The organism is Paracoccus zhouxuedongae (assembly GCF_041927815.1).
Classification (GTDB): Bacteria; Pseudomonadota; Alphaproteobacteria; order Rhodobacterales; family Rhodobacteraceae; genus Paracoccus.
Genome location: NZ_JBHFHM010000001.1, coordinates 382,856 through 438,949, shown reverse-complemented (window position 1 = coordinate 438,949; position 56,094 = coordinate 382,856). Strand labels below are relative to the sequence as shown.

Sequence of the window (56,094 nt, the reverse complement as noted above, 5' to 3'; positions counted from 1 at the left end):
GTCGGGGTCCAGCAGCCGGGCGCGATCCTCGGGCGAGGAGAGGAAGCCAAGTTCCAGCAGCACCGAGGGGATGTCCGGCGATTTCAGCACCGCAAAAAACGCCCCCTGCACCGGGCGCTTGTGCATCGGGATCGCACCCGTGGCGAACTGGCCGGTCAGGTGGGTGGCAAAGCGGCGCGCGCGCGGGTCGGTCTCGCGACGCGCCAGATCCATCAGCACGGTCGCCACCTCATCATCGGTGCCGCCCAGATCCAGCCCGGCCAAAAGATCGGCGCGGTCGTGATGGGCGGCCAGTTGCGCCGCAGCGCGGTCGCTGTTCGTTGGATCGAACAGATAGACCGTCGCGCCCGAGGCCTCACCCTCGGAAATCGCATCGGCGTGCAGCGACAGGAACAGATCGGCCCCCGCCTCGCGCGCGATGGTCATGCGCCGCTCCAAGGACAGGAACTGGTCGGCATCGCGGGTCAGGGTGACGTCGATCCCCTCGCGGATCAGTTGCTCGGCCAGATCGCGCGCGAAGGACAGCATCAGCGCAGCCTCGGTCACATCGCCATAGGTCGCGCCGGCGTCGATGCCGCCATGGCCGGGGTCCAGCACCACGCGCAACGCGGCGATCCCCGACTGGCGGCGGCGCGGGATCGGCAGCGGCTCGGGCTGGGGCAGGTCGAACAGCGCAGATTGCGCGGCGCCGGGCGCGGGGGCGAAATCGGCGGCAGCGACCGTGGCCAGCCGCAACGACACGATCACGCCACCATCACCGGCGGCCCGCGCCGTCGCATGGTCCAGCCGATAGGGCCGGTCAAGTTCGGCCACCAGCCGCGACCAGCCGGGCCGGATCGCCCCCCATCGCAGACCCGGAAGCCGCGCCGCGCCGGGCAGCGCCTGCGGCTTCAGCCCCGAAAAATCGACCTCGTTGAAATCGACGACCAGCCGCGGAGGGTTGTCCAGAAAGAAGCTGCGAAACGGCACCGGCTGGCTGAGCTTCAGCGCAAGGCTCAGCCCGCCCTCATCCAGCGCAAGGCCGCTGGCCGCCAGATCGGGCCGCGCCAAAGCCGTGGTCCGCGCGGGTGAGGCGGGGCTCGGCAGCGCGGGCGGCGCGCCAGCCTCGGGCGTGGGGAAGATCGGCGGCGGCACGCGCTCGGCTTCCTGTGCCGCCAGCGGCGCGGTCAGCGTGATCAGCGCGACCACCAGCAGCCGCAGCAGCGCCCGGATTGCGGTCATCGGCCTGCCTTGAAATCGGCCATGAAGGCGGTCAGGCGGGCCAGCCCCTCGCGGATGTCCGCCGTCGCGCGGGCATACGAGAAACGCAGCGTCTGATGGCCGCGCACCGGGTCGAAATCCAGACCCGGCGTCACCGCCACCCCGGCGCGGTCCAGAATTGCGGCGGCCAGGGCGCGGCTGTCATCGGTCAGATCGCTGACATCGGCATAGATATAGAACGCCCCGTCCGGCGGCGCGATGCGGGTGAAACCGGCGGCGGGCAGCCCCTCCAGCATCATGCGGCGGTTCTCGGCATAGACGGCGCGCATCGCCTCGGCCTCGTCCTCGGCCTCCAGCGCGGCAAGGGCGGCGACCTGACTGGCATGGGGCGGGCAGATGAACATGTTCTGGGCCAGCCGCTCGACGGTCCGCACATGGCTGTCGGGCACCACCATCCAGCCGATCCGCCAGCCGGTCATGCTGAAATATTTGGAAAAGCTGTTGATGACCACGACATCATCGCTGATTTCCAGCGCGCTGACGGCGCGGTCGCCGTAATGCAGGCCGTGATAGATTTCGTCGCTGATGAAGGCCGCACCCTGCGCCTGTGCAGCAGCGATCAGCCCGGCCAGGGTGTCGCGGTCGGCCATCGTGCCGGACGGATTGCCGGGCGATGCGATGATGACGCCCGCCAGATCGGCGGGCAGGTCGCCGGGGCGCGGCAAGTAACGGTCCTCGGGCAGGGTCGGCAGGCCGACCGGCGTCAGCGACAGCGCCCGCAGGATCTGGCGATACGAGGGATAGCCGGGTTCGGGCAGCCCCACCCGGTCACCCGCGTCAAACAAAGCCGAAAACGCCAGTTGGAACGCGCCCGATGACCCCGGCGTCACCACCACCCGCGCCGGGTCCAGATCGACGCCATACCAATGCGCATAAAGCCGGGCGATGCCCTGGCGCAATTCGGGCAGGCCAAGCGCCACGGTATAGCCCAGCGCATCCCGATCCAGCGCGGCGGCCAGCGCGGCACGGGCGCGCGCCGGGGCGGGGGTCGAGGGCTGCCCGACCTCCATATGGATGATGTGGCGGCCTGCGGCTTCGGCGGCGCGGGCGGCCTCCATCACATCCATGACGATGAAGGGATCGACCTGACCCCGGTTCGACTGACGCATCCGCACCCCCCTTGTTTGACGGGGATGTGCCATCATCCGCGCCGCGCGGCAACTGGCGATCATGTGAGGCCGCCCGCGCGCATTCGCGCCTTGCACATCCCCGCCCAAGGTCCGACATTGCGCGCCGACCCACGAAAGGAACACCGATGCGCCGCACCCTGCCCGCTTTTACCCTTGCCGCCGCTTTGGCCAACCCCGCCGCCGCCTTTGACATTTCGGCCATGTCCGACGCCGAAAAGGCCGCCTTTGGCGATGCGGTCAAAGCCTATCTGATGGAAAACCCGCAGGTGCTGGTCGAGGCGATCACCGTGCTTGAGGAACGCCAGGTCGCCCAGCAGGTCGAGGATGACAAGGTGATCGTCGCCACCAATGCCGAGGATCTGTTCAACGATGGCCATAGCTGGGTCGGCGGCAACCCGGACGGCGACATCACCCTTGTCGAGTTCGTCGACTACAAATGCACCTATTGCCGCAAGGCCCATGATGAAGTCAGCCAACTGATTGAAAAGGATGGCAAGATCCGCCTGATCCTGAAGGACTTCCCGATCCTGGGCGCGCAATCCGAACAGGCCGCGCGCTTTGCCGTCGCCGTCAAGCAACTGCACGGGGATGAGGCCTATGCAAAGGCCCATGAGGCGCTGATCACCCTGCGCGGCGATGTGACGCTGGACACGCTGACGCGGCTGGCGGGCGATCTGGGTCATGACGCGCAGGCGCTGATCCAGCGCATGAACGAGGAAGCCGTGACCGCCGTGCTGCGCGCCAACCGCCAACTGGCCGAACGGATGCGCATTCAAGGCACCCCGGCCTTTGCCATCGGCAAAAAGGTCGACGGCAAGATGGGCGGGCAGTTGCTGCGCGGCTACCTGCCGCTGGACGGGATGCAGGCCGCCGTCGCGCAGACCCGCGGCTAAGCGACGCTTTCGACACGAAAAAGGCCGCGCAGCGGGTGCTGCGCGGCCTTTGTCATGGTTCGGGGCGGATCAGACCGGCCAGCGCAGGATCGCGGCGAGACCGCTGTCGCCGCCCGGCAGGTCGTCCTTGCGCACCGCGATGATGCGCGCGCCGCTGTTCATCGCACGGGCCACGATCTCATCGCCGATACCATAGTTATGGGCATCGTCACGGTCATCGATCTGGATCACGCCGTCATCGTCAATCGTGCCGGGCGTCACCGCGTCGATGTCGAACATCAGCGCTTCGACCGCGCCATGGGTGGCCGCGCGCGCGATCGTCGACAGGTCGGTGGTGGCGCGGCTGGCACTGGCGCGTTCGGCGTAAAGCGCGCGGACGTCCTCGACCTCGGCGGCCTGCACCTTGGTCAGGATCGGGCGCGCGGCCTCGGCCAGTTCGGCGGGCGATTTGTGCTCGGGGTTGCCCTCGATCGAACGCGGCGCCAGATGGTCATAGCTGGCCGCCGCGCGGAACAGGTTTTCCAGCGGGTCCGCCGCCGCCAGGATCAGCGGGCGTTCCGAATGACGCAGCACCTTCATCAGCGCCTGATCGACGATGCGCACATATTGGCGCAGGCGCATGTTCTTACCTTCGTCGCCGACTTGACGGCGCGAATGGGCGCGGTCGTTCAGCGTGGTGGTGCCCAGCGCGTCATAGGCATCCTTGGGCATGTCGGGCACGCGCACCTCGGTCGCCTCGCCTTGGGCGGGCACGTCGATCAGCCGGATGCCGCCTTCGGCCAAAGCCAGCACATAGGCGTTGTTGCCAAAGGTCGTCGCGCGCAGCAGCGGCTTCAGGTGGAACCGGTCCGACACATGGACCGAGGCCTCAAGCTTGTTCGCCAGCCGGAAGGTGCGGATCTTTTCCGGCGTGACCAGCACGGCCAGGCTGTGCGCCTGATGGGTCCAGAAATCGTCGTCCTCCTCGATCGCCTCGATCTGCTCCTCGATCGGCCAGATCGCGCGCTTGTCCACACCTGCCGCCTGCAACTGCTCGACCGCTTCCTTGCGCAGGTTCTTCAGCTCGATCCGCGACTGGTCGATATGCTGGGTCAGCGGCGTGGTCGGCAGATAGATCGTCACCGAAGGCTCGGCGCGGGCGGCTGTCAGGCGGTTGATCTGGTCGCGGGTCGGGATATCAAGATGCAGCATGGGCGTCCTTTATGGGTAAAACGATACGGATGACCGGGATCGGCCACCGCGAAATCGGCATGAAAACAGAATGAAAAAGGTCAGTCGTCTTTCGACGGCTCGTCGGCATCGGCCGTGTCGCCGGGGATCGACTGCTTGCCCTCGGGGGCGTGGGCGGCCTCTTTCTCGGTCAGGCGACGCTTGTTCTTTTCGGCCTCGTCACGGGTGACGTGCTCAACAGGGTCGTAGCGGGCGGGGTTATGGGGTGCCATGCGATCCTCCTTGGGCTGTGTTCGATGACACAACCCGGCGCTGGCGCGATGGTTCCCCGAAATCGCCCCCTACTCGGTCTTCGCGGCCTCGATGGCGGCGGCGCGGGCCTCGACCAGTTCGACGATGTGATCGACCATGGCCTCGTTGCCCAGCTTGTGATCCTGCTTGCCGGCCAGATAGACCATGCCCGACCCAGCCCCGCCGCCGGTAAAGCCGATGTCGGTCATCAAGGCCTCACCCGGCCCGTTCACGACGCAACCGATGATCGACAGGCTCATCGGCGTCTTGATATGTTCCAGCCGCTTTTCCAGGATTTCGACGGTCTTGATGACGTCGAACCCCTGCCGCGCGCAGGACGGGCACGAGATGATCTGCACCCCGCGGGTGCGCAGGCCCAGCGATTTCAGGATCTCGAAACCGGCCTTGACCTCCTCGACCGGGTCCGCCGACAGGCTGACGCGGATCGTGTCACCGATGCCCGCCCACAGCAGGCTGCCCATGCCGACGGCCGATTTGACCGTGCCCGCCATCAGCCCGCCGGCCTCGGTGATGCCCAGATGGATCGGCGCGTCGGTGGCCTCGGCCAGTTGGCTGTAGGCGGCCGCGGCAAGGAACACATCGCTGGCCTTCACGCTGATCTTGAACTCGTGAAAATCGTTGTCCTGCAACAGCTTGATGTGATCCAGACCACTTTCCACCATCGCGTCGGGGCACGGCTCGCCATATTTCTCCAGCAGGTGCTTTTCCAGCGAACCTGCATTCACGCCGATGCGGATCGAACAGCCGTGATCGCGGGCGGCCTTGACCACCTCGCGCACGCGGGCGGCATCGCCGATATTGCCGGGGTTGATGCGCAGGCAGGCCGCGCCCGCCTCGGCCGCCTCGATCGCGCGTTTGTAATGGAAATGGATGTCGGCCACGATCGGCACCGGGCTTTCGCGCACGATCTCGCGCAGGGCGCGGGTCGAGGCCTCATCGGGGGTGCTGACGCGCACGATATCGGCGCCCACATCGGCGGCGCGGATCACCTGATCCAGCGTGGCGCGCACATCCGACGTGTCGGTGTTGGTCATGGTCTGAACGCTGATCGGCGCGTCGCCGCCCACCGGCACCGACCCGACCATGATCCGGCGCGAAACCCGCCGGTCGATATTGCGCCAGGGACGGATCGGATTGTGGGTCACGTCAGGTCAAGCTCCAGTCGGTCGGTGTTGCCCTCGACAAAGCGGCGCAGCACCTGCGGATACAGCATATGTTCGCCGCGCAGCACCCGCGCGGCCAGCGTGGCTTCGGTATCGTCGGGCAGGATCGGCACGCGGACCTGACCCAGGATCGGGCCATTGTCCAGTTCCTCGGTGACCAGATGGACCGTCGCCCCGGCGATCCGGTCGCCCGCCGCCAGCGCGCGGGCATGGGTGTCAAGCCCCGGATATTTCGGCAAAAGCGACGGGTGGATGTTCAGCATCCGCCCTTGATAGCGGCGCACGAAATCGGGCGTCAGGATGCGCATGAAGCCTGCAAGGCAAATCACATCCGGCTCGGCCACGTCGATGTATTCGGCCAGTGCGGCCTCGAATGCGGCGCGATCCTTGCCAAAGAGGCGGTGATCCAGCGCGGCATTGGCGACGCGCAATTCATGCGCCAAGGCCAGCCCGCCCGCGCCGGGGTTATTCGACAGCACCAGCGCGCACCGGGCCGGATGATCGCCGTGCAGCGACTCGACCAGCTTGACCATGTTGGACCCGCCACCCGAAATCAGGATGACGACATTGGTGCCCTTGTGGTGCCAGTCGCTCATGCCAGTTCGCCGGCGTAACGCACGCCCTCGCCGGGGGTGATCGTGCCGATGCGGGTGACGGTCTCGCCCATGTCGGTCAGCAGCGCGGCCAGCGCCTCGGCCCGGTCGGCGGCGACGGCCAGGATCATGCCTTGGCCAGCGTTGAAGGTCTTGAGCAGCTCACCCTGCGACAGGCCCGCCGTATCGGCCAGCCAGCGGAAGACCGGCGGCAGGCGCCAAGTGGTCAGGTCGATCTCGGCGCCCAAGCCCTCGGGCAGGACGCGGGGCAGGTTCTCGGTCAGGCCGCCGCCGGTGATATGGGCGGCGGCGTGCAGCCCCCCGGCATCGCGCGCGGCCAACACCGGTTTGACATAAAGCCGCGTCGGGGCCAACAGCGCCTGCCCCACCGTGGCATCGGCAAAGGGCGCGGGCGAATCCCAGCCAAGGCCCGCGCGATCGACGATCTTGCGCACCAGTGAATAGCCGTTGGAATGCACCCCGTCCGAGGCCAGCGCCAACAGCACATCGCCCGCCACTACGCCCTTGGGCAGGTCCGCGCCGCGCTCCATCGCGCCGACGGCAAAACCGGCCAGATCGAAATCGCCGCCGTGATACATGCCCGGCATTTCCGCCGTCTCGCCGCCGATCAGCGCGCAACCGCTGTCGCGGCAGGCCCCGGCAATGCCGGTGATGATCGCGGTCGCCTGGTCCAGTTCCAGCTTGCCGGTGGCGAAGTAGTCCAGAAAGAACAGCGGTTCCGCGCCCTGACAGACCAGATCGTTCACGCACATGGCGACCAGATCGACGCCGATCGTGTCGACGATGCCGGTGTCGATGGCGATGCGCAGCTTGGTGCCCACGCCGTCGGTGGCGGCCACCAGAATCGGATCGCTGTAGCCCGCGGCCTTCAGGTCGAACAGCGCGCCAAAGCCGCCAAGCCCCGACATCACCCCGGACCGGGCGCTGGCCTTGGCGGCGGGCTTGATGCGTTCGACCAGTTCATTGCCCGCGTCGATATCGACACCGGCGGCGGCATAGGTCAGCGGCTGATTGGCTTGGGTCATGGGCGCACCTTCATCTGTTGCCCCCCGATAGCCGATCTGCGCCTGCGCGACAACGCCAAGACGATGGCGCGGGCGGCGGGCGGGATCGGTGCACAGCCGGTGTACATTCTTTGCACTGCTTGTGCACAGCCGGTGCGGGGGGCGCGGCAGAGTGCTTGACCCCTGCCCCTGTGCTGCTAAACCGCGATCAGGTCGGGCCTGTAGCTCAATGGTCAGAGCAGGGCGCTCATAACGCCTTGGTTGGGGGTTCAAGTCCCTCCGGGCCTACCAACCCGCCCCAGACAGTGCCAAACATCTGATCGGAAACGAAAAAAGGCGGCTCGCGCCGCCCTTTTCAAACCGTCTGGATACTGGAGCGGGCGATGAGATTCGAACTCACGACCCTAACCTTGGCAAGGTTATGCTCTACCCCTGAGCTACGCCCGCATTCCGTATCCGGTGGGTTTCCCCTTCGGTGAGCGGTGATTTAAGGAAGCCCGCGCGCCCCTGCAAGGGAAAAATGCGCGGCATCTGCAAAAATCCTGCAAGCATCTGTGATTGCGGAAAAAATTGGCCCAGCGAACGTAAAAACCCGCAACGGCGCGGGCCGGTGCGGGCGATTTTCAGGCGGGCAAGGTGCCAGAGTCGCCCCCTCAATCCGGGTGGCGCGGCACTTGCCCCGAGGGCGCGCGATAAGGCCGCGTCACATCGCGCAGCGTCACGTCCAGACATTCGACATCCGCCGCCAAGGCGCCGTCGCCCGCCAGCGTCAGCACGATCCGCCCGGCGCCGTCCTGGTCGGGCTGCCAGTCGGCGGCAAGCAGCGACAGCACCGTGTCGGGCTGGCCACGGTCGATGCCCTGGTGACGCACCGCCGCCACGCCGCCGATCACCAGCAGCGCGCGGGCGCGTTCGGGATTCTGCCCGGCGCGCGGATCCTCCCAGCGGAAGCGGTTGATCAGCAAGGCCAATTGCCGCGCGCGGGGATCGTGGCGAATGTCGGTCACGGCCAGCACCGCATCCTGCACCAGGGCCGAGATCACCGCCAGATCTTCGGGCGTTTCCGCCTTCAGGCTGATCGCGGCCTCGCCGCCGTCCTCGAATCGTGCGTCGGTCATCATTCCTCTTTCACCCGTTCGATCACAGCGCCGATGGCGCGCAGCTTGTCCTCGACCCGCTCATAGCCGCGATCCAGATGATAGACGCGGCGGACGATGGTTTCGCCCTCGGCGGCCAGACCGGCCAGAATCAGGCTGACGCTGGCGCGCAGGTCGGTGGCCATCACCGGCGCACCCTTCAACCGCTCGACCCCATGCACGGTCGCATGGCCGCCCTGCACCTCGATCTGCGCGCCCATGCGCATCAGTTCGGGGGCGTGCATGAAACGGTTTTCAAAGATCGTTTCCTCCAGCACGCTGGTGCCGGTGGCGGTGCACAGCAGCGCCATCATCTGCGCCTGAAGGTCGGTCGGGAAGCCGGGGAACACCTCGGTGCGGACGTTCACCGCCTTGACCCGCCCATTCTTGCGGCTGACCTTCAGCCCGCGCGGCGTTTCCTCGACGCTGATCCCGGCCTCGTCCAGCTTTTCGCAGAAGCTGCCGACCAGATCGATGCGCCCACCCAGGCATTCGACCTCGCCCCCCGCAATCGCCGGGGCCAGCATATAGGTGCCCAGTTCGATCCGGTCGGTGACAACCGGATGGGTCGCGCCGCGCAGGCGGTCGACGCCCTGGATGGTGATCGTCTCGGTGCCCTCGCCCTCGATCTGGGCGCCCATGGCGCGCAGGCAGGCGACCAGATCGACGATTTCCGGTTCGCGCGCGGCGTTCTTCAGAACCGTCGTACCCTTGGCCAAAGTGGCGGCCATGACGATGTTTTCGGTGGCACCCACGCTGGCAAAACGCAGTTCGATCACCGCGCCTTTCAACCCGCGCGGCGCGACCGCGTGCAGATAGCCGTCGCGCAGTTCGATCTCGGCGCCCAGCTTTTCCAGCCCGAAGATATGCAGATCCATCGGCCGCGCGCCGATCGCGCAACCGCCGGGCAGCGATACGACAGCCTGCCCCGCCCGCGCCAGCAGCGGCCCCAGCACCAGATTGCTGGCCCGCATCTTGCGCACGATGTCATAATCGGCAGTCAGATTATTGATGTCGTGGCTGGACATGGCCAGCACCTGACCGCCCTGCAATTGCGTGACCTCGGCCCCAAGGCTGGCCAGAAGCTGCGTCATCGTGCGGATGTCCGACAGCCGCGGCGCATTGGTCAGGGTCAGCGGCTCCTCCGACAACAGCGTGGCCGGCATCAGCGCCAGACAGGCGTTCTTCGCCCCGGCGATCGGAATCGCACCCTTCAGCGGCCCGTTACCCTTGACGATGATGCTATCCATGCCCGTCCTCATCCCTGCCGGTATCCTCCGGCGTGATCTCTGTCTCATCGGCCGCGCGTGCCCGCGCCTGCGCCTTGCGCCGCGCCAGATTGGCGCGCAGCGCGGCCTTCAGCCGGGCTTCGCGGCTGGCATCGGGCGCAGGGGGCGGGGATTTGCGGCTCATCGGGCGTCCATAGCAATGCCTGCCCCCTGCGTAAAGGCGCGCCCGCGCCCCGGTCTTCCCCCCTGCCCCGGCGATCGGCGGCAGGGCGCCGACAGGCTTTCGCAAAAACCCTCATGACCCCCCTTGCGCAGTGCCGCGATCTTATCTAAACGGCGCGCACCGTGCTGTGGTAGCTCAGTGGTAGAGCACTCCCTTGGTAAGGGAGAGGTCGAGAGTTCAATCCTCTCTCACAGCACCATCCCCCTTTCATCGACGCTTCCCCCGACCGATCCGATCGGCTAGGACGTGCGCGTCTTTGACAGGAGCCAGCCATGCACGACATCCGCGCCATCCGCGAAAATCCCGCCGCTTTCGACGCCGCCTTGGGCAAGCGTGGCCTGTCGCCGATGGCTGGTCAGGTGCTGGCGCTGGATGAAACGCGCCGCGCGGCGATCGCTGAGGCCGAGGCCGCGCAAGCCGAGCAGAACCGCGCCGCGAAAGAGGTGGGCGCCGCGAAGGCCAAGGGCGATGAGGAAGGCTTTGAACGGCTGCGCGCCCTGGTGGCCGACAAGAAGGCGCAGGTGGCCGCGATGACCGCCCGCGCGGCCGAGCTGGACGGCGCGCTGCGCGATCTATTGATGACCATCCCGAACCTGCCGCATGACGATGTGCCGCTGGGCGATGACGAATCCGGCAATGTCGAACTGCGCCGCTGGGGCACCCCACGCGCCTTTGATTTCACGCCGCTAGAGCATTACCAACTGCCCGCCGTGCAATCGGGCATGGATTTCGCCATGGCTGCGAAACTGTCCGGCGCGCGCTTTGTCGTGCTGCGTGGCGCGGTCGCCCGCCTGCATCGGGCCTTGGCGCAGTTCATGCTGGATACCCATGTCGACCGCCATGACCTGACCGAGACCTGGACCCCGGTTCTGGTCCTGCCCGAAATGATGTTCGGGACCGGCCAGTTGCCCAAGTTTGGCGAAGACAGCTATCAGACCCGCGAAGGCTGGTGGCTGGTCCCCACCGCCGAGGTGACGCTGACCAACACCGTCAACGGCGAAGTCGTCGACGCATCCAGCCTGCCGCGCCGCATGGTCGCCCATACCCAGTGCTTCCGCTCCGAGGCCGGATCGGCCGGCAAGGACACCGCCGGGATGCTGCGCCAGCACCAGTTTGAAAAGGTCGAGATGGTCTCGATCACCCGACCGGATGACGCCCGCACCGAACACGACCGGATGACCACCTGCGCCGAGGCGATCCTTGAGGCGCTGAATATCCCCTATCGCACCATCGTGCTATGCACCGGGGACATGGGCTTTGGCGCGCGCAAGACGCATGACATCGAGGCCTGGCTGCCCGGCCAGAACACCTATCGCGAGATTTCCAGCATCAGCGATTGCGGCGATTTCCAGGCGCGGCGGATGAATGCGCGCTTCAAGGACGGCACCGCCAAGCCCGAGTTCGTGCATACGCTGAACGGCTCGGGCCTTGCGGTCGGGCGCTGCCTGATCGCAGTCTTGGAAAACGGCCAGCAGGCTGATGGCTCGGTCGATCTGCCCGCCGCGCTGCATCCCTATCTGGGCGGCAAAACGCGGATCGACGCGACCGGCACATTGGTCTGACAGCCTAAGGAACCGCCCCGGCAGATCGGCGTTGGGACGGCATGACACAGGATCGCCCCCCCTTCCGGCCTGATCCCAAGGCCTTGATCGTCGCCTCCTTTCAGGTCGCGGCGGCTTCGGCTTTTCTGGCGGTCTGGTCCTGGATGGCGTTCCATGGCCTGCCCGGCGGGCCGACCTATCCGCTTGATCTGTCGGCCTTTGCCCGGCCGTTCAGCGCGCTGTCGGTGCTGACCTTTGTGGTGGCCGTGCTGATCCTGCTGAAATCGGCGCTGCGGCTGTGCCGGGTGCTGCGGGTCGGCGCGCAGCCCGCATCTGTGGCGCTGCCGCTGTCATTCGCCCTGATCACGGGCGGGCTGTGGCCGCTGATCCTGCACCCCGCCCCGGCACTGGCGACGGCACTGGCCGGGCTTCAGGTCGTGCTGGCGCTGCGGGTGCTGGCCCAGTCGCATCGCGCACTGCAAAGCCCGCGCCGCAGCCCTGTCCTGCGGCTGACGCAAATGTCGCGGCGCATCGCCCGGTTGCGGTTTCTCAGCATTGCCCCCGTGGCGCTGTTCGCGGGCTGGTCGATCGCCGTTACCGGCTCGATGATGGCGGTGACGCTGAAAGATCCGATCGGCATCGCGCCGGGGGCGGCGGTCGCGGTCGCGCTGCTGGCGATCGCGCTGCTGGCGCTTGGCACGCAACTGGCGGCGCATCGCACGCCGGAACTGTCGCTGTCGGTGATCTGGGCGCTGATCGGCACCGCCGCCACGCAGATCGGCCTGCCGGGGCACGAGACGCTGCCCGTCACGCTGATGGCGGTTGCCGGGATCTCGCTTCTGGCGGCGGGGATCGTGCGCGTCAGCACCTGACCCCCGTCACCCTGTCAATGCTTCGGCTTGCGCCCGCTTGATGGCTTTTTCGGGGCATCGGTCGGCGCCCCGCCCAGATGCTTTTTCAGCCGCGACCGACCGGTGTTCTTGGTCGCGCGATCCTTGTAGGGGTTCTTTTCGCCCTGATCGCGGAAGGTCAGCCGGATCGGCGTGCCCTGCATGTCGAAATCGTCGCGCAGCCCGTTGACCAGATAGCGCGCATAGCTTTCGGGCAGCTTGTCGGTATGGGTCGCCATCACCACAAAGGCCGGGGGCCGGGTCTTGACCTGCGTCATGTAGCGCAGCTTGATGCGGCGCCCGCCCGGCGCGGGCGGCGGATGCGATTCCGTCATCGCGCCCAGCCACTGATTCAGCCGCGCGGTCGAGATGCGGCGGTTCCACACATCATGCGCGGCCAGGATCGCGTCATGCAGCCGGTCCAGCCCCTTGCCGGTCTTGGCCGAGACCGTCACCAGCGGCGCGCCACGCAACTGCGGAAGCAGCCGTTCAAAGGCCTCGCGCAGCTCTTTCAGCTTTTCGGGCTTGTCCTCCTCAAGATCCCATTTGTTCGCGGCAACGACCACCGCGCGCCCCTCGTCGGCGGCATAATCGGCGATGCGCAGATCCTGCTGTTCAAACGGGATTGCGACGTCCAGCAGCACCACGACCACCTCGGCAAAGCGCACGGCGCGCAGCCCGTCGGCCACCGACAGCTTTTCCAGCTTGTCGTTCACCTTGGCCTTCTTGCGCATCCCGGCAGTGTCGAAAATGCGGATGGGCGTGCCCATGAACTCGCTGCGCAGGCTGATCGAATCGCGGGTGATCCCGGCCTCGGGACCGGTCAGCAGCCGCTCCTCGCCCAGGATCTTGTTGATCAGCGTCGATTTCCCGGCATTGGGGCGACCGATCACCGCGATTTGCAGCGGGTTGGTCTCGGTGATGGCATGGGGCGCGGCCTCGCCGTCCTCATCCACGTCGATATCGACGATCGGAATATCGGCGGCGTGCCGTTCGGCGAACAGATCGGCCAAGGGTTGCAGGACGCGATACAGATCGTCCATCCCCTCGCCATGCTCGGCCGAGATGCGCAGCGGCTCGCCCAAGCCAAGACCATAAGCCTCAAGCGCACCCGCCTCACCGGCGCGGCCTTCGGATTTGTTGGCCGCCACGATCACATGTTCGGCGCGCTTGCGCAGGATGTCGGCGAAGTATTCGTCCGCCGCCGTCACCCCGTCGCGGGCGTCAATGACGAACAGGACCACATCGGCCTCATCCACGGCGCGTTCGGTCAGGCGGCGCATCCGGCCCTGAAGGCTGTCGTCCTCGGCCATTTCAAGACCGGCGCTGTCGATCACGATGAAGCGCAGATCGCCCAGCCGACCCTGCCCTTCGCGCAGATCGCGCGTCACGCCGGGCTGGTTGTCGACCAAGGCCAGCTTCTTGCCGACCAGTCGGTTGAACAGGGTGGACTTGCCGACATTCGGCCGTCCGACGATGGCAAGTGTGAAACTCATCTGACCTTCCGCAAGCCCCGCCCGCGGCCCTTTCTTCCTGGCAAAAATATCCGGGGGGGTCGCCACCGCGGCGCCACCGGTTCAAGCGCGGTGGCGACGGGCGCACAGCCCCCGCTGCCCACCCTATCGATAGGCGTTCAGCTGGCCGTTTCGGCCCATCACATACAGCACCTGACCGGCCACCACCGGGGCCGAGGCGGCGCCGCCGGGGATCGGCGCGCTGCCCACCATCGCCCCCGAGGTCGGATCAAAGGCCCGCAGCAGCCCGTCGCCCGAGGCGACAAACAGCCGCCCACCGGCCAGAACCGGGCCATAGCTGGCATAGATCGCCTTCATCTTCTTCGGGCGGCGATCCTGGAAATAGGGCAGGTCGACGGCCCAAACCCGACCGCCGTTGGCCGCGTCCAGCCGCACAAGCTGGTTCTGGTCATTGACCACGAACACCGCATTGCCCGCCACAACCGGCGCGCTCATCGCGCCTTCGCGGGCGGTCCAGATCACTTCGCCATTGCCGGCCGACAGCGCCGCCATCTGCCCGGCCGAGTTCGCCGCATAGACGGTGTTGCCGCGGATCACCGGCTCACCCGTCAGATCGCTGAGCGACCCAATGGCCCGGCCCAGACGCTGCCCGGCGACATGCGCCGTCCACAGGGGCATGCCGCCCTGGCGCAGCGCCGCGTTCACCTCACCCGAGGCCTGCGGGAAGACCACCATCCGCGGATCGACGGCGGGGGCGGCGACACCGGTCACACCGGCATTGCCGGGCGTTCCCTCGGCCGTCCATTGCACCCGGCCATCGCTGGCGCGCACGGCCCAGCCCGACCCGTCGCGGCCCACGACATAGACCAGCCCGTCAGCATAGGCCGGTGCGCCGCCAATCGGCGCGCGCACCCGCTGGCGCCATTGCACGGTGCCGGTTCGCGCATCCAGCGCCACCAGTTCGCCAAAGCCCGAGGTAGCAAAGACCCGCCCCTCGCCATAGGCCAGCCCGCCGCCCGAGGCGCTGCCCGCCGATTCACCGGGCGGGGTCACATCACTCGACCAGACCGTGCCGCCATTGGCTGCAACCGCCGTGACCCGCGCCTGCGAATCCATCGCATAGACGACGCCCCCGGCAACGATCGGATCAGCACTGATCCGGTGCCGCTTGCCCGAGCCTTGGCCGATATTGGCCGACCATATCCGGTTCAGCCCGGCCCCAAGCGCGACATGGCCCGCATCATGCGCCGCATTGCCGCCGCGCTGCGTCCAGTCGGCATTGCCGCGCATCGCAGGCAGCGCCAGCGCGACGCCGCTGCGCGGCGCGGCCATGCCCTCGATGCTGGCGCCGGCACTGGCGGCTGCGGCCACGACGCCCGCGCGCACATCCTCACGCGCGCCGGGCAGGATCACCTCGCGCTCGGCGCAGGCCGACAGGATCAGACCTGCCCCAAGCGCCAGCCAGCCCGAACGGCGGGCGATCCGCCCGGCACCCGTGTTGATGATCCAGTCCGCAGCGGTCATTGCCGTCTCCCTGCCATTCGATCCGATGCCGCCGGTGCCCCGGTCCGGCCTATTGCATTGCCGGGGCCAGCGCCTCGGCCTCGGGGTCGGCGCCCAAGGTCACCATGATCTCGCCGACGCGGCGGCGCAGGCCGGCGGTCAGTTCCGGTTCCGCCAGGATCTGCCGATACAGCGACACCGCCTCGTCGCCGCGTCCGGCGGCGGCCAAGGCGGCGGCCTTCTGTTCCAGCGCCAGCGTGCGATAGGGCGCGCCGGGCGCGGCCAGTTCGGTCAGCGCGGCATCGGTCAGTGCGGGATCGGCGGTCGGGTCGGCCAGTAGCACGACCTTCAGCCGCAGCATGTCGCGCAGCGATCCGGGCAGCGTCGCATCGCCCGCCATCTGCTCCAGCCGGGTCTTGGCCCCCGCGCGGTCCCCGGCGATCAGCGCCGCATCGGCAGCCATCATCGTGACCAGCGCCTTTTGCTGCGCCGAAAGGTCCGCCTGCGCCGCCAGCCCGTCCAGCGCGGCCAGCCGGTCGGGCTGACCTTGCGCCGCAAGGATGGCATCGCCAAAAGCCTGTGCCGCCGCCGCATCGCGCGACTTGCGCCATTCGTTGAACGCGGCCCCGCCGACGATCAGCGCGATGATCAGAAACGCGATCCAGCCGTATTTGCGCATCATCGCGGCCATCCGGTCGCGGCGCACTTCCTCGGTCACTTCGTCGATGAAACTGTCGGTCTCGCTCACGTCCGGTCCTTTGGTCTGGGGGGCGCGGCGGATGGCCCCTGCGGCTTCTTACACGCAGCGGGCGGCTTTTGCCAAGCACGCCGCGGTGAGCGCCCGCCGCGGCCGCGATGAAAGTCGCTTCCGGGCGGCACGGCGGGCGGGCGACGGATGTGCCTGCCTGCGAACAGACGGCACCAACCCCGCCTTGCCCCAAGGCAGGAGGCCGATTCGGACAGCGCAGTCCGGGCGGCGATCCGAACGCGGGGCAGCCCCTCAGACCCAAGATCATCATCCTCGGCGCCGCTGGCGCAAAGTGCGCGCCGCTATTCTGCGGCCTTGCCCTGCGCCTCGGCCTCGGCAGACTGGCGCGCCCACATCGCGGCGTAACGGCCACCGCGCGCCAGCAATGCCTCATGCGTGCCCTGCTCGGCCACTTCGCCCTGATCCAGCACCACGATCAGATCGGCCTGGGCGATGGTCGACAGCCGGTGTGCGATGGAGATCACCGTGCGGCCCTGCCCCATCTCGGTCAGGCTGTCCTGAATGTCGCGTTCGGTCTGGGTGTCCAGCGCGCTTGTCGCCTCATCCAGCAGCAGGATCGGCGGGTTTTTCAGGATCGTGCGCGCGATCCCCACCCGCTGCTTTTCGCCGCCCGACAGCTTCAGCCCGCGTTCACCCACCGTCGTGTCATAGCCATCGGGCAATGAAGTGATGAAGTCGTGGATGCGCGCGGCGCGGGCGGCGGCCTCGATCTCGGGCCGGGTCGCCTCGGGGCGGCCATAGGCGATGTTGTAAAGGATGGTATCGTTGAACAGAACCGTATCCTGCGGCACCACGCCGATGGCGGCGTGCAGGCTGGCCTGGGTCACGTCACGCACGTCCTGGCCGTCGATCCTGACCGCACCGCCGGTTACATCGTAGAACCGGAACAAGAGCCGCCCGATGGTCGATTTGCCCGAACCCGATGGCCCGACCAGCGCCACGGTCTGCCCGGCGGGAACGCGCAGGCTGACGCCCTTCAGGATCTGGCGCGCCGGTTCGTAGGCGAAACGCACATCATCGAACACCACCTCGCCCCCCGTCACCCGCAGCGCGGTCGCGCCGGGGGCGTCGGTGATCTCGGCCGGTTGTTCCAGCAGGGTGAACATCTGCGCCATGTCGACAAGCGCCTGTCGGATCTCGCGGTAGACGGTGCCCAGAAAGCCCAGCGGCATGGTGATCTGGATCATGTAGGCGTTGACCATGACGAAATCGCCCACCGTCAGCGCCCCCGACATCACGCCGCGCGCCGCCATCACCATCACCGCCACCAGCCCCGAGGTGATGATCAGCGCCTGGCCAAAGTTCAGCAGCGCCAGCGACAGGCCGGTTTTCACGGCCATCTTCTCATAACCCGCCATGGCCGCGTCATAGCGCGCGGCCTCGCGCCCGGCGGCGCCGAAATAGCGCACGGTTTCAAAGTTCAGCAGGCTGTCGATGGCCTTCTGGTTGGCCTCGGTATCCTGATCGTTCATCGCCCGGCGCAGCTTGACCCGCCATTCGGTGACGCGGAAGGTGAAGGCGACATAGGCGATGATCGTGGCCAGCACCGCGACCATGTACCAAAAGCCGAACATCACCGCGAAGATGGCGGCGACCAGCGCCAGTTCCAGCATCAGCGGGCCGATCGAGAACAACAGAAAGCGCAGCAGGAAATCGACGCCCTTGACCCCGCGCTCGATGATCCGCGACAGCCCGCCGGTCTTGCGGGTGATGTGAAAGCGCATCGACAGGCGGTGGATATGGGCGAATGTCTCATTCGCCAGTTGCCGCAGGGCGCGCTGCGCGACGCGCACAAAGACCGCATCGCGCAATTCGGAAAAGCCGACATTGCCAAGGCGCGCCAGCCCATAGGCGACGGTCAGGCCGATGGCGCCCAGGGCAACCAGCCAGCCATCGTCGCGCGCCTCGCCAGCCAGCGCATCGACGGCGGCCTTGTAAAAGAACGGCGTCATGACCGACACGACCTTGGCCACCGCCAAAAGCGACAGCGCCAGCACCACCCGCTGCCGCACCCAGGGCGCGTCCTTGGGCCATAGATAGGGCAGCACCTTGCGGATCGTGCGCAGGCCCTGGCCGCGTTCCAGGCTCACGGCATCGGATGAGGTCGCGGAGGACGGGCGCATGATCGGAAACCCCCTTGGCTGGCCGCCGGTCCGCGATGCTGCGGGCCGGGCGGGCGTGGCTGGCGGCGTTATGGCAGAGCCTCCGCGGGGGTTCAATGCGGCCCTAACCGTCCGAGCTGCGCGCCCACAGGTTGATCCCGGCGTCATAGGCGAGGTCGTCGATCCGGGTGATTTCCTCATCGCTGAAGTCCAGCCGGTCGATGGCGCCCACGCAGTCGCGGATCTGCCCCGGACGCGACGCCCCGATCAGCGCCGAGGTCACGCGCCCGCCGCGCAAGACCCAGGCAATCGCCATCTGCGCCAGCGTCTGCCCGCGCGCCCCGGCGATCTCGTTCAGCCCGCGCAGGGTGGCGCGCATCCGGTCGTCGATGACGCCGCCATCCAGCGATTTGCCCTGGCTGGCGCGGCTGTTTGCGGGCACGTCCTTCAGATAGCGGTCGGTCAGCAGCCCCTGCGCCAGCGGCGTAAAGGCGATGCTGCCGATACCCAGATCCTCCAGCGTGTCCAGCAGGCCATCGCTTTCGACCCAGCGGTTGAACAGGTTGTAGCTGGGTTGATGGATCAGGCAGGGCGTGCCCAGATCCCGCAGGATCGCCGCCGCCTGCCGGGTGCGTTCGGCGTTATAGCTGGAAATCCCCACATACAGCGCCCGGCCCGACCGCACGATGTGATCCAGCGCGCCCATGGTTTCTTCCAGCGGGGTGTCGGGGTCCAGCCGGTGCGAATAGAAGATGTCGACGTAATCCAGCCCCAGGCGCCGCAGCGACTGGTCGCAACTGGCGATCAGATACTTGCGCGATCCCCATTCGCCATAGGGACCGGGCCACATATCGTAACCGGCCTTGGAACTGATGATCAGCTCATCGCGATGCGCGGCGAAATCGGTCGCCAGGATCTGCCCGAATGCGGTCTCGGCGCTGCCGCCGGGCGGGCCATAGTTGTTGGCCAGGTCGAAATGGGTGATGCCCAGATCAAAGGCGGTGCGGCACATGTCGCGCTTGGTCTGATGCGGCGTGTCATCGCCGAAATTGTGCCACAGCCCCAGACTGATGGCGGGCAGTTTCAGCCCCGAGCGCCCGCAGCGGCGATAGGCCATGCGGTCATAACGATCATCAGCGGGGGTCCATGTCATCGCAGCCTCCTGTCGGTCACGCGCGATGTTAGCGCCCGCCCCCGCGCCTTGACCAGAGCCCTTCGCCGCAGCGGGAACCCGCCGGGGCGGCACTGGGTTATGCGGCGGCCACAGGCCTTGGGGGATGGTGCGTGATGGACGGTTTCGATCTGGCGCGGGCGCGGGTGGCGGTGGTGATCAACGCGGCCTCGGGCAAGGGGGCGGCGGCCGATCTGCGCGGGGCGATCACCGATGCGCTGTCGGGGCGCTGCGCCAGCCTCGACTGGCATGAGATTTCCAAGGGCGGCAACCCCGGCGACCTTGCCGCCCGCGCGCGCGACGCGGGGGCGGATGTGGTGCTGTCGGTCGGCGGCGACGGCACCCAGGCGGCGGTCGCGCAGGCGCTGGCGGGCAGCGACGTTGTGATGGCGCCGATCCCGACCGGAACCTTCAACTATTTCGCGCGCGATCTGGGCATGGGCGATGATGCCGCCACGGCCCTGACCACCCTGATCGCCGCCCGCCCCCGCGCCATCGACCTGGCCGAGGTCAACGGCACCGTGTTTCTGAACAACGCCAGCTTCGGCCTTTACCCCGAGATCCTCGAGGCGCGCGAAAGCCTTTATCGTCGCTGGGGCCGGTCGCGGCTGGGGGCCTATTGGACGGTGCTGACCAGCCTGACGCAGATGCGCCGCCGGATGCGGCTGTCGGTGCAGGATGGCGACCGGCTGCGGCGTTTCAAGACCCGGCTGGCCTTTGTCGCCGCCAGCCCCCTGCAACTGGAAAGCCTTGGGCTTGAGGGCGGCGAGGCGCTGCACGACGGTCATCTGGCGCTGTTTGTCGCCCATGGCCGCAGCCCCTGGGCGCTGATCGGCGCGGCGCTGCGGCTGGCGATGGGGCGGGCCGCGCGGGCCAGCGACTTTGACCTGATCTGCGCCGACGATCTGACCATCGACAGCCGCCCCCGGCAACGAAAGGTTGCGCATGACGGGGAAAAGTCGCAGATGTCGGGACCGTTCCGGTTGCGTGTCAGGCCGGACGCCCTGTGGGTGCTGGCGCCCGAACGGCGCCCCGATGGCAGCATCGCACGCGGCGCGCGGCCGTGACCTTGACCGTGCCCTTGACTGTGACCGATCGCCTTTCGCGGGACCAAGACGTGAGCCGACTGATCCTTCTGTCCGATCTGCATTTCGGCCTGCACCGGGGCGATCTGGTGGACCCTCTGATCCGCCGCGTCAATGCCGCGCGCGCCGATCTGGTGGTGATCACCGGCGATCTGACGCATCGCGCGCGGGCGGCGCAATTCGATCTGGCGCGCGATTTCCTGCCGCGCCTGACCGCGCCCTGGATCACCGTGCCGGGCAATCACGATGTGCCGCTGTTCAACATCCTCGCGCGGCTCTGGTGGCCGTGGGACGGCTATCGGCGCACGATTGATCCGGTGCTGGCCCCTGCCCGCGATCTGGGTGCGCTGCGGGTGATCGGCGTCAACACCACCGACCCGCACGTCTGGCAGCGCGGCCGCATCGACGATGCGACCCGCGCCCGGGTCACCGCAACCCTGCGCGCCCGCCCCGACGCGATCGGCGTCATCGCCCTGCACCACCCGCTGATCCAGCGCCCGACCATCACCAAGACCCCGACCGAGGGCGCGGATGAGGCCCTGGCCGACTGGACGGCGGCGGGGGCGCGGCTGATCCTGTCAGGCCATATCCACATCTGGGACGTGCTGGGCCTGGGCCACGGGCCGCTGCACATCCAGGCCGGGACCGCGCTTTGCGACCGGCTGCACGACCGTCAGAACGAATATGCGGTGCTGGATTTCGACGGCCCCGCGCTGCGCATCACCCGCCATATCGTGCCGATGGGATCGACCGATTTCCAGCCGCCTGACCGGCTGGACTATGCGTGGACCGGCAGCGGCTGGCATCAGCCTTAGGCGCGGATGGTGATGCCTGCCGGGCCGTGCTCGACCGTGCCGATCCGGGCGGCCAGCGGATAGCCCGCGGCACGGATCTGCGCCAGCACCCGGTCGGCCGCGTCCGGGGCCACGCTGACCAGCAACCCGCCCGAGGTCTGCGGATCGGTCAGCAGATGGCGCTGCCAGTCGGGCAGGCCATCGGGCAGGCGCACCTGATCGCCGTAAGCCGCCCAGTTGCGATGCGACGCACCGGTGACATGGCCGCTTTGCACCAACTCGACCGCGCGCTTCAGCAGGGGCAGCGCGGGCAGGTCGATGGCCAGCCGCAGACCGGCACCGCGCGCGACCTCAAGCCCGTGGCCCAGGATGCCGAAGCCGGTGACATCGGTGATCGCATGAACCGCCGGGTCATCGGCCAGATCTGCCCCGATCCGGTTCAGCAGCGTGGTCGTCGCGATCATCTCGTCATAGCCGGCGGCGTCCAGATTGCCCTTCTTGATGGCGCTGGAATAGATGCCGACGCCCAGACCCTTGGTCAGGATCAGCGCATCGCCCGGCTGGGCGGCGGTATTGCGGCGCAGCTTTTCGGGATGCACCAGCCCGATCACGGCCAGCCCATAGATCGGCTCGGGCGCGTCGATGCTGTGGCCGCCCGCGACCGGGATCCCGGCCTGACCGCAGATATCGGCCCCGCCGTTCAGGATCTCGCGGATGGTGGCGGCGGGCAGCTTGTCGATGGGCATTCCCAGGATCGCCAGCGCCATGATCGGCCGCCCGCCCATCGCATAGACATCGGAAATCGCATTGGTCGCGGCGATGCGGCCGAAATCGCGCGGGTCATCGACCATCGGCATGAAGAAATCCGTGGTGGCAATCACGCAGGTCGCGTCATCGACCTGCCAGACGGCGGCGTCATCGGCGGTGTCGCTGCCCACCAGAAGCTGCGGAAAGGCCGCCGCCAGCGGCTGATCGGCCAGCAATTCGCGCAGAACCGAGGGCGCGAGCTTGCAGCCGCAGCCGCCACCATGTGCCAGCGCGCTCAGCCGGATCGGTTGGTCTTGGGTCATGGCCTTGCCCCTTTCTTGCGGTCTGGCCGCACCTTGCCGCGCCGGGCGGCGACACGCAACCCGCCCCCGCCCTGCGACTTTCGGCGGGTGAAAGCGGCGCGAATGGCTGGACATCCGCGACTGCCTGCCGCACCTTTAGAGGATATAAAATGTTTGACGGAGGACCGCGATGACCATTCGACTGAAACCCCTGCTGGGCCTGGCCCTGGCCATCGGCACGCTGGCCGGTGCGGCCTCGGCCCAGAACATGAGCTTCTTCCGCATCGGCACCGGCGGCACCGCGGGCACCTATTACCCGATCGGCGGGCTGCTGGCCAATGCCATCTCGAACCCGCCGGGGTCGCGCCCCTGCGATGAGGGCGGCTCCTGCGGCGTTCCCGGTCTGGTGGCCTCGGCCATCGCGGCCAATGGCTCGGTCGCCAATGTGAACGCGGTCATGGGCGGCACGCTGGAATCGGGCTTTGTCCAGGGCGATGTCGCCGCCTGGGCGCAGACCGGCACCGGCATCTGGGAGGGCCAGCCCGCTGCCGACAAGCTGCGCGCCATCGCCAACCTTTACCCGGAATCGCTGCATCTGGTGGCCCGCGCCGATGCCGGCATCGCCAGCGTCGCCGATCTGAAGGGCAAGCGCGTGTCGATGGACGAACCGGGATCCGGCACGCTGGTCGATGCCCGCATCGTGCTGGAAAGCGCGGGCCTGACCGAAGGCGATGTCCGCGCCGAGTTCCTGAAGCCCGATCAGGCGGCCGAACGGATGAAGGACGGCCAGATGGATGCGTTCTTCTTTGTCGGCGGCTATCCGGCGGGGGCGATTGCCGAACTGGCCAGCCAGCACGCCGTTACCCTGGTGCCGATCCCGGCCGAGGCGGCGCAGGCGATCATCGCCAAATACCCGTTCTTTGCCGCCGATACCGTGCCAGCCGGCACCTATAACGGCGTCGATGCCGACACCGCTACCATCGCCGTCGGCGCGCAATGGGTGACTTCGGCCGATCAGCCCGATGACCTGATCTATGGCATCACCCAGGCGCTGTGGAACGACAACACCCGCAAGCAACTGGATGCGGGCCATGCCAAGGGCAAGCTGATCACCAAGGAACATGCGCTGGATGGTCTGGGCATTCCGCTGCATCCGGGTGCCGAACGCTTCTATAAAGAAGCGGGTCTGCTGAAGTAACGATCAACGGGCGCGGGGCATCCCCCCCGCGCCCGTGCCTTTGCCAGGAAACAGACATGACCACTTCGCCGCAGACCGGGCACGGCCCGCACGTCACCCATCTGACCGCCGATGAGCTGCAAGCCATCGAGGAAAAGTTCGACCCCGAACTGCGCTTTCGCCCGCTGCCCGGCGCGATGACGCTGTTGGCGGGGGGGCTGCTGTTCCTGCTGTCGTGCTATCATTACTACACCGCCGGTTTCGGCATCCCGCAGGCCACCACGCATCGCGGCCTGCATCTGGCGGCGACGCTGCTTCTGGTGTTCATCTTCTTCGCGGCCTTCACCCGCAGCGGTGAGCCGGTGCCGGCCTCGCGCGGCCCGCTGTCGCTGTTCGGCCTGCCGGTGATCGACTGGCTGTTTGCCCTGGCTGGCGCGGCGGCGGCGCTTTATGTGCCCTGGATCTATGCCGATCTGGCCTTCCGTGTCGGCAATCCGAACGTGCTGGACGTGACGATGGGCACCATCCTGATCGTCACCCTGCTTGAGGCGGTGCGCCGGTCGATGGGCTGGCCCTTGCCGGTCATCGCCATCCTGTTCATGGCCTATGCCTATTTCGGACCCTATTTCCCGGCGGCCTTTGCCCATCCGGGTGCCGATTGGCGCGGCATCGTGAACCACCTTTACCTGACCTCGCAGGGGATCTACGGCACCGCGCTTGGCGTGATCGCCACCTATGTGTTCCACTTCGTGCTGTTTGGCGTGATGGCCACCCGCATCGGGCTGGGGCAGTTGTTCATCGACATCGCCAGTGCCTTGGCCGGCCGCTATTCCGGGGGGCCGGCCAAGGTGTCGGTGCTGTCCTCGGCGCTGCTCGGGTCGATCTCGGGCTCGTCGATTGCCAATACGGTGACGACCGGGGCGCTGACCATTCCGGCGATGATCCGCGTCGGTTACCCCCGCCATTTCGCCGCCTCGGTCGAGGCGGCAGCATCGACCGGCGGGCAGATCACCCCGCCGATCATGGGCGCGGTGGCGTTCCTGATGATCGAATATCTGGGCCTGCCGCTGCAAACCATCCTGATCGCGGCGATCGTCCCGGCTTTCATGCATTTCTTCGGCGTGCTGGTGCAGGTCCATCTTGAGGCCCGCCGCCTGGGCTTGCGCGGCCTGCACCCCGATGAGCTGCCGAACGCCTGGAAGGTGCTGAAAGAGGGCTGGCTGACGGTGGTGCCGCTGATCGTGCTGATCGCCATCCTGATGTCGGGGATGACGCCCTTTGCCGCCGCCTTCTGGTCGATCACCTGCTGCATCGCGGTGCTGATCGTGCAAGAGGTGATGCGCCACGGCATCCCCGATGGCCTGCGCCAGACCGCCCATGGCCTGTGGGAAGGCTTCACCCTGGGCGCCAAGCAATCGTTGTCGGTGACCGCCGCCGCCGCGCTGGTCGGCGTGGTGATCGGCGTCGTCACCCTGACCGGCGTCGGCTTCCGCGTCGCCTATATGGTGACCACGGCGGCGCAGGACTGGGCGACCAGTGTCGATGGCTGGCTGGGCGTGCTGCCCTTTGACCTGATCTCGGTGCAGTCGCTGACGCTGCTGTTCACCCTGGTGATGACGGCGGTGGTTTGCGTGCTGATGGGCTGCGGCATCCCGACCACGGCGAATTACATCATCATGGTCGCCGTGGCCGCGCCGATCCTGGGGCTGCTGGGGGTCGAACCCATCGTCGCGCATTTCTTCGTCTTCTACTTCGGCGTGCTGGCGGATGTGACGCCGCCGGTGGCGCTGGCGGCCTATGCCGCGGCGGGGATCGCGGGGGCGAATGCCTTCAAGGCGGGCAACACCGCCTTCCGGCTGTCGATGGGCAAGGCGCTGGTGCCCTTTGTGTTCGCCTTCCAGCCCGCGCTGCTGATCGTGACCAAGGATTTCACCCTGCCGCTGTTCGTGCTGGCCACGGGCGGGGCGATGCTGGGGATCCTGGCGCTGTCGACGGCGATCACCAACTGGATGCTGGGGCCGCTTTACTGGTTTGAACGGCTGCTGCTGGTGCTGGCGGCGGTGCTGCTGATCGCGCCCGATCTGACGGTCACGATCATCGGCATCGTGCTGTTCGCCATTCCGCTGACCCGGCAGCTTCTGGCCGGGCGCGGGCAGGCCCCGACCCCGGCCTGACGCACTTGTCACCGACCATCAGGGGGGCCAGCGGCCCCCCTTTTTTCCTGCCGCGACATCTGCAAGGATCGCCCGATGACCCAAGATCTGACCCTGACCAACCTGACCCTGCGCGAGGATGACGGCATCGGCATCCTGACGCTGAACCGCCCGTCCAAGCGCAATGCGCTGGACGAGGCGACGATCGAGGATCTGATCGCCTTTTTCACCGCCCTGCCCCGGTCGGGCCTGCGCGCCGTCGTCGTGCGGGCCGAGGGCGACCACTTCTGTGCGGGCCTTGATCTGGTCGAACACCACCGCGAGGATCGCCGCCCCGAAGCCTTCATGCATCTGTGCCTGCGCTGGCATGAGGCGTTCAACAAGATCGAATATGGCGGGGTGCCGGTGATCGGCGCGCTGAAGGGCGCGGTGGTCGGCGGCGGGCTGGAGCTGGCCTCGTCCTTCCATATCCGTGTGGCCGATGCGTCAACCTATTTCGCCTTGCCCGAGGGCACGCGCGGGCTATTCACCGGTGGCGGCGCGACGATCCGGGTGGCCGATCTGGTCGGCAAGGCGCGGATGATCGACATGATGCTGACCGGGCGGGTCTATCAGCGCGACGAGGCGGTGGCGGTCGGGCTGGCGCAATATCTGGTCGAGGACAGCGAGGCCAAGGCCATCGAGATCGCCCGCGCCTGCGCCGCCAATACCAGCCTGTCGAACTTTGCCATCTGTTCGGGGATTTCGCATTTCCAGAACATGTCGGGTCTGGATGCCGCCTATGCCGAGGCGGTGCTGGCCGGGATCGTCAACACCCAGCCCGCGGCGCGCGACCGGTTGGCGGCCTTTGCCGATGGGTCCGCCAAGCGCATCCGTCCCGAAGCATAAGGGAGGGGGCGCTGCCCCGCTCGGGCTGCGCCCTGCCCTCGGCCAGGGCCTCGGGCGTTCGTCGGGGAAACGGTCCCCCGGACCGTTTCCTGATCCTCCTCACCCCTTGGGATATCTGGGCCAAGAAGAAAGGGTCCGCGCCTTAGCGTGCCGGGCGCTGGATCTGTTCCAGATATTCGGCAATCGCCACCAGCCGCACCGGGGTCGGGGTCTTGATGCCGTCGCCGCTGTCATAGGGGATCAGCGCGCCATCCATCAGCGGGCCGAATTGCGGCATCACCGCGCCATGCGGGTTGGTGTCGCCGTCGCCATAGATCTTGGCCATGGTCGCGCGGCGCGGGAAGCTGCCGCCGTTGCGCGCGGCGATCAGCGTCAGATCGGCGGGGGCGGCGTCCAGTTCCGGCTCGGCCCCGCCATGCCCGCGACCGTCATCGCCATGGCATGAGGCGCAGAAGGCGCGGAAATCGGCGCGGCCATCCTCGGCCGGGGTGGTGCAGGCCGTCAGCCCCGCCGTCAGCCCGAAGGCGATCATCCCCATTGCCCAGATCGTTGCGCGCATATCGGCCCCCTTTTGCTGCGGGCCTTATCGTGCCACCGCGGCGACGGCGGGGCAAGGCGGCACGCGCAAGGTCAGGCGTCGATCAGCCGACCCTGATCCAGCCGCAGGATGCGGTCCATGCGCGCGGCCAGCTCCGGGTTGTGGGTGGCGATCAGCGCCGACAGGCCGGTGTCGCGCACCACATCCATCAGCGCGCCGAACACCTGATCGGCGGTGGCGCTGTCCAGATTGCCGGTCGGTTCGTCGGCCAGCAGCAGTTTGGGACCATTGGCAAGCGCACGGCAAAAGGCCACGCGCTGCTGTTCTCCCCCCGACATTTCCGCCGGACGGTGCGCGGCCCGCGCCCGCAGGCCGACCCGATCGAGCAGGGCCAGCGCCCGGTCGCGGGCCTGACCGCCCGGCACCCCGTCGGCCAGCTGCGGCAGGGTGATGTTCTCCAGCGCCGTGAACTCGGGCAGGAGGTGGTGGAACTGATAGACAAAGCCCAGATCGCGGCGCCGCGCCTCGGTCCGGGCACGATCGGAAAGGCCGGTCATGTCGGCCCCGCCGATCAGCACGCGCCCCGCATCGGGCGTGTCCAGCAGACCGGCGATGTGCAGCAGCGTCGATTTCCCCGCCCCCGAGGGTGCGACCAGCGCCACCACCTGCCCGCGCGGGATCACCAGATCGACACCGCGCAGCACCGGCACCGCATTCGGGCGGCCCGCGTTATAGGTCTTTTCGATCCCCTGAAGGGTCAGCACGTCATTCATAGCGCAGGGCCTCGACCGGGTTCATCCGGGCGGCGCGGCGCGCCGGGAAGATGGTGACAAGAAACGACAGGATCAGCGACAGGCCGATGGCCTTGGCGATGTCGATGCCGCGCAGTTTCGCAGGCAGTTCGTAGATGCCGCGGATCGAGGGATCCCAGGCACCGCCGCCGCTGGCCCAGTTGGCGAATGCCATCACGCTGTCGACATTCAGCGCGAACAGCACGCCCAGCACCACGCCGATCGCCGTGCCGATCACCCCGGTGAAGGCCCCGCACAGGAAGAACACCCGCATCACCGCGCCTTGGGTCAGGCCCATGGTGCGCAAGATGCCGATGTCGCGCCCCTTGTTCTTGACCAGCATGATCAGCCCCGAGGTGATGTTCATCGTGGCGATCATCACCAGGATCGACAGGATGACGAACATCACGTTGTCCTCGATGTCGAGGGCGCGCAGAAAGCTGCCCGCGCCGTCGCGCCAGGTCCAGGTCAGCGCGGCGGGACCGGCGACCTGCCGCAGGGCGGGGATATGGCTGTCGACCTGTTCGGGGTTGGTCACGAAGATCTCGACCTCATCGGCGACGCCTTCGCGGTTGAAATAGCTCTGCGCCTCGGCCAGCGGCATGTAGACGCGGGTGCGGTCGATGTCATAGCGCCCGGCGGTGAAAATATAGACCACCGGATAGGCATTGACGCGCGGGCTGGTGCCAAAGGCCGTGCGCGCACCATTGGGCGAGATCATGCGGACGGTATCGCCCACCGTGACGCCCAGTTCGCGCGCCAGGCCCGAGCCGATGGCGATGCCCTGATCCAGGCTGTCGATATCGCCAAAGCCGGTCTCGGGATCGGCCACGCGCGGGATGGTCTTCAGATTGTCCAGCGTCAGGCCGAACACCTCGGCCACGTTCGACCGGTCACCGATATTCAGCATCACCTGGCCACGCACCAGCGGCGCGGCGCGGGTCACGCCCGGCACCTGCGCAAGACGCGCGGCAAGATCGTCGTAATCCTGGATCCGGCCAGGCACCGTCATCTCGGCGGCCTCGACATAGACCGGGCCGTTATAGACCGTCACATGGGCATTTGCGCCCAGGATCGTGTCGACGAACTCGGCCCGGAAACCGGCGCGCACGGCCAGGGTGGCGATCAAGGCAGCCACGCCCAAGGCGATGCCGATCAGGCTGATCCAGGTCATCACGCTGACCCCGCCCTCGGCCCGGCGGGCGCGCAGATAGCGCCAGGCGATCAGGAACTCATAGCCGGAGAACGGCGCGGGGGGGCGGCGGGTGGCGGGCGCGGCGGGGTGATCTGTGGGCATCGGGCTTCCCTTTGGGTCAGGCGCACCTTGCCCAAGGGGGGGCAAAGGTCAAGGCGGTGCAAGGCCGGGCTGGCGCGTCTCACGCGACATTGACGCTTGGCTGCGGGCAAGATCGGGGTTAGCCTTGCGCCACCGGCGCCGCGATATCCGCAGCGCACGGACCTGCAAGCCCGCGCCGGGCCAGCTTATGTTACCTGTCACGCCGTTCCGATCCGCCACCCCGATCCCGACCTTGATCTGCCGTCCCGAGTAGCCCATGCGCCACAGCCTGCCGCTGGCCCCCCAGTTCTATGTGACCGCGCCGCAGCCCTGCCCCTATCTGGCGGATCGGCTGGAGCGCAAGCTGTTCACCGCGCTGTCGGGCGACGGGTCGGAACGGCTGAACAACGCGCTGTCGCGGCAGGGCTTTCGGCGGTCGCAGAATGTGCTGTATCGCCCGGCCTGCGCTGATTGCAGCGCCTGCCTGTCGGCGCGGATCCGGGTCGATGACTTCGCTCCCTCGCGCAATCAGCGCAAGGTGATGCGCCGCAATGCCGATCTGGTGCGCGTCGCCACAAGCCCCTGGGCGACCGAGGAACAGTTCAGCCTGTTCCGCCGCTATCTGGATCGCCGCCACGCCGATGGCGGCATGGCCGACATGGACATTTTCGAGTTTGCGGCCATGGTCGAGGAAACCCCGGTGCGGTCGCGGGTCGTCGAATATCGCCGCCCCCATGCCGGGCTGCGGCTGGACCACAGCATCCCTGGGCCAGACAACAGCGATCTGATCGCCGTCTGCCTGACCGATGTGCTGGATGACGGGCTGTCGCTGGTCTACAGCTTTTACGAACCGGGCCAGGATCACCTGTCGCTGGGCAGCCACATGATCCTGGATCATGTCGAGATCGCCCGCGCCGCCGACCTGCCCTATGTCTATCTGGGCTATTGGGTGCCGGGCAGCCGCAAGATGGATTACAAGGCGCGCTTTGCCGCGCTGGACATCTTCAAGGGCGGGGTCTGGCAGGATCTGGGCGATCCCGACCAGCACACCGGGGAAACACACCCGTTGTCGGTCGAACCCATCGTCGAGCAGGTGGCGCGGATCCAGTTGCCCGAACTGCGCGCCGAGCCACAACCCGCCACGCCCATGCCGGTGCGCGGCCCCGTGCCGCCGCGCGGCACCAGCGGCTGACCCAGCCGGATCGCCCCGGATCGCGCCCGAAATGCCGCGCAACATGTCGCATTATTTTTGTGCTCCACGGACATTTTCTTTCCGCTTTCCGGTTGACGCCCCCGGCCCGCCTGCCTAGTGTCCGGGCAGGCACAAAACCCCAGGACAGCCCATGCACCGGACCCTTATTCTTGTCGTAGACTACCCGCGCATGGGCCGGTGACGGTAGACCAGATCACCCCCCCCATGCGCCCCCGCTGATCGGGGGCTTTTTGTTGCCAGTATGGCCCCTAGTGGAGAAGACAGATGTCACGGCAGATGACCGGAGCGAAAATGGTGGTGCAGGCGCTGAAGGATCAGGGCGTCGATACCGTATTCGGCTATCCCGGCGGTGCCGTTCTTCCGATCTATGACGAGATTTTCCAGCAAAACGACATCAAGCACATTCTGGTGCGCCACGAACAGGGCGCGGTGCATATGGCCGAGGGCTATGCGCGGTCGACCGGCAAGCCGGGCGTGGTCCTGGTGACCTCGGGGCCGGGGGCGACCAATGCGGTCACCGGGCTGACCGATGCGCTGCTGGATTCGATCCCGCTGGTGGTGCTGTCGGGGCAGGTGCCGACCTTCATGATCGGCACCGACGGCTTTCAAGAGGCCGACACGATCGGCATCACCCGCCCCTGCACCAAGCACAACTGGCTGGTCAAGGAAACCGACCGGCTGGCCGAGACCATCCACCAGGCCTTCCATGTGGCGACCTCGGGGCGACCGGGGCCGGTGCTGATCGACATTCCCAAGGACGTGCAATTCGCCAACGGCACCTATAGCGGGCCGAAGCAGGCCAAGGTCGATCACTATCAGCCGCGCCGCAAGGGCGACATCGACGCCATCACCCGCATCGTCGAGATGATGGAAACCGCCGAACGCCCGATCTTTTACACCGGCGGCGGGGTCATCAACTCGGGCCCCGGCGCCAGCCAGTTGCTGCGTGAACTGGTGGATGCGACCGGGATTCCCGTCACCTCGACGCTGATGGGGCTGGGGGCCTATCCCGCCAGCGGCAAGAACTGGCTGGGGATGCTGGGGATGCACGGCCTGTATGAGGCCAACCTGGCGATGCACGGCTGCGATGTGATGATCAACCTGGGCGCGCGGTTCGACGACCGCATCACCGGGCGGGTGGCCGATTTCAGCCCGAAAAGCTGGAAGGCGCATGTCGATATCGACCCCTCGAGCGTCAACAAGGTGATCCATGTCGACCAGCCGGTGATCGGTGACATCGGTCACGTGCTGGAGGATCTGCTGAAGATCTGGAAGGCACGCGGGCGCAAGGTGAACAAGCCCGCGCTGGAAAAATGGTGGGCGAAGATCGAGGGCTGGAAGGCGGTGAACTGTCTGGCCTATGGCGGGTCCGAGACGGTCATCAAGCCGCAATACGCGCTGGAGCGGCTGGAGGCGCTGACCAAGGGCCATGACCGCTATGTCACCACCGAGGTCGGCCAGCACCAGATGTGGGCCGCACAATTCCTGGGCTTCGAGGCGCCGAACCGATGGATGACCTCGGGCGGTCTGGGCACGATGGGTTACGGCCTGCCGGCCAGTATCGGCGTGCAGGTGGCCCATCCCGAGGCTTTGGTCATCAACGTCGCGGGCGATGCGTCCTGGCTGATGAACATGCAGGAAATGGGAACCGCGGTGCAGTTCCGCGCCCCGGTCAAGCAGTTCATCCTGAACAACGAACGGCTGGGGATGGTGCGCCAATGGCAGCAACTGCTGCATGGCGAGCGTTACAGCCAGTCCTGGTCGGAAAGCCTGCCCGATTTCGTCAAGCTGGCCGAGGCCTTCGGCTGCAAGGGACGACAGGTCAGCAACCCCGCCGAACTGGACGATGCGATTGCCGAGATGATCGCCTATGACGGGCCGTTCATTCTGGATGTGCTGGTCGAGAAGCATGAGAATTGCTTCCCGATGATCCCCTCGGGCAAGCCGCATAATGAAATGCTGCTGGCGGCGGATGCCGAGGCGTTCAAATCGGGCGCGACGCTGGTGTGACGGGCGCGCGGGGGTTTTACCCCCGCACCCTCAGGATATTTGGGCCAAGAAGAAAGAGGCAATCATGGCGGCGTTGAACATCAAGAAGGGCGCGACCTCACACTCGGCCTATGATCTGCGTGATCCCAACAGCCAGGGTGTTGAGCGGCACACGCTGGCGGTCATGGTCGATAACGAGGCCGGGGTGCTGGCGCGGGTGATCGGGCTGTTTTCGGGGCGGGGCTACAACATCGACAGCCTGACCGTGGCCGAGGTGGATCACAGCGGGCACCGGTCGCGGATCACCATCGTCACGCGCGGCACGCCCTCGGTCATCGAGCAGATCAAGGCGCAACTGGGCCGGATCGTGCCGGTGCACGAGGTGCATGACCTGACCGTGGAAGGCGCCAGCGTCGAGCGCGAACTGGGCCTGCTGAAGGTCGTCGGCACCGGTGACAAGCGTGTCGAGGCGCTGCGGCTGGCCGATATCTTCCGCGCCAAGGTGGTGGATTCGACGCTGGAAAGCTTCGTGTTCGAGATCACCGGCGCACCGGAAAAGATCGACGCCTTTGCCGATCTGATGCGGCCGCTGGGGCTGGTCGATGTGGCGCGCACCGGGGTGGCGGCGCTGTCGCGCGGCGCCTGAGCCGGATCAGGGTTCTTTTCGCGGATCGACCGGCTTCGGCCGGTCGTCCCATTCGGTCGACAGGATGCGTTCGGCATCGCCCTTGGGGTCTTCGAACTGGTGGTTGCGCATCGCCCAGAAAAAGGCACCCAGCCCCACGCCGCCAAGCAGCAGCGAAATCGGGATCAGATAGACCAGCACATTCATCGGGTTATCCTTATTTCAGGCGCAGCGCGTTCAGCGACACGGTGATCGAGGATAGCGACATGGCCAGTGCCGCCGCCAGCGGTGTGGCCAGCCCGACCAGGGCGATGGGCACCGCCACGACGTTATAGCCGAAGGACAGGGCGAAGTTCTCCTTGATACGCTTGCGGGCCTGGCGGCTGATGCGCAGACTGTCGGCGACCGGTTCCAGATCCTGCCCCAGCAGCACGATGTCGGATGCCGTGCGCGCCGCATCCAGCGCCGAAGCGGGCGAGATCGAGACATGCGCGGCGGCAAGCGCCGCCGTATCGTTCAGCCCGTCCCCAACCATCAGCACCTTGCAGCCACGCGCCGACAGATCCGCGACAAGCGCCGCCTTTTCGGCGGGCAGGGCCTCGGCCCGCCAATCGGGAATGCCAAGGCGCTGCGCCAGATCCTGCACCGCCGGGCCGACATCGCCCGAGACCAGCCAGACCGCCATGCCCTGCGCGCGGCAGGCGGCGATCGCGGCCTCGGCCCCCGGTCGCAGGCTGTCGGCAAAGGTCAGGCTGATCGGCGGGGCGGTGCCGATGCGCAGATGGGTGGCGGTGGTGGTGCCGGCCTCGGCGCCCACCCAGGCGGCGCGGCCAAGGCGGACGGGCTGGCCCTGCCAAAGACCTTCGATGCCATAGCCCGGCACTTCGCGCAGGTCATCAACGGCCGCCGGGGCGGTGTCGGACAGAGCCTGCGCCAGCGCAAGGGCCAGCGGATGCGACGAGGCCCCGGCGAGGGCGCGGGCCACCGCGCGTTGGTCGGCCCCCAGCACGTCAAGGTTCTGCGGCGCGGGCACGCCCATGGTCAGGGTGCCGGTCTTGTCGAAAACCACCGCGTCGACCTCGGCCAGGCGTTCAAGCGCTGTGCCGTCCTTGACCAGCAGCCCTTTGCGGAACAGCTTGCCCGAAGCCGCGGTAACGACCGCAGGCACCGCCAGCCCAAGCGCGCAGGGGCAGGTGATGATCAGCACCGCCGCCGCGATGTTCACCGCCAGCCGCACATCGCCGCCGCTGATCCACAGCCAGGCCAGGAAGGACGAAAAGGCCAGCAGATGCACGGCGGGCGAATAGCCGCGCGCGGCGCGTTCGGCCAGCGAGGTATAGCGCGTCTTGGCGCTTTCGGCGGCAGCGACCAGTTCGGCCATCCGGTAGAGCGAGCTGTCCTTGCCCGCCGCCGTCACCTGCATGACCAGCGGGCCGGTCAGGTTCACCTCACCCGTCGACAGCGCGACGCCCCGCCCCGCCCAGACCGGCAGGCTTTCGCCGGTCAGCAGCGCGCGGTCGATCTCGGACGTGCCCTGAGTCACGATGCCATCCGCCGGCACCCGCGCGCCGGGGCGGATCAGCACCTGATCGCCGGGGGCCAGATCGGCCACCGCCACCAGCTCCTCGGCCCCGTCGGTCAGGCGGATGGCGCGGGGCACCTCAAGCGCGGCCAGTTCCTCGGCGGCGGATCGGGCCACGGCGCGGGTCCGGTAGTCCAGATAGCGGCCGACCAGCAGGAAGAACGCCAGCATCACCGCCGCATCGAAATAGGCGTGGTGGCCGGAATTGGCCGTCTCATAGACCGAAATCGCCGAGGCCAGGATCAGCGCCAGCGAGATCGGCACATCCATCCCCAGCCGCCCGCCACGCAGCGAGGCGAAGGCCGATTTGAAGAACGGCTGGCCCGCAAAGGCCACGGTCGGCAGCGCGATGGCGCCGGAAATCCAGTGGAACAGGTCGCGGGTCGCGGCCTCTGCCCCCGACCAGACGGCGACCGACAGGATCATGATGTTCATCATCGCGAAACCCGACACGCCGATGCGCATCAGGATGTCGCGGCCCTGACGGTCGGCGGTGGTGGCCGACAACATGCCGGGGTCCAGCTCATGCGCCTCATAGCCGATGCGGGCCAGGGTGGCGATCAGCACGGCGGGGTCGGTGCCGGCCTCGGTTTCCACGGCGACGCGGCGCAGGGTCAGGTTGACGCGGGCATCACGCACATCGTCACGGGCTTTCAGCGCGCGTTCCACATCGCTGATGCAGGTGGCGCAATGGGCCGTGGGCAGCGACAGCATCACGCGGGCCTCACGCGCAAGGCTGGCGCCGCGGGCAAGGCGTTCGGCGGCGGGCGCGGCCACGCAGGCGGGGCAGGCCGACATGCCCGTGGCCCCGTCGAAATCCTGCGGCCCGGCCAGATCGGCGCGGTCCATGTCGGGGTTCAGCGTCATCCGCCCTGCCCTTTCCGTCTGTGTCCTGTCGCTTGCGCGGCCTTAGCCCCGCACGTTGAAATCGAACCGCTGGCGGAACAGCGTGCCGTCCGGCGCCTCGGCCTCAAGATGGATCAGCCAGTTGCCGGGCGCCAGCGCGATCGGGGCGGTGAACTGACCATTTTCATAGGCGAAGGCCGGGGTCTGGTCGTCGCGGGTATGGGTGGTGCGGCCCACCGTCACATCCAGCCGCTTGACCGACACCGGCTTGTCGGCGCTGTCGAGGATGGCAAAGCTCATCACCCCATCCGCATAATCGTGGCGGATATGCCAGCCCAGGTTCTGCTGGGCCGCGCGGTCGGCATCAAAGGTCTGCGAGGCGACATAGCTGTTGGCGACCTCAAGCCCCGGAAAGGTGCCGATGGCCTGGCGCGCCATGAACAGGTTGACCACGATGATGACCGCGAACAGCCCGACAAAGGTGGCCGCCACGCCGCGCCCGGACACGCGGTTCCCCAGGCTGAGCAGCAGAAAGGGCAACAGCAGCGGGATGGCCACCGCCACCACCATCAGACCCCGCGCCAGCGGCGACAGGCCGTAGAACATCTCAAGCAGGTTGCTCATCGGCGTGCCCCCGTGCCGTTGAAGACGGTGTCGGTCACCGAACGCGCGTTCGATTCGACGTCCTGCACCCAGATCTCGATCTCTTCGCGCGCGCCGGCGGCCGGTTCGCTGCCCCTGGGCGCGGTCACGTAGATGCGCTGGATCAGCATCTGATCGGCACCGACCGCGACCTGCTGGCCCTCGACCCCTTCAAGCGTCAGGGTCAGCGGGGCCTGGTTGGCGCCTTCGGCCAGGCGGATGGTGAACTGGCGTTCCTCACCCTGCTTGTTGCGCAGCCGCAGTTCATAGGTGTTGCGGATCGCGCCGTCAGACATCTGCACGAACAGCGGGTTGCGCACCGGCGTGACGTTCACATCCAGCGGCGAGCGCATGAACAGCGCCACCACCAAAGCGATGCCGATGCCCATCCACAGGGTGAAATACAGCATCGTGCGCGGGCGCAGGATATGCTTCATCACCGGCTTCGGCGCGGCACCGGCGCGCTCGGCGGCCTCGTCCTTCAGGGCCATATAGTCGATCAGCCCGCGCGGCTTGCCGATCTTGTCCATCACGTCGTTGCAGGCGTCGATGCACAGGGCGCAAGTGATGCATTCAAGCTGCTGGCCGTCGCGGATGTCGATGCCCATCGGGCAGACGTTCACGCAGGCCAGGCAGTCGATGCAATCGCCCTTGGCGGCGGTCGGGCTGTCGCCCTTGGTCGGCTCACCCTTGGCGATCTTGCCGCGCGGTTCGCCCCGCCATTCGCGATAGCCGACGGTCAGCGAATCCTCGTCCAGCATGGCGGCCTGGATACGCGGCCAGGGGCAGGCATAGATACAGATCTGTTCGCGCGCGAAGCCGCCAAAGAAGAAGGTGGTGGCGGTCATCACCGCGATGGTCGTGTAGGCGACCGGATGCGCCTGACCGGTCAGCAGATCGGCCAACAGGGTCGGCGCATCGGTGAAGTAGAACACCCATGCGCCACCGGTCGCCACAGCGATCGCCAGCCAGATGATCCATTTCGACAGCCGCAGCCGCAGCTTGTTCAGCGACCAGGGCGCGCGATGGATGCGCAACTGGTTGTTGCGGTCGCCCTCGATAAAGCGTTCGACATGCAGGAACAGGTCGGTCCAGACCGTCTGCGGGCAGGCATAGCCGCACCAGACCCGACCCAGTGCCGAGGTGAACAGGAACAGCCCCAGCCCGGCCATGACCAGCAGGCCCGCGACGAAATAGAACTCATGCGGCCAGATTTCGATCATGAAGAAATAGAAGCGGCGGTTGGCAAGGTCGACCAGCACCGCCTGATCCGGCATCCCCGGCCCGCGATCCCAGCGCAGCCACGGGGTGATGTAGTAGACGCCCAACATCAGCGTCATCAGCACCCATTTCAGGGTGCGGAAGTTGCCGCTGACCGCGCGCGGGAACACCGGCTCGCGTGATGCGTAAAGGCCGGGGGGGGTAATTTCGGGCGAGGACACGTCAGACTCCTGTCTTATCCTTCGACGGGCTTAGGGCCGACGGCCCCGGCTTGCTTTGACCTGAATCAAAAAGACAGATCCAAGATACAGGATTTCCCGGCACATTCGAGGGGCCGGGACGCCGCAGGTCGGCGTGCCGGTTCAGGGCGGGCCGATCCACGGGTGTGGCGTATCTTCTAACCAATCGCGCCGGGCGATCCAAGCGCCCCTGGGCCGCCTGGGCCAAACTGCCGCATCACCGGGCGGGCGCGCCGATGGGAAAGGCCCGCGCCGGGGCGCGGGCCTTGGTCGTTCATCGCGCTGCGACCGGCTTATTCGCCGCCGCCCAGGCCATGCACATACAGCGACACGGCGCGGATATCAGCATCCGACAGCTTGGCACCCCAGGCCGGCATCACGCCACGGCGGGCATTGACGACGGAATAGTGGATGTCCTCACGCGTGCCGCCATACAGCCAGATCTGGTTGTTTAGCGACGGCGCGCCCAGATCGCGCATCCCCTCGCCATTTTCGCCATGGCAGCTTGCGCAGTTGTCGGCAAACACGGTGGCGCCTTCGGCCTCCAGCGTCGCGTCGAACTCCTGACCCGAGATCTTCAGCACATGTTCGACGACCTGTTTGATCTGGGTTTCGTCCAGCAGGCCGTCCACGCCAAAGCGCGGCATGTCGGAGATGCGGGTCTCGGGATCGTCTTCCGAACGGATGCCGTGAACGATGGTGGTGTGGATGGTGTCGATGTCGCCACCCCACAGCCAGTCGTTGTCCAGCAGGTTCGGATAACCGACGTTGCCGGCCGCGCCCGAACCATGGCACTGCGCGCAGTTGGTGCGGAACACCGCCGCACCGGCGTTGCGGGCATAGTTCGCCAGTTCGGTGTCATTGCTTACCTGGGTCAGGTCAGCCGCGACCAGACGCGCCTGAATGTCGGCATTCGCCGCATCGAAGCGCTGGATCTCGGCCGCGACATCGCCACGGGTCGAATGGCCCAGCAGACCCGGCGTCGCGCCGGAAATCAGCGGCCAGGCCGGATAGGCGATCACATAGGCAATCGCCCAGACGACGGTGGCGTAGAACGTCCATAGCCACCAGCGCGGCAGCGGGTTGTCGTATTCCTCGATCCCGTCCCAGCTGTGGCCAGTCGAGGGAACTTCGACAACCTTGGTGCCATGGCGGCCGCGGCGAACGGCACGGGTGCCATGGTGGGCCGCAGCGGTCGCCGCGGCGGCGGCTTCGTTGCCGGGGGCGTCGGGGGCCGGGCGATCGGGGGCAGCGCCCGCGATCTTGGCCTCGTGTTCCCGGTCGGCAGCCTGACGTTCAAGTTCGATCTTGTTGTCGGGGTTGTTGGGGCTGGAATGTGCGTCTTTTTCAGCCATCAGCGTGCCTCCTCGTGCCGCGCAGTCTCTGCGCGGTCGGGTGTCCGTTCCCCGCCGGTCTCGGCGGGCTTTTTTTCATGACGGAAGATGCTTTCGGCAATGTCCTGATGCACCCGGCGGCTGCCGGGCCGGAAGGCCCAGAACAGCACACCGATGAAGAACAGGAACAGGACCAGAAGCGCCCAGCTGTCTGCAAACTGCCGAAGAAGGGTGTAAAGGTCCATTGCCGCCCCCCTTACCGGCTGGCGTCGGGCTGGAAGGTCGAGAAATCGACCATCGTGCCCAGCACTTGCAGATAGGCGACCAGCGCATCCATTTCGGTCAGCGCGGGCTGACCATCAAAGTTGCGCGCCTGCGCCCCCGGATAGCGCGCCTGAAGGCCGCTGACATCCGCATCGGGCGTCGCCTGAGCCGCAAAGTCGGCCAGCGATTCCGTGATCATCTCGTCGCTATAAGGCACGCCGACCATACGGTCCGCCTTCAGCCGGTCCTCGATGTGTCTGCCATCGATGACGCGGTTCGACAGGAAGCCGTATTTCGGCATGATCGATTCCGGCACGACCGATTGCGGGTCGGTCAGGTGATCGACATGCCAGGCGTCGGAATAGCGCCCGCCAATCCGGGCCAGGTCCGGCCCGGTCCGCTTGGACCCCCACTGGAACGGATGGTCGTACATCGATTCCGCCGCCAGGCTGTAATGGCCGTAACGCTGCACCTCATCGCGCATCGGGCGGATCATCTGGCTATGGCAGACGTAGCAGCCCTCGCGGATGTAGATGTCGCGGCCCTTCAGCTCGAGCGGGGTGTAGGGGCGGACCCCCTCCACCTTTTCGATGGTGTTTTCCAGATAGAACAGCGGTGCGATCTCGACGATGCCACCGATGGTCACGACCAGGAACGAGAAGACCAGCAGCAGCGTGGCGTTCTTTTCGAGGATCTTGTGCTTTTCAAGAATTGCCATGTTCGCGTCTCCTTATTCGGCCGGAACCGGGGCAGTCTGCGCGGCGACGCGCGGCTGCTTGGCGACAGTGGCCCACAGGTTGTAGCACATGATCACACCACCGGCGAGATACAGCACCCCACCCAGCGCACGCACGACGTTCATCGGATGCTTGGCGGCGACGGTATCGGCGAAGGCGTTGACCAGATAGCCCTGGGCGTCGACTTCACGCCACATCAGGCCCTCCATGATGCCCGACACCCACATCGAGGCGGCGTAAAGCACGATCCCGATGGTGGCGAGCCAGAAGTGCCAGCTGACCAGCGACAGGCTGTAAAGACGTTCCCGACCCCACAGGCGCGGCACCAGATAGTAAAGCGCGCCAAAGGTGATCATGCCGTTCCAGCCAAGCGCGCCGGAATGGACGTGACCGATGGTCCAGTCGGTATAGTGCGACAGGCTGTTCACGGCCTTGATCGACATCATCGGGCCTTCAAAGGTCGACATGCCGTAAAAGCCGATGGCAACCACCATCATGCGGATGATCGGGTCGGTGCGCAGCTTGTCCCAGGCGCCCGACAGCGTCATCAGGCCGTTGATCATGCCACCCCAGGACGGCATCCATAGCATGATCGAGAACACCATGCCCAGCGTCGAGGCCCAGTCGGGCAGCGCGGTATAATGCAGGTGGTGCGGACCGGCCCAGATATACAGGAAGATCAGCGCCCAGAAGTGGATGATCGACAGCTTGTAGCTATAGACCGGACGTTCGGCCTGCTTCGGCACGAAGTAATACATCATGCCCAGGAAGCCCGCGGTCAGGAAGAAGCCCACGGCGTTGTGGCCATACCACCATTGCGTCATCGCATCCTGCACGCCCGCGAAAAGCTGCACGGATTTCGACCCGAACAGCGACACCGGCATCGCCAGGTTGTTGACGATATGCAGCATCGCGATGGTCACGATGAAGGACAGATAGAACCAGTTCGCCACATAGATGTGGGGTTCCTTGCGCTTCAGCACGGTGCCCAGGAACACCAGCAGATACACAACCCAGACGATCGTCAGCCACAGGTCGACATACCATTCGGGTTCGGCATATTCCTTGGACTGCGTGGCACCCAGGATATAGCCGGTCGCGGCCAGGACGATGAACAGGTTATAGCCCCAGAACACGAACCAGGCGGCGTTGCCGCCGAACAGCCGTGCCGCCGACGTGCGCTGGACGACATAGAACGAGGTCGCAAGCAGGGCGTTGCCGCCAAAGGCAAAGATCACCGCGCTGGTATGCAGCGGGCGCAGCTTGCCGAAGTTCAGATAGCCGTGCGTCAGCTCGGAGAAGTTGAGCTGCGGATAGGCCAGTTGGAAGGCGATGGTGACGCCGACCAGAAACCCGACCACGCCCCAGAAGGCCGTGGCGATCACACCGGCGCGCACGACGCCGTCGTTATATTCACCTTCCAGCACATAGGCCGGCTCGTCGGTGTTGCGAAGCACCGAAACGAAAGCCAGCGCCGCGGCGATCACGAAGATCACGGCAGCGACCATGTAGGGAAGGTCTCGCGCGTTGCTGGCTGCGATCGCGGCGATCACCGCGCCCGCGCCAAGCGCGATCAGCTTGATGTAGTTGACCATGTCTAGCGTCCCTTTGTCCTGATTCTATTCCGCCGGGCCGCAACGCACCCGACAGAGAGATCGACACTCGCACTTGTGATGTCCCCCATGGCCACTGCATTGATCTGTGTCAATTTGATGCGGCCAGGGGGCGGTTTTGGCGGCGCAACTGTTGCATATGCGCCCGCCAGACGGAACCTGTCACGCAGCCGCAGGGCGCCGGTCGTGACACCGGGGCAGGCTGTCGCGCCGTGCTGGCGGGCCGGGACGACGGGCGGCCAGCCGCCGCGCCCACAGCATCGTTCGCCGCTGCAAAGCCACGGAAAATGCGGAAAATGCCCTGCAATTTCCCGCGTTGCAGGGCGGCTGGCGGCATGGTGCGATGCTCGGGGCGGCGGAGCGCCCTCCGGTCGTCCTCGCGCCGGGGCGCGGCGCGCTCCCCGACGGACGACCGTCCCGATGGGCGCCAGACGCCCGCAGCCTGATCGCGGTGCTTGGCGCGCGCGACTGGCACGCTTGCCCGGCAGCCTTGACTGGCACCCTTGACTGGCGCGCGCACAGGTTTGATCTTGCTCAAGGACCGCGCACCACCCGCGTGCGAGACTTGGCCCACATCCCCTGACAAAAGGACTGGTCATGGCCTGGAACACCATTCTGACGCTTGCCACCACCCCCGAGCAGCTGGACCGCCAGATCGGCGGCGCCATCGCCCTGGCCCGGCGCGAGGATGCGCATCTGGATCTGTTCTGCATCGGCGTCGACCATGCGCAGACCGGTTATTATTACGCCGGCGCATCGGCCTATGTCTTTCAAGAGGCGATCGACCGCGCCCTGGCCCTGGCCGAGGAAACCGCCGAGGCGGCCCGCAAGCGCCTGACGCCCGAAGATATCCGCTGGGGCGTCGACACCGCCGTAGCGCAGCTTGGCGGCCTGTCGGCCCTGGCCGGCCTGAAGGCGCGCTACGCCGATCTGGTCGTGCTGGCCGCCCCCTACGGCGAGGATCGCGGCCCCGAGGCCGAGGCGATCCTGGAAGCCGTCCTGTTCGAGGGCCGCGCCCCGGTGATGATGCTGCCCGAGGCTGGCCTGCCCGACCGCTATGGCCGCCGCGTCGTGATCGCCTGGAACCAGAGCCACGAGGCGATGGCCGCCGTCCACAAGGCGCTGCCGGTGCTGAAGGCCGCCGATCTGGTCGATATCGTCGTCATCGACCCGCCTGCGCAGGGTGCCGAACGATCCGATCCCGGCGGCGCGCTGTCGCAATTCCTGGCCCGCCACGGCTGCACGGTTCAGGTCAGCGTGCTGGCCCGCACCCAGCCCCGCGTCTCGGACGTTCTGCGCCGCCATGTTGCCGAAACCGGCGCCGACATGATCGTGATGGGCGCCTACGGCAAATCCCGCTTCCGCGAGGCGATCCTGGGCGGTGCCACGCGCGAGATGCTGGCAGGCGTCGACGTGCCGGTGCTGATGGCGCATTGACGGCTGTCGGGCCATCACGGCAGGGCCGAGTTTATCAGCCCGTATCGGGCCGCGATGAACAGCGATGATGTCGTCGCCGTCGCCACGAGTTCCTGACCGAGGACTGCCGGATTTTCTGGCCGCAATCGACCAGGTGATCCATGGCGGCGCGGCTTTTTGCTGCCATCAATGCTGCCTCTCCCACGGATGGGCCATGGGGGATTCAGCCTCTGTCGCTTCTGGCGCAAGGTGATCGCGTTGTTGCGGAGATAATCGCGTTGCTACGGAGATAGGGGTGACTGACAGGACGTTGGCGCGGTTGCCGTGACTTTTCACAAAGGTTTCGGACGGTCGTGTCATGGAGCAGCGCCAATACGCCTGACGATTACCATACCCCTGCCTGGCGCGCGGCGTGGGTTGTGACGGTATCAACCTCTGTCGCTGAGGGCGCAAGGTGATCGCGTTGTTCGGGATACCTCGGTGATGGGCGAGATACAGACTTCGCTTGCCGTCACCTTTCACAAGGTTTCCGACCGTCGCCTCATCGACCAGCGCCGTCAGTGGCCTGACGGTCACCCCGCCCCAGCCTGGCGCGCGGCGTGGGTTGCGGCGGTATCAACCTCTGTCGCTGAGGGCGCGAGGCGACCGCGTTGTTACGGGGACCTTGGTGATTGACGGAACGTAGACGGTGATCACCGCCACCTTTCACAAGGTTTCCGACAGTCGGATCGTCGAGGAGCGCCCACCCGCCTGACGATTACCCTTCTCAGGCGTGGCGCGCCGAAGCGGGCATGGCACTTCCAGCCTGTGTCGCTTCTGGCGCAAGGTGATCGCTTTGTTGCCGAAACACGGGTGACTGACAGGACGTTGGCGCGGTTGCCGTGACTTTTCACAAAGGTTTCGGACGGCCGTGTCATGGAGCAGCGCCAATACGCGCCTGACGACTACCCTACCGCTGCATGGCGCGCGACCTGTGTTGATGCTGGCCGCCCGGATCGGTCCGAAGGCAGCGAAAGCGTCCACACGACCGGAGACCCGATACCTGATGTCCGGCACCCCGCACCCCGCACCCCCGCACCCCCGCACCCCCGCACCCGAACGTGCCGCATGAGGCACTCTCATCAGCAAGCGCATGAAGGCACCGAAAAGATACACGGCACGTGGCCCGGCGCGGCTCAAGGCCCCGTGCCCGCCCGCGACACCCGAACTGCTGGCTGGCGCCGGTTCTCCGGGCGCACAAGGTCACGCCGCGGTGCAAGACGTGGAGACGTGCGGTTCTGATCAGCGCCGCTGCTCATGCCTCATGCGCGATGACTCGCAAACCGTCGTCGCGCGTATTGCCGAATGACCGCGTTCCCCGCCTACACTCCCCTGACTTGCAGCAAGACAGCGGTCCCCAGCCTCGGAAGCGAACGGCCTCCGGCCCGCCAGACCGACGCCCGCTTGCCCCGGCATGATCCCCTGGTTGACCCCGCCCCGCAGTTTTGAAACTCTTGCCACACCTGCTGACGTTGGCCCCCGCTAACCGGAGAACACTCATGCCCCATGCCCGCCCAGGCACCGCTTATGCCACCCGAGATCAGGGTCGCGACCGCCGCACCGCCTCTCTGCGCCGGATTTGCCCGGCGCAAGCCGCGGCGTTGGTGCTGGTCAGCCTCGCCGCCGCCTGTGGTGGCTCGCCCAATCCGCCGACGGCCTCCGCCCAAGGCGGGGGTGCCGCCACTGTCAGCGCGGCCACTCTCGCCTCGCCGCAGGCAAATTACTGTCGCCAAAAGGGCGGCACGATCCGCGGAGAGGCCGGGCCGGGCGGGGTTCGGGCCACGTGTCATCTGCCCGATCATCGCATCGCGGAAATCGGCGCCCTTTATCGGGTGGAAGTGGTCGAGCGTCTGTAACTGTCCGATCAGGGCGGGGCGCGGCTGCGCGGCGACGGCACCATGGCGCCGGCAGCCCTGATCGCCTGCGCGGCCCCGTCATCCCCGGCGTCCGCCGCAGTTTCATCGTCATCCGCCCCCGTTCGGCGCGGCGCGGCCAGGCGCCAGATCAGCGCCAGCCACACCCATGTTCCAAGCAGAATCAGCAGCATATCCATGCCGCCAGCTTGACCGCCAATTCGCTAATTTTTCGTTTACGGCACAGGATAAGTCATGAAAAAACCGGGCTGCGCGACAGCGCAGCCCGGCAACAACGGCCAAAAGACGATCAGTTTTCGATCGCGGGGGCCTTCTGGCTGGCAATCTCGATCCGGCGGGGCTTCAGTGCCTCGGGCACTTCGCGCACCAGATCGATGTGCAGCATCCCGTCACGGTGGTCAGCACCGGTGACCTTGACGTGATCGGCCAAGGCAAAGCGGCGCTCGAAGGCGCGGGTGGCGATGCCGCGGTGCAGATAGCTGCGCTGCTCCTCCTCCGCGGCCTTGCGGGCCGAGACGATCAGTGCGCCGTCCTTCAGCTCGACCGACAGATCGTCAGCGGAAAAACCGGCCACAGCGATCGAGATGCGATAGGCGGCGTCGCCCAATTTCTCAATATTGTAAGGGGGATAGGTCGGTTGGGCCACATCGGCAGCCAGCACCCGGTCCATCATGTCGGCGATGCGGTCAAAGCCGACGGTCGCGCGATACAGCGGCGAAAGATCAAAGTTGCGCATGTCATCCTCATCTGAGCGATGTTTCAGGGTCGCGGCCCGTCATGGCGCCGCGATACCGTTCAGATGGGGGCGGCGCGCGCCTTTTCAAGACCCGCCAACGACGGGGGCAGCGGTCCACCCGTCGCCCAATCCAGCAGTTCAGCGGTATGCACCACCGGCAGGCCGGTCCCCGCCCCGATCTGCATCATGCAGCCGATGTTGCCCGCCGCGATCAGATCGGGCTGGCGCGCCTCAAGCGTGGCAACCTTGCGCCGCCGCAGCTCGTCCGAGATCGTCGGTTGCAGCAGGTTATAGGTGCCCGCGCTGCCGCAGCACAGATGCGCGTCGGCGGGTTCGACCACGCGAAAACCTGCGGCCCGCAGCAGATCCTTGGGCGCGGCGGTGATCTTTTGCCCGTGTTGCAGCGAACATGCGGCGTGATAGGCGACGGTCAGATCAAACGAGCGTTTGACCGGCGGCAGGCCAAGCTGGGCGACAAACTCGGTCACGTCGCGCGCCATCCCCGAGACGACGCCCGCGCCGGGCGTGTCGGCCATGAAAACGGCGTAATCCTTGATCACCGTGCCACAGCCCGAGGTGTTGATGATCAGCGCGTCAAATGCCCCCTGCCCTTGCACAGCAGCAATCATTTTCGCTGCGAAATCATGGGTTTCCTCCGCGCGACCCAGATGATGCGACAGCGCCCCGCAGCAGCCCATACCGGGCGGGATCACCACCTCGCAGCCTGCACGGCGCAGCAGCCGGATGGTGGCGTCATTGATGTCGGTGTTCAGCGCCTTTTGCGCGCAGCCGGTCATCAGCGCGACCCGCGCGCGGCGTTCGCCAAGCGCCGGAAAGGTCTGCGGATCGTCGTTGCGGCTGACCGGCGGCAGCGGCGCGGCGGCCATGTCCAGCATGGCGCGCAGCCGCGCATTGGGGACCAGCCGCCGGAACGGCCGCGCCAGCTTGGCCAGCCCCAAGGCCAGCCGGAACCGCCCCGGATAGGGCACCAGCCGCGCCAGCAGCCCGCGCAGCAGCCGGTCGTGCCAGGGCCTGCGCCAGGTGCGTTCGACATGCACCCGCGCCATGTCGATCAGATGCATGTAGTCAACGCCCGAGGGGCAGGTCGTGGTGCAGGCCAGGCAGGACAGGCAGCGGTCGATATGACGCGCGGTGCGGGCATCGGCGGGGCGGCCGGATTCCAGCATCTCCTTGATCAGATAGATGCGGCCGCGCGGGCTGTCCAATTCGTCGCCCAGCACCTGATAGCTGGGGCAGGTCGCGGTGCAGAAACCGCAATGCACACAGGCCCGCAGGATCCCGTTGGCGCGCGCCAGCATCGGGTCGGCCAGTTGCTCGGGGGTAAAGTCGGTTTGCATCACTCCCCCGGATTCAGAATGCCGCGCGGGTCAAATCGCGCGCGCAAGGCTGCCGTCAGCGTGGCAATCGCGGGCGGTTCGGGGTGAAATCGGCCCGGCCCCGCCGCGGTCAACCGTGTCGCGTGGCCAGAGAAGGCGCCGATCCGGGCGCGGGCATCGACGCCTTCGGGCAGCCGCGCATGGATCACCCCGCCGCCCCAATCGACGCTGACCGGCACGGCCAGACGGGCCGCAATCGCGGCGCAATCGCTGGGTCGCACCGCGATCCGCCACAGATCGCCCGCGCCGTCGGGCGGGGTCGGCCAGTCCCCGGCCTCGGCCACCGGGCCGAACCGCGACAGCAGCGCCCGCAGACCATCGGCGCGATAGGCGACCGATCCGGGCAGTCCCTCCAGCCGGAACACGGCCTGACCGTTGGCCCAGGCTGCCCCGGCCAGGTCAAAAGGCTGGCCACAGGCCGCGATCATCGCCGCCACCGCCTGCGGCAGCTCCGCCCGCAGCCCGACCTGTGCGGCCGCAGGCGCGATCGGTGCCAGCTTGAAGGCGACCTCGCTGAGCACCCCCAGCCGCCCCCATGACCCGGCCATCAGCTTGACCAGATCATAACCGGTGACATTCTTCATCACCCGGCCGCCATTCTTGATGATCCGCCCCGCGCCATCGACGAACCGCACCCCGATCAGACTGTCGCGACACGCCCCAGCCAGCAGACGCCCCGGGCCGCTGGCATTCGTGGCCACGACGCCGCCGATGGTTGATCCCGGCTTGCCCGGCGGGTCAAAGGGCAGCCGTTGCCCCTCGGCGGCCAGCAGCGCCCGCACCTCGGCCAGGGCCGTGCCCGCGCGCACCACCAGCGTCAGCGCGGCAGGTTCATACAGCACAACCCCGGTCAGCCCACCGGTCTGAAGCCGCGCCCCCTGCCCGACAGGCGCGCGCGTAGCCCCGCCGACAATCCGCAAAGGCCCCGCCGCATCCCGGATCGCCTCGGCCAATTCTGCCTCGCTGCCCGGCTTCATTCTTTCTTGCCCAAATACGCCGGGGGTCTGGGGGCAGCGCCCCCAGTCCGCCGCCCCTCGCTGACGGCCAGCGGGAACACCTTGGCGGGGTTCAGCAGCCAGCCTGGATCGAACACGTCCTTCACATCCATCTGCGCGGCCAGATCGTCGGCCCCGAACTGCACACCCATCAGCTCGCGCTTTTCCACGCCGACGCCATGCTCGCCGGTCAGACAGCCGCCGACCTCGACACACAGCTTCAGGATCTCGGCGCCCAAAGCCTCACACCGGGCCAGTTCCCCCGAGGCATTGGCATCGTAGAGGATCAACGGGTGCATGTTGCCGTCACCGGCGTGAAAGACATTGGCGACGCGCAGGCCGGCCGCCGAGGCCAGAACCTCGATCCGGCGCAGCACCTCGGGCAGCGCCGAAACGGGAATGGTCCCGTCCAGGCACATGTAATCCGAAATCCGCCCCATCGCGCCAAAGGCCGATTTTCGACCCAGCCAGATCGCCTTCGATTCCGCCTCAGATCGGCTTTCGCGGAACTCGACGGGCGCGTGGCGGGCGGCGATGCTGCGGATCAGGGCCAGTTGTTCGTCGATCTCGGCGGGGCTGCCCTCGACCTCGACGATCAGCAGGGCGGCGCAGTCGGGATAGCCTGCGGCGCAGAAATCCTCGGTGGCGCGGATGCAGGGGCGGTCCATGAACTCGATGGCGACGGGGATCACGCCGCTGCGGATGATGTCGGCGACGCAAGCGCCCGCCACCTCGGGGCTGTCGAAGGCGATCAGCACCGGGCGCGCGCCCTCAGGCGTGGGCAGGATGCGCAAGGTGGCCTCGGTCACCACGCCCAGCTGGCCCTCGGATCCGCAGAACAGCCCCAGCAGGTCCAGACCCGGCGCATCCATCGCCGGCCCGCCCAGATCGATGACCGTGCCATCCATCAGCACCACCCGCGCGCCCAGCAGGTTGTTGGTCGTCACCCCGTATTTCAGGCAATGCGCCCCGCCCGAGTTCATGGCGATATTGCCCGCAATCGCGCAGGCCAACTGGCTGGAGGGGTCGGGCGCGTAAAAGAACCCCAGCCCTGCCACCTCGCCCGTAACGCTCAGGTTGGTGCGCCCGGCCTCGACCCGGATCAGCCGGTTCGCGGTGTCGACCTCCAGCACCCGGTTCATGCGGGCGAGGCCCAGCACCACGGCGTCTTCGGTCGGCATCGCCCCGCCCGCAAGGCTGGTGCCCGCGCCGCGCGGCACGACCTTGACGCCATGGTCGTAGCAAAACCGCAGACAGGCCGCGACCTCATCCGTCGTGCGCGGCAGAACCACGGCCAGCGGCGGGCAGCGATAGGCGGTCAGCGCGTCGCATTCATAGGCGCGCGTGGCCACCGGATCGTCGATCACCGCATCATCGGGCAGGATCGCGCGCAGCCCGGCGATCAGCGCAAGGCGGCGCGACAGGATGTCGGGATCGGGCGCGGGCAGTTGCATGGGGCCACCTCTGCCCCAAGGTTAGGATGGCGCGTCGCGCCTGTCCATCGGCCGCAAGATGCAGATCAGGGCTGGGTGACGCCGCCGGGGGGCGCGATCCGCACCAGCAGGCCGCGATGATCCGAGCCCAGCTTTGGCCGGGTCTCGGCCGCCGCCGCCCAGCCCTGCGGGACCAGCACATGATCAATGGCCATCGGATAGACACCGGCCAGATCGAAGGTCGGCTGCACCGGGCGGACGCGCTCGGTGCCGGTCGCCTGCCCCGCCATCGCCAGCGTCTGCGACCAGGCCACCGAATTGAAATCGCCGCCGATGATGACCGGCCCCGGCAGCGCCGCCATCACCGGGCGCAGCACCGCCATCTGATCGGCTTGACCATAGGGCCAGGGCCAATGCAGATGCACCGCCGCCGCCGTGACCGGACCCAGCGGCGTTTCGACCCGCGCCGAAGCCATCCCCTGATTACCCGCGCAGTTCAGCGCGCTCATCGGCCAGCGTGACATGATCAGCACACCCTCATAAACCCGCGCGGCGCAGCGCAGGCGGTGGGGGTAAAGGTCGGACAGCCCATCGGGCAGGTCGCGGTTCGCGCCAAAAGATTCCTGCAGGAACACCAGATCGGCGCCGCTGGCGCGAATATCGGCGATCAGATCGGCGGGGGTGGGGTTCTTGAACAGGATGTTCTTCTGATAGACGGTCAGCACCGGGCCTTGTGGCGCAGGGGCGGGCATGAACGCCGCCAGCAAGATCGGGCCCAGCCCGACCAGACCCACGATCACCAGCGCCCAGCGCAGCCGCCCCGGCAGCGTCAGCCCCGCCAGCACCACCAGCCCCGCCCAGACCGGACGAAAGACGGCCAGCGAATCGCCCAGCGGATGCAGCGCGCCGCCAAAGCTGGCCAGCAGCGCCAGCAGACCGAAGATCGCCAGTGTCTTGCGCATTCTTGCCCCCGTGTTCTTGCCCGGCCCCCTTCCGACAGCCCCGCGCCACGCACAAGACACCTTGGCGTGAGGACGCGAAAACATGCCTGCGCCCGCGCCCCTTTCGATCGGCAGCCGGGCGCGCTATCCTTGTGCCATGATCCTGCATGGCCCCCTGTCGAACCTTGATCTTGTCGCGCTTGGCTTGCTGGTCCTGGCTTGGCTGGGTGCGGGCTGGGTGATCGAACACCCGCCCGCCAGCCGCCCATCGGTCATGGTGCTGATGCGGCGCTACCGGCGCGAATGGATGCGGCAGTTCGTGACGCGCCAGCCACGCATGTTCGACAGCGCGCTGATCGCAAGTCTGCGGCAGGGGGCGACGTTCTTCGCCTCGACCTCGCTTCTGGCCGTGGGGGGCGCGCTGGCGGTGATCGGCAATCCCGAACGCCTGATGAGCCTGACCGCCGAGCTGCCGATCGACCGCGCCCCGGTGCTTTTGTGGCTGGGCAAGGTGCTGGTCGCGGCGCTGTTTGCCGCCAATGCCTTCCTCAAGTTCGTCTGGTCGCACCGGCTGTTCGGCTATGCCTCGATCACCATGGGCGCGGTCCCGAATGAGGTCACGCCCCAGGCCTATGCCCGCGCCGATCAGGCCGCCGACCTGCTGATCACCGGGGCGCGCAGCTATGAATCCGGGATGCGGTCGGTCTATTTCGGGCTGGCGGCGTTGGTCTGGCTCGCCGGGGCCTGGCCGCTGGTCGCCGCCACGGTGGTCGCCACGCTGGTCCTGCTGCGGCGCGAGTTCGCCTCGGCCTCGCGCCGGGCGCTGATGCATGAGGACCGCCCCTTCTGATGGGGCGGCCCCACAGCGTCCCGCTTACTCGGGCAGCACCCGCACCGCGCCCTTGTCGGCGGAACTGGCGAAAGCCGCATAGGCGCGCAGCGCGGTCGTGACCTGACGCTTGCGCGGCGCGGCGGGTGCCCAACCGGTCTTGTCCTGATCGGCACGGCGGCGCGCCAGTTCGTCATCCCCCACCATCAGCTTGATGCTGCGGGCGGGAATGTCGATCTCGATCCGGTCGCCGTCGCGCACCAGACCGATGGCGCCGCCCTGCGCCGCCTCGGGCGAGCAATGCCCGATCGACAGGCCCGAAGTGCCGCCCGAGAACCGCCCGTCGGTGATCAGCGCGCAGGATTTGCCCAGCCCCTTGGATTTCAGATAGCTGGTCGGATACAGCATTTCCTGCATCCCCGGCCCGCCCTTGGGGCCTTCATAGCGGATCACCACCACGTCGCCCGCCTTGACCCGGCCATTCAGGATGCCATGCACGGCCGCGTCCTGGCTTTCAAAGACAACGGCGGGACCGGCGAAGACCCAGATCGATTCATCGACACCGGCGGTTTTGACGATGCAGCCATCCAGCGCGATATTGCCGCGCAGCACGGCCAGCCCGCCATCCTTGGTGAAGGGCGTCTTGACGCTGCGGATCACGCCGCCGTCGCGGTCCAGATCCAGATCATCCCAGCGCGCCGATTGGCTGAAGGCCACCTGCGTTGGCACGCCCCCGGGTGCGGCACGAAAAAAGTCCTGCACCTCGGGGTCGTTCGTGCGCGAAATGTCCCATTTGTCGATGGCCGCGCCCAGCGTGGCTTCATGCACGGTCGGCGTATCGCGCTGGATCAGCCCGCCCGCGTCAAGCTGCCCCAGGATCGCCATGATGCCCCCGGCGCGGTGCACATCCTCCATATGCACATCCTGCTTGGCGGGTGCGACCTTGGACAGGCAGGGCACCTTGCGCGACAGCCGGTCGATATCTTCCAGCGTGAAGTCGACGCCCCCCTCATGCGCCATTGCCAGGATATGCAGCACGGTATTGGTCGAGCCGCCCATCGCAATATCCAGCGACATGGCATTTTCAAACGCCCGTTTGTTCGCGACATTGCGCGGCAGGATGCTGTCATCGCCCTGCTCATAGTGACGGCGGCACAGATCGACGATGCGCCGCCCGGCCTCCAGAAACAGCCGCTTGCGGTCGGAATGCGTGGCCAGGGTCGAGCCATTGCCGGGCAGCGACAGGCCCAAAGCCTCGGTCAGGCAGTTCATCGAATTGGCGGTGAACATGCCCGAACACGACCCGCAGGTCGGGCAGGCATTGCGTTCGATGGCGGCCACATCGTCGTCGCTGACGCTATCGTCGGCGGCGGCCACCATCGCGTCGACCAGATCCAGCGCATGCGTGCGGCCGTCACCCAACACCACCTTGCCGGCCTCCATCGGCCCGCCCGACACAAAGATCGCCGGGATGTTCAGCCGCATCGCCGCGTTCAACATGCCCGGCGTGATCTTGTCGCAGTTGGAAATGCAGACCATCGCATCGGCGCAATGGGCATTGACCATGTATTCCACGCTGTCGGCGATGATCTCGCGCGAGGGGAGGCTATACAGCATCCCGTCATGGCCCATGGCGATGCCGTCATCGACTGCGATGGTGTTGAACTCTTTGGCGACGCCGCCCGCCGCCTCGATCTCGCGCGCGACCATCTGGCCCAGGTCTTTCAGATGCACATGGCCGGGCACGAACTGGGTAAAGCTGTTGACCACCGCAATAATCGGCTTGCCGAAATCGCCATCCTTCATGCCGGTCGCGCGCCACAGGCCGCGTGCGCCTGCCATGTTGCGGCCGTGGGTGGAGGTGCGGGAACGATAGGCGGGCATGGCAAACCTCATGCGTGAGACGGGCTGTGACGGCCCTGTGGTAACGGCCAGTGAACGGGAAATCCAGAGGCGCCGCGGCCCTAGTCCGCCAGCGCCGGATCGGGAACGGGCCGGGTCAGCGCCGTCAGGTCCGACAGCCGTTCGACCTGCCGCCCCTCGGCGTCGAAGTTCGATGGCACAAGCCAGGCCTGATAGGCAGCCGCGACCGCCGGCCAGTCGTCGTCGGTGATCGCGAACCAGGCACTGTCGCGGTTGCGGCCCTTGACGACCATATGATTGCGAAACAGCCCCTCGAACGAGAAACCCAACCGGGTCGCGGCGCGGCGGCTGGGGATGTTCAGCGCGTTGCATTTCCATTCGACGCGCCGATAGCCCGCCGCAAAGGCCCAGTCGATCATTCGCATCAGCGCCTCGGACGCGGCGGCTTTGCGCTGCATCGCGGGCGAGAGGGCTATATGGCCGATCTCGATCACGCCATGATCGGGGGCGATGCGCAGATAGGCGGCCACGCCAGCGGCCTTGTCGCTGGCCCGGTCGCGGATCGCGTAAAAGAACGGATCGCTCAGCGCCGCCATATCCTCGACCCAGCGGATATAGGCGGGTTCGGACGAAAACGGCCCATAGGGCATGTAATCCCACATCGGCTGATCGGTGCCATTGGCGCGGAACAGGTCATGGGCGTGATCCGGCGACAGCCGTTCCAGCGACATGAAAAGCCCCTCGATCCGCTCGGGACCGGGGGGCGAAGGCGGTGTGAAGTCGGGCAGTTCCCTGCCCAAGTGTCGCTCGCTCATGCCGTGCCCCCTTTTGCTTGGGCGCAGATTGGCACGTGCCGCGCGCGCTGTCAGCCCTTTGACGCGATGTTGACGCGCAACGACAGCTCGCGCAGCTGTTCGTTCGTCGGCTCGCTGGGGGCGTTCATCATCAGATCCTCGGCGCGCTGGTTCATCGGGAACATGATGACCTGGCGGATGTTCACCTCGTCGGCCAGCAGCATCACCACGCGGTCGATCCCCGCCGCGCAACCGCCGTGGGGCGGCGCACCATACTGGAACGCCTTGACCATGCCGCCAAACCGCTTCTCGACCTCATCGCGGCCATAGCCCGCGATTTCAAAGGCGCGGAACATGATTTCGGGCGTGTGGTTGCGGATCGCGCCCGAGATCAGTTCGTAGCCGTTGCAGGCGAGGTCATATTGATAGCCCAGCACCTTCAGCGGGTCGCCCTCCAGCGCGGCCATGCCGCCCTGGGGCATCGAGAACGGGTTGTGGCTGAAGTCGATCTTGCCGTCGTCGGTTTTCTCATACATCGGGAAATCGACGATCCAGGCGAACTTGAACTGCGCCTCGTCGATCAGCCCCAATTCGCGACCAATCTCGGTGCGCGCACGGCCCGCCACGGCCTCGAAGGTCTCGGGTTTGCCGCCAAGGAAGAACACCGCGTCGCCCTCGCCCAGGCCAAGCTGGGCGCGGATCGCCTCGGTCGGGGCCTCGCCCAACGCCTTGGCGATGGGGCCGGCGGCTTCGGTCGAGCCGTCCTCGGCCTTGCGCCAGAAGATATAACCCATCCCCGGCAGACCCTCTTTCTGCGCGAAGGCATTCATCCGGTCGGCAAACTTGCGCGACCCGCCCTTCGGCGCCGGGATGGCGCGCACCTCTGTGCCGTCCTGTTCCAGGAGCTTGGCGAAGATGCCGAAGCCCGAGCCGCGGAAATGGTCGCTGACCACCTGCATCTCGATCGGGTTGCGCAGGTCGGGCTTGTCGGTGCCGTACTTCAGCAGGCTTTCCGCATAGGGGATGCGCGGCCAGTCGGCATCGACGCGGCGGCCATTGCCGAACTCCTCGAAGATGCCCTGAATGACCGGCTGGACAGTGGCGAAGATGTCTTCCTGTTCGACGAACGACATTTCCATGTCGAGCTGATAGAAATCGGTCGGGCTGCGGTCGGCGCGCGGGTCTTCGTCGCGGAAACAGGGCGCGATCTGGAAATACTTGTCGAAGCCCGCCACCATGATCAGCTGCTTGAACTGCTGCGGGGCCTGCGGCAGGGCATAGAACTTGCCCGGATGCAGGCGCGAGGGCACCAGAAAGTCGCGCGCCCCTTCGGGCGAGCTGGCGGTGATGATCGGCGTCTGGAACTCGGTAAAGCCCGCGTTCCACATGCGCTGCCGCATGCTGGCCACGACCTTCGACCGCAGCATGATGTTGTTGTGCAGGCTTTCGCGGCGCAGGTCGAGGAAACGATAGGTCAGCCGGGTTTCCTCGGGGTAATCCAGATCGCCAAAGACCGGCAGCGGCAGTTCCTCGGCCGGGCCAAGCACCTCAAGCGCGGTCGCGTAGACCTCGATCTCGCCGGTGGGGATCTTGGGGTTGATCAGGCTGGCATCGCGCGCCTTCACCCGCCCGTCGATACGGATCACGGTCTCCGCCTTCAGCTTTTCCATCGCGGCAAAGGCCGGGCTGTCGCTATCGGCCAGCACCTGCGTCATGCCGTAATGATCGCGCAGATCGACGAACAGCACGCCGCCGTGATCGCGCACGCGATGCACCCAACCCGACAGCCGCACCGTCTCACCGGCATTGGCCGCAGTCAGCGCCGCACAAGTATGGCTGCGATAGGCGTGCATGATCGTCTCCTGATCCTTGGGTTCGCGCCGATACACCGCGCCAAGCCGCCAAAGTCAAGCGAAGGCGCCCCGCACAGGCTGCGGATGAGTATTTTTGAACAGAAGAAGCGGCGTCTTCTGTTTCCAAATACTCACCTTGGGCGGCCCGCCAAGGGGCGCGCCTTTGGGGTTGCGCCAAGACCCAATCAGCCTATAACCCCCATCAATTTGCGCGCCGCCAGGTTGAGGGAATCCCATGCCGAAAAGAACCGACATCCAGTCCATCCTGATCATCGGCGCCGGT

The 56,094-nt window shown here is 67.0% G+C and carries 51 protein-coding genes and 3 tRNA genes (2 of these 54 only partly in view); 17 read left to right on the top strand and 37 right to left on the bottom strand.

Features of this window, described 5'->3' with window-relative positions; genetic code table 11:
* On the bottom strand, positions 1-1,221 hold the 5' portion of the coding sequence (locus ACEYYA_RS02300) for an N-acetylmuramoyl-L-alanine amidase (RefSeq protein ID WP_374797141.1). 90 nt of this gene lie to the left of the window's left edge; the window shows 1,221 of its 1,311 coding nt (coding positions 1-1,221); its start codon is at positions 1,219-1,221; the stop codon falls past the left edge of the window.
* Entirely contained in the window at positions 1,218-2,369 is a 1,152-nt protein-coding gene (locus ACEYYA_RS02295; protein ID WP_374797139.1) for a pyridoxal phosphate-dependent aminotransferase, read from the bottom strand. The genes ACEYYA_RS02300 and ACEYYA_RS02295 overlap by 4 nt, the downstream gene beginning before the upstream one ends.
* A 146-nt stretch (positions 2,370-2,515) precedes the next feature.
* On the opposite strand from ACEYYA_RS02295, the gene ACEYYA_RS02290 reads away from it, so the two are divergent.
* Positions 2,516-3,283: a DsbA family protein gene (locus ACEYYA_RS02290; RefSeq protein ID WP_374797137.1), complete on the top strand. Its 768-nt coding sequence runs from the start codon at positions 2,516-2,518 to the stop codon at positions 3,281-3,283.
* 69 nt (positions 3,284-3,352) lie between these two features.
* On the opposite strand, the gene ACEYYA_RS02285 is transcribed toward ACEYYA_RS02290, so the two are convergent.
* The 5 genes from ACEYYA_RS02285 to purM form a co-directional block, all read right to left on the bottom strand.
* On the bottom strand, positions 3,353-4,474 hold the full coding sequence (locus ACEYYA_RS02285) for a baeRF11 domain-containing protein (RefSeq protein ID WP_374797135.1): 1,122 nt from the start codon (positions 4,472-4,474) through the stop codon (positions 3,353-3,355).
* Between the two features lie 80 nt (positions 4,475-4,554).
* A complete protein-coding gene (locus tag ACEYYA_RS02280; protein WP_374797133.1) occupies positions 4,555-4,725 on the bottom strand; it encodes a hypothetical protein in 171 nt (56 codons plus the stop codon).
* Between the two features lie 69 nt (positions 4,726-4,794).
* Entirely contained in the window at positions 4,795-5,910 is a 1,116-nt protein-coding gene (gene ispG / locus ACEYYA_RS02275) for a flavodoxin-dependent (E)-4-hydroxy-3-methylbut-2-enyl-diphosphate synthase (RefSeq protein WP_374797131.1), read from the bottom strand.
* The gene (gene purN, locus ACEYYA_RS02270) at positions 5,907-6,524 is read right to left on the bottom strand and encodes a phosphoribosylglycinamide formyltransferase (protein WP_374797129.1); all 618 of its coding nucleotides are present in this window, start codon (positions 6,522-6,524) and stop codon (positions 5,907-5,909) included. The genes ispG and purN overlap by 4 nt, the downstream gene beginning before the upstream one ends.
* On the bottom strand, positions 6,521-7,567 hold the full coding sequence (gene purM, locus ACEYYA_RS02265; protein WP_374797127.1) for a phosphoribosylformylglycinamidine cyclo-ligase: 1,047 nt from the start codon (positions 7,565-7,567) through the stop codon (positions 6,521-6,523). Before purM ends, purN begins: the two co-directional genes overlap by 4 nt.
* A 194-nt stretch (positions 7,568-7,761) precedes the next feature.
* On the opposite strand from purM, the gene ACEYYA_RS02260 reads away from it, so the two are divergent.
* Positions 7,762-7,837: transfer RNA gene (locus ACEYYA_RS02260), tRNA-Ile, on the top strand.
* 81 nt (positions 7,838-7,918) lie between these two features.
* Here ACEYYA_RS02260 and ACEYYA_RS02255 read toward each other — a convergent pair.
* The 4 genes from ACEYYA_RS02255 to ACEYYA_RS02240 all read right to left on the bottom strand — a co-directional run bounded on the left by ACEYYA_RS02255 (position 7,919) and on the right by ACEYYA_RS02240 (position 10,095).
* A tRNA-Gly gene (locus ACEYYA_RS02255) sits at positions 7,919-7,993 on the bottom strand.
* Positions 7,994-8,199: 206 nt separating this feature from the next.
* Positions 8,200-8,664 (bottom strand): DUF2948 family protein, encoded by a 465-nt coding sequence (locus tag ACEYYA_RS02250; RefSeq protein ID WP_374797125.1) that lies wholly within the window; start codon positions 8,662-8,664, stop codon positions 8,200-8,202.
* Positions 8,664-9,932 carry a UDP-N-acetylglucosamine 1-carboxyvinyltransferase gene (murA, locus tag ACEYYA_RS02245; RefSeq protein WP_374797123.1) on the bottom strand — a complete coding sequence of 423 codons (1,269 nt, stop codon included), beginning with the start codon at positions 9,930-9,932 and terminating at the stop codon, positions 8,664-8,666. Before murA ends, ACEYYA_RS02250 begins: the two co-directional genes overlap by 1 nt.
* Positions 9,925-10,095 carry a hypothetical protein gene (locus ACEYYA_RS02240; protein ID WP_374797121.1) on the bottom strand — a complete coding sequence of 57 codons (171 nt, stop codon included), beginning with the start codon at positions 10,093-10,095 and terminating at the stop codon, positions 9,925-9,927. Before ACEYYA_RS02240 ends, murA begins: the two co-directional genes overlap by 8 nt.
* 163 nt (positions 10,096-10,258) lie before the next feature.
* On the opposite strand from ACEYYA_RS02240, the gene ACEYYA_RS02235 reads away from it, so the two are divergent.
* From ACEYYA_RS02235 to ACEYYA_RS02225, 3 genes are all read left to right on the top strand, one after another.
* Positions 10,259-10,333 (top strand) — tRNA-Thr (locus tag ACEYYA_RS02235).
* Between the two features lie 73 nt (positions 10,334-10,406).
* Positions 10,407-11,696, top strand: a complete 1,290-nt coding sequence (serS, locus tag ACEYYA_RS02230; protein WP_374797119.1) for a serine--tRNA ligase — start codon at positions 10,407-10,409, stop codon at positions 11,694-11,696.
* 83 nt (positions 11,697-11,779) lie between these two features.
* A complete protein-coding gene (locus ACEYYA_RS02225) occupies positions 11,780-12,547 on the top strand; it encodes a hypothetical protein (RefSeq protein ID WP_374797117.1) in 768 nt (255 codons plus the stop codon).
* A 14-nt stretch (positions 12,548-12,561) separates the two neighbouring features.
* Here the strand turns inward: ACEYYA_RS02225 and der are convergent, their stop codons facing one another.
* The 5 genes from der to mgrA all read right to left on the bottom strand — a co-directional run bounded on the left by der (position 12,562) and on the right by mgrA (position 19,567).
* Positions 12,562-14,061: a ribosome biogenesis GTPase Der gene (gene der, locus ACEYYA_RS02220; protein ID WP_374797115.1), complete on the bottom strand. Its 1,500-nt coding sequence runs from the start codon at positions 14,059-14,061 to the stop codon at positions 12,562-12,564.
* Positions 14,062-14,184: 123 nt separating this feature from the next.
* Complete coding sequence (locus ACEYYA_RS02215) at positions 14,185-15,564, bottom strand: outer membrane protein assembly factor BamB family protein (protein ID WP_374797113.1); 1,380 nt, start codon at positions 15,562-15,564, stop codon at positions 14,185-14,187.
* 49 nt (positions 15,565-15,613) lie between these two features.
* Positions 15,614-16,291 (bottom strand): tetratricopeptide repeat protein, encoded by a 678-nt coding sequence (locus ACEYYA_RS02210; RefSeq protein WP_374797111.1) that lies wholly within the window; start codon positions 16,289-16,291, stop codon positions 15,614-15,616.
* A gap of 302 nt (positions 16,292-16,593) precedes the next feature.
* Entirely contained in the window at positions 16,594-18,435 is a 1,842-nt protein-coding gene (locus tag ACEYYA_RS02205; RefSeq protein ID WP_374797109.1) for an ABCB family ABC transporter ATP-binding protein/permease, read from the bottom strand.
* A gap of 103 nt (positions 18,436-18,538) precedes the next feature.
* On the bottom strand, positions 18,539-19,567 hold the full coding sequence (mgrA, locus tag ACEYYA_RS02200) for an L-glyceraldehyde 3-phosphate reductase (protein WP_374797107.1): 1,029 nt from the start codon (positions 19,565-19,567) through the stop codon (positions 18,539-18,541).
* Between the two features lie 134 nt (positions 19,568-19,701).
* Here mgrA and ACEYYA_RS02195 point away from each other — a divergent pair, with 134 nt between their 5' ends.
* Both ACEYYA_RS02195 and ACEYYA_RS02190 read left to right on the top strand, forming a co-directional pair.
* Complete coding sequence (locus tag ACEYYA_RS02195) at positions 19,702-20,652, top strand: diacylglycerol/lipid kinase family protein (RefSeq protein ID WP_374797105.1); 951 nt, start codon at positions 19,702-19,704, stop codon at positions 20,650-20,652.
* 50 nt (positions 20,653-20,702) lie between these two features.
* The gene (locus ACEYYA_RS02190; RefSeq protein WP_374797103.1) at positions 20,703-21,485 is read left to right on the top strand and encodes a metallophosphoesterase family protein; all 783 of its coding nucleotides are present in this window, start codon (positions 20,703-20,705) and stop codon (positions 21,483-21,485) included.
* On the opposite strand, the gene selD is transcribed toward ACEYYA_RS02190, so the two are convergent.
* Positions 21,482-22,534 (bottom strand): selenide, water dikinase SelD, encoded by a 1,053-nt coding sequence (gene selD, locus ACEYYA_RS02185; protein ID WP_374797101.1) that lies wholly within the window; start codon positions 22,532-22,534, stop codon positions 21,482-21,484. The two genes, ACEYYA_RS02190 and selD, sit on opposite strands and share 4 nt — an antisense overlap.
* 169 nt (positions 22,535-22,703) lie before the next feature.
* Here selD and ACEYYA_RS02180 point away from each other — a divergent pair, with 169 nt between their 5' ends.
* The 3 genes from ACEYYA_RS02180 (at position 22,704) to ACEYYA_RS02170 (ending at position 26,731) form a co-directional block, all read left to right on the top strand.
* A complete protein-coding gene (locus ACEYYA_RS02180) occupies positions 22,704-23,711 on the top strand; it encodes a TAXI family TRAP transporter solute-binding subunit (protein WP_374797099.1) in 1,008 nt (335 codons plus the stop codon).
* Between the two features lie 56 nt (positions 23,712-23,767).
* Positions 23,768-25,864, top strand: a complete 2,097-nt coding sequence (locus tag ACEYYA_RS02175; RefSeq protein ID WP_374797097.1) for a TRAP transporter permease — start codon at positions 23,768-23,770, stop codon at positions 25,862-25,864.
* Positions 25,865-25,939: 75 nt separating this feature from the next.
* Positions 25,940-26,731, top strand: coding sequence for a crotonase/enoyl-CoA hydratase family protein (locus ACEYYA_RS02170; protein ID WP_374797095.1), 792 nt, complete (start codon positions 25,940-25,942; stop codon positions 26,729-26,731).
* A 142-nt stretch (positions 26,732-26,873) separates the two neighbouring features.
* Here the strand turns inward: ACEYYA_RS02170 and ACEYYA_RS02165 are convergent, their stop codons facing one another.
* The 3 genes from ACEYYA_RS02165 to ACEYYA_RS02155 all read right to left on the bottom strand — a co-directional run bounded on the left by ACEYYA_RS02165 (position 26,874) and on the right by ACEYYA_RS02155 (position 29,357).
* Positions 26,874-27,290 (bottom strand): c-type cytochrome, encoded by a 417-nt coding sequence (locus ACEYYA_RS02165; protein ID WP_374797093.1) that lies wholly within the window; start codon positions 27,288-27,290, stop codon positions 26,874-26,876.
* Between the two features lie 71 nt (positions 27,291-27,361).
* Complete coding sequence (locus tag ACEYYA_RS02160; protein WP_374797091.1) at positions 27,362-28,042, bottom strand: ABC transporter ATP-binding protein; 681 nt, start codon at positions 28,040-28,042, stop codon at positions 27,362-27,364.
* Entirely contained in the window at positions 28,035-29,357 is a 1,323-nt protein-coding gene (locus ACEYYA_RS02155; RefSeq protein WP_374797089.1) for a lipoprotein-releasing ABC transporter permease subunit, read from the bottom strand. Before ACEYYA_RS02155 ends, ACEYYA_RS02160 begins: the two co-directional genes overlap by 8 nt.
* A 256-nt stretch (positions 29,358-29,613) precedes the next feature.
* Here ACEYYA_RS02155 and ACEYYA_RS02150 point away from each other — a divergent pair, with 256 nt between their 5' ends.
* From ACEYYA_RS02150 to ilvN, 3 genes are all read left to right on the top strand, one after another.
* The gene (locus tag ACEYYA_RS02150; protein ID WP_374797087.1) at positions 29,614-30,528 is read left to right on the top strand and encodes an arginyltransferase; all 915 of its coding nucleotides are present in this window, start codon (positions 29,614-29,616) and stop codon (positions 30,526-30,528) included.
* Positions 30,529-30,813: 285 nt separating this feature from the next.
* Positions 30,814-32,559 (top strand): acetolactate synthase 3 large subunit, encoded by a 1,746-nt coding sequence (locus tag ACEYYA_RS02145; RefSeq protein WP_374797085.1) that lies wholly within the window; start codon positions 30,814-30,816, stop codon positions 32,557-32,559.
* Positions 32,560-32,623: 64 nt separating this feature from the next.
* The gene (ilvN, locus tag ACEYYA_RS02140; RefSeq protein WP_374797083.1) at positions 32,624-33,184 is read left to right on the top strand and encodes an acetolactate synthase small subunit; all 561 of its coding nucleotides are present in this window, start codon (positions 32,624-32,626) and stop codon (positions 33,182-33,184) included.
* A gap of 6 nt (positions 33,185-33,190) precedes the next feature.
* On the opposite strand, the gene ccoS is transcribed toward ilvN, so the two are convergent.
* The 8 genes from ccoS to ccoN form a co-directional block, all read right to left on the bottom strand.
* Positions 33,191-33,370 carry a cbb3-type cytochrome oxidase assembly protein CcoS gene (gene ccoS, locus ACEYYA_RS02135; protein ID WP_374797081.1) on the bottom strand — a complete coding sequence of 60 codons (180 nt, stop codon included), beginning with the start codon at positions 33,368-33,370 and terminating at the stop codon, positions 33,191-33,193.
* A 10-nt stretch (positions 33,371-33,380) separates the two neighbouring features.
* Complete coding sequence (locus tag ACEYYA_RS02130; RefSeq protein ID WP_374797404.1) at positions 33,381-35,594, bottom strand: heavy metal translocating P-type ATPase; 2,214 nt, start codon at positions 35,592-35,594, stop codon at positions 33,381-33,383.
* Between the two features lie 60 nt (positions 35,595-35,654).
* Positions 35,655-36,215 carry a FixH family protein gene (locus ACEYYA_RS02125; protein WP_374797079.1) on the bottom strand — a complete coding sequence of 187 codons (561 nt, stop codon included), beginning with the start codon at positions 36,213-36,215 and terminating at the stop codon, positions 35,655-35,657.
* Positions 36,212-37,675, bottom strand: a complete 1,464-nt coding sequence (gene ccoG, locus ACEYYA_RS02120; protein ID WP_374797078.1) for a cytochrome c oxidase accessory protein CcoG — start codon at positions 37,673-37,675, stop codon at positions 36,212-36,214. The genes ACEYYA_RS02125 and ccoG overlap by 4 nt, the downstream gene beginning before the upstream one ends.
* Before the next feature lie 311 nt (positions 37,676-37,986).
* Positions 37,987-39,048 (bottom strand): cytochrome-c oxidase, cbb3-type subunit III, encoded by a 1,062-nt coding sequence (gene ccoP, locus ACEYYA_RS02115; RefSeq protein ID WP_374797076.1) that lies wholly within the window; start codon positions 39,046-39,048, stop codon positions 37,987-37,989.
* Complete coding sequence (locus ACEYYA_RS02110) at positions 39,048-39,272, bottom strand: cbb3-type cytochrome c oxidase subunit 3 (protein ID WP_374797074.1); 225 nt, start codon at positions 39,270-39,272, stop codon at positions 39,048-39,050. The genes ccoP and ACEYYA_RS02110 overlap by 1 nt, the downstream gene beginning before the upstream one ends.
* A gap of 11 nt (positions 39,273-39,283) precedes the next feature.
* A complete protein-coding gene (gene ccoO / locus ACEYYA_RS02105; protein WP_374797072.1) occupies positions 39,284-40,009 on the bottom strand; it encodes a cytochrome-c oxidase, cbb3-type subunit II in 726 nt (241 codons plus the stop codon).
* Between the two features lie 12 nt (positions 40,010-40,021).
* Entirely contained in the window at positions 40,022-41,623 is a 1,602-nt protein-coding gene (gene ccoN, locus ACEYYA_RS02100) for a cytochrome-c oxidase, cbb3-type subunit I (RefSeq protein WP_374797070.1), read from the bottom strand.
* A 615-nt stretch (positions 41,624-42,238) separates the two neighbouring features.
* Between ccoN and ACEYYA_RS02095 the strand changes: the two genes are divergently transcribed.
* Both ACEYYA_RS02095 and ACEYYA_RS02090 read left to right on the top strand, forming a co-directional pair.
* Complete coding sequence (locus ACEYYA_RS02095; RefSeq protein WP_374797068.1) at positions 42,239-43,078, top strand: universal stress protein; 840 nt, start codon at positions 42,239-42,241, stop codon at positions 43,076-43,078.
* Between the two features lie 1,517 nt (positions 43,079-44,595).
* A complete protein-coding gene (locus ACEYYA_RS02090) occupies positions 44,596-44,952 on the top strand; it encodes a DUF333 domain-containing protein (protein WP_374797066.1) in 357 nt (118 codons plus the stop codon).
* A gap of 8 nt (positions 44,953-44,960) precedes the next feature.
* Here ACEYYA_RS02090 and ACEYYA_RS02085 read toward each other — a convergent pair whose 3' ends face one another.
* From ACEYYA_RS02085 to ACEYYA_RS02060, 6 genes are all read right to left on the bottom strand, one after another.
* A complete protein-coding gene (locus tag ACEYYA_RS02085; protein ID WP_374797064.1) occupies positions 44,961-45,149 on the bottom strand; it encodes a hypothetical protein in 189 nt (62 codons plus the stop codon).
* Between the two features lie 110 nt (positions 45,150-45,259).
* Positions 45,260-45,706 (bottom strand): Hsp20 family protein, encoded by a 447-nt coding sequence (locus ACEYYA_RS02080; protein WP_374797062.1) that lies wholly within the window; start codon positions 45,704-45,706, stop codon positions 45,260-45,262.
* Between the two features lie 59 nt (positions 45,707-45,765).
* The gene (gene glcF / locus ACEYYA_RS02075) at positions 45,766-47,064 is read right to left on the bottom strand and encodes a glycolate oxidase subunit GlcF (protein WP_374797060.1); all 1,299 of its coding nucleotides are present in this window, start codon (positions 47,062-47,064) and stop codon (positions 45,766-45,768) included.
* Entirely contained in the window at positions 47,064-48,080 is a 1,017-nt protein-coding gene (locus tag ACEYYA_RS02070; protein WP_374797058.1) for an FAD-binding protein, read from the bottom strand. Before ACEYYA_RS02070 ends, glcF begins: the two co-directional genes overlap by 1 nt.
* Positions 48,077-49,552 carry an FAD-linked oxidase C-terminal domain-containing protein gene (locus ACEYYA_RS02065; protein ID WP_374797056.1) on the bottom strand — a complete coding sequence of 492 codons (1,476 nt, stop codon included), beginning with the start codon at positions 49,550-49,552 and terminating at the stop codon, positions 48,077-48,079. The genes ACEYYA_RS02070 and ACEYYA_RS02065 overlap by 4 nt, the downstream gene beginning before the upstream one ends.
* Positions 49,553-49,617: 65 nt before the next feature.
* Positions 49,618-50,493 carry an endonuclease/exonuclease/phosphatase family protein gene (locus tag ACEYYA_RS02060; RefSeq protein WP_374797054.1) on the bottom strand — a complete coding sequence of 292 codons (876 nt, stop codon included), beginning with the start codon at positions 50,491-50,493 and terminating at the stop codon, positions 49,618-49,620.
* Positions 50,494-50,629: 136 nt separating this feature from the next.
* On the opposite strand from ACEYYA_RS02060, the gene ACEYYA_RS02055 reads away from it, so the two are divergent.
* On the top strand, positions 50,630-51,322 hold the full coding sequence (locus tag ACEYYA_RS02055; protein WP_374797052.1) for a DUF599 domain-containing protein: 693 nt from the start codon (positions 50,630-50,632) through the stop codon (positions 51,320-51,322).
* A 24-nt stretch (positions 51,323-51,346) separates the two neighbouring features.
* Here ACEYYA_RS02055 and ilvD read toward each other — a convergent pair whose 3' ends face one another.
* The 3 genes from ilvD to aspS all read right to left on the bottom strand — a co-directional run bounded on the left by ilvD (position 51,347) and on the right by aspS (position 55,811).
* Entirely contained in the window at positions 51,347-53,185 is a 1,839-nt protein-coding gene (gene ilvD, locus ACEYYA_RS02050) for a dihydroxy-acid dehydratase (RefSeq protein ID WP_374797050.1), read from the bottom strand.
* Positions 53,186-53,265: 80 nt separating this feature from the next.
* A complete protein-coding gene (locus tag ACEYYA_RS02045) occupies positions 53,266-53,979 on the bottom strand; it encodes a GNAT family N-acetyltransferase (RefSeq protein WP_374797048.1) in 714 nt (237 codons plus the stop codon).
* Positions 53,980-54,029: 50 nt separating this feature from the next.
* Positions 54,030-55,811, bottom strand: coding sequence for an aspartate--tRNA ligase (gene aspS / locus ACEYYA_RS02040; protein WP_374797046.1), 1,782 nt, complete (start codon positions 55,809-55,811; stop codon positions 54,030-54,032).
* Positions 55,812-56,046: 235 nt separating this feature from the next.
* Between aspS and carB the strand changes: the two genes are divergently transcribed.
* Positions 56,047-56,094 carry the beginning of a carbamoyl-phosphate synthase large subunit gene (carB, locus tag ACEYYA_RS02035; protein WP_374797044.1) on the top strand. Its footprint extends 3,291 nt past the window's final position, so 48 of the gene's 3,339 nt are visible here — the first part of the coding sequence; the start codon lies at positions 56,047-56,049; its stop codon lies off the right edge, out of view.

Bases quoted from the DNA above. Each gene is read 5' to 3' on its own strand.
- ACEYYA_RS02295 (WP_374797139.1), bottom strand. From the start codon at position 2,369: ATGCGTCAGTCGAACCGGGGTCAGGTCGATCCCTTCATCGTCATGGAT.
- ACEYYA_RS02290 (WP_374797137.1), top strand. From the start codon at position 2,516: ATGCGCCGCACCCTGCCCGCTTTTACCCTTGCCGCCGCTTTGGCCAAC.
- ACEYYA_RS02285 (WP_374797135.1), bottom strand. From the start codon at position 4,474: ATGCTGCATCTTGATATCCCGACCCGCGACCAGATCAACCGCCTGACA.
- ACEYYA_RS02280 (WP_374797133.1), bottom strand. From the start codon at position 4,725: ATGGCACCCCATAACCCCGCCCGCTACGACCCTGTTGAGCACGTCACC.
- purN (WP_374797129.1), bottom strand. From the start codon at position 6,524: ATGAGCGACTGGCACCACAAGGGCACCAATGTCGTCATCCTGATTTCG.
- purM (WP_374797127.1), bottom strand. From the start codon at position 7,567: ATGACCCAAGCCAATCAGCCGCTGACCTATGCCGCCGCCGGTGTCGAT.
- ACEYYA_RS02250 (WP_374797125.1), bottom strand. From the start codon at position 8,664: ATGACCGACGCACGATTCGAGGACGGCGGCGAGGCCGCGATCAGCCTG.
- murA (WP_374797123.1), bottom strand. From the start codon at position 9,932: ATGGATAGCATCATCGTCAAGGGTAACGGGCCGCTGAAGGGTGCGATT.
- ACEYYA_RS02240 (WP_374797121.1), bottom strand. From the start codon at position 10,095: ATGAGCCGCAAATCCCCGCCCCCTGCGCCCGATGCCAGCCGCGAAGCC.
- serS (WP_374797119.1), top strand. From the start codon at position 10,407: ATGCACGACATCCGCGCCATCCGCGAAAATCCCGCCGCTTTCGACGCC.
- der (WP_374797115.1), bottom strand. From the start codon at position 14,061: ATGAGTTTCACACTTGCCATCGTCGGACGGCCGAATGTCGGCAAGTCC.
- ACEYYA_RS02215 (WP_374797113.1), bottom strand. From the start codon at position 15,564: ATGACCGCTGCGGACTGGATCATCAACACGGGTGCCGGGCGGATCGCC.
- ACEYYA_RS02205 (WP_374797109.1), bottom strand. From the start codon at position 18,435: ATGCGCCCGTCCTCCGCGACCTCATCCGATGCCGTGAGCCTGGAACGC.
- mgrA (WP_374797107.1), bottom strand. From the start codon at position 19,567: ATGACATGGACCCCCGCTGATGATCGTTATGACCGCATGGCCTATCGC.
- ACEYYA_RS02195 (WP_374797105.1), top strand. From the start codon at position 19,702: ATGGACGGTTTCGATCTGGCGCGGGCGCGGGTGGCGGTGGTGATCAAC.
- selD (WP_374797101.1), bottom strand. From the start codon at position 22,534: ATGACCCAAGACCAACCGATCCGGCTGAGCGCGCTGGCACATGGTGGC.
- ACEYYA_RS02180 (WP_374797099.1), top strand. From the start codon at position 22,704: ATGACCATTCGACTGAAACCCCTGCTGGGCCTGGCCCTGGCCATCGGC.
- ACEYYA_RS02175 (WP_374797097.1), top strand. From the start codon at position 23,768: ATGACCACTTCGCCGCAGACCGGGCACGGCCCGCACGTCACCCATCTG.
- ACEYYA_RS02170 (WP_374797095.1), top strand. From the start codon at position 25,940: ATGACCCAAGATCTGACCCTGACCAACCTGACCCTGCGCGAGGATGAC.
- ACEYYA_RS02165 (WP_374797093.1), bottom strand. From the start codon at position 27,290: ATGCGCGCAACGATCTGGGCAATGGGGATGATCGCCTTCGGGCTGACG.
- ACEYYA_RS02160 (WP_374797091.1), bottom strand. From the start codon at position 28,042: ATGAATGACGTGCTGACCCTTCAGGGGATCGAAAAGACCTATAACGCG.
- ACEYYA_RS02155 (WP_374797089.1), bottom strand. From the start codon at position 29,357: ATGCCCACAGATCACCCCGCCGCGCCCGCCACCCGCCGCCCCCCCGCG.
- ACEYYA_RS02150 (WP_374797087.1), top strand. From the start codon at position 29,614: ATGCGCCACAGCCTGCCGCTGGCCCCCCAGTTCTATGTGACCGCGCCG.
- ACEYYA_RS02145 (WP_374797085.1), top strand. From the start codon at position 30,814: ATGTCACGGCAGATGACCGGAGCGAAAATGGTGGTGCAGGCGCTGAAG.
- ilvN (WP_374797083.1), top strand. From the start codon at position 32,624: ATGGCGGCGTTGAACATCAAGAAGGGCGCGACCTCACACTCGGCCTAT.
- ccoS (WP_374797081.1), bottom strand. From the start codon at position 33,370: ATGAATGTGCTGGTCTATCTGATCCCGATTTCGCTGCTGCTTGGCGGC.
- ACEYYA_RS02130 (WP_374797404.1), bottom strand. From the start codon at position 35,594: ATGGACCGCGCCGATCTGGCCGGGCCGCAGGATTTCGACGGGGCCACG.
- ACEYYA_RS02125 (WP_374797079.1), bottom strand. From the start codon at position 36,215: ATGAGCAACCTGCTTGAGATGTTCTACGGCCTGTCGCCGCTGGCGCGG.
- ccoP (WP_374797076.1), bottom strand. From the start codon at position 39,048: ATGGCTGAAAAAGACGCACATTCCAGCCCCAACAACCCCGACAACAAG.
- ACEYYA_RS02110 (WP_374797074.1), bottom strand. From the start codon at position 39,272: ATGGACCTTTACACCCTTCTTCGGCAGTTTGCAGACAGCTGGGCGCTT.
- ccoO (WP_374797072.1), bottom strand. From the start codon at position 40,009: ATGGCAATTCTTGAAAAGCACAAGATCCTCGAAAAGAACGCCACGCTG.
- ccoN (WP_374797070.1), bottom strand. From the start codon at position 41,623: ATGGTCAACTACATCAAGCTGATCGCGCTTGGCGCGGGCGCGGTGATC.
- ACEYYA_RS02095 (WP_374797068.1), top strand. From the start codon at position 42,239: ATGGCCTGGAACACCATTCTGACGCTTGCCACCACCCCCGAGCAGCTG.
- ACEYYA_RS02090 (WP_374797066.1), top strand. From the start codon at position 44,596: ATGCCCCATGCCCGCCCAGGCACCGCTTATGCCACCCGAGATCAGGGT.
- ACEYYA_RS02085 (WP_374797064.1), bottom strand. From the start codon at position 45,149: ATGGATATGCTGCTGATTCTGCTTGGAACATGGGTGTGGCTGGCGCTG.
- ACEYYA_RS02080 (WP_374797062.1), bottom strand. From the start codon at position 45,706: ATGCGCAACTTTGATCTTTCGCCGCTGTATCGCGCGACCGTCGGCTTT.
- glcF (WP_374797060.1), bottom strand. From the start codon at position 47,064: ATGCAAACCGACTTTACCCCCGAGCAACTGGCCGACCCGATGCTGGCG.
- ACEYYA_RS02070 (WP_374797058.1), bottom strand. From the start codon at position 48,080: ATGAAGCCGGGCAGCGAGGCAGAATTGGCCGAGGCGATCCGGGATGCG.
- ACEYYA_RS02065 (WP_374797056.1), bottom strand. From the start codon at position 49,552: ATGCAACTGCCCGCGCCCGATCCCGACATCCTGTCGCGCCGCCTTGCG.
- ACEYYA_RS02060 (WP_374797054.1), bottom strand. From the start codon at position 50,493: ATGCGCAAGACACTGGCGATCTTCGGTCTGCTGGCGCTGCTGGCCAGC.
- ACEYYA_RS02055 (WP_374797052.1), top strand. From the start codon at position 50,630: ATGATCCTGCATGGCCCCCTGTCGAACCTTGATCTTGTCGCGCTTGGC.
- ilvD (WP_374797050.1), bottom strand. From the start codon at position 53,185: ATGCCCGCCTATCGTTCCCGCACCTCCACCCACGGCCGCAACATGGCA.
- ACEYYA_RS02045 (WP_374797048.1), bottom strand. From the start codon at position 53,979: ATGAGCGAGCGACACTTGGGCAGGGAACTGCCCGACTTCACACCGCCT.
- aspS (WP_374797046.1), bottom strand. From the start codon at position 55,811: ATGCACGCCTATCGCAGCCATACTTGTGCGGCGCTGACTGCGGCCAAT.